We start from the raw sequence: 55,977 nt of genomic DNA on the forward strand, positions 1-55,977 counted from the left end.
ACCGACCCGGAGTTCCGCACCCGCGCCATCATCATCAAGGAGCAGCGCGCCGAGCTGGTCAAGCACCACCTGTGGGTGCTCTGGACCGACTACTTCAAGGCGCCGCACTTCGAGAAGTACCCGAACCTGCACACCCTGTTCAACGAGGCCACCAAGCTCGCCGGCGCCGGTGGCGTCAAGGGCAGCCTCGACCCGGCCACCGCCGACAAGCTGCTCGGGAAGATCGACGAGATCTCGAAGATCTTCTGGGAGACCAAGAAGGCGTGACCACCCCGGTCATCCCGACGATCCGGCCGGTACGTCCCGAGGACGTACCGGCCGTCGTCGCCATGGTGCACGAGCTGGCGGAGTACGAACGTGCCCCGGAGCAGTGCCACCTGAGCGTCGACCAACTGACCTCAGCCCTGTTCGCGACTGTTCCGGCGCTCTTCGGGCACGTCGCGGTGGACGAGCGCGACGAGCCGATCGGCTTCGCGCTGTGGTTCCTCAACTTCTCCACCTGGGCCGGGGTGCACGGCATCTACCTGGAAGATCTCTACGTCCGGCCGGCCGCTCGCGGCTCCGGGGCCGGTCGGCTGCTGCTCGCCACCCTGGCCGACATCTGCGTACGACGCGGATACCGGCGACTGGAGTGGTGGATGATCAACTGGAACCCGGCCGCCGGGTTCTACGCCTCGATCGGGGCGGAGCAGATGAGCGAGTGGGTCCCCTACCGACTCAGCGGGGACGCCCTGAGCCGGTTGGCCGGCCAGGCCACCAACGTCGGCACGCGTACGGGCGACTGACCGGGTAGAGTCCCCGACCGGGGGGATGAGGCGTGACTCAACTGACTGGCCAGGCAGCAATTGACGACGACGTGGTGCACCTCACGGTGCCCGCCGACGGCGGTTACCTCGGCGTGCTCCGCACCGCCACCGCCGGTCTGGCGGCCCGGTTGCAGTTCGCGCTCGACGAGATCGAGGATCTCCGGATCGCGGTCGATGAGGCGTGCGCCATGCTGCTCGCCATTGCCACCCGCGACGCCGAGCTGGAGTGCCGCTTCGCGGTCACCGAGGACGCGCTGACCGTCGAGGTGACAGTGCCGACCGTGCGGGGCGCCACGCTGCCCGGCGAGTCGTCCTTCGCCTGGAAGGTGCTCACCGCGCTGACCACCTCGGCATCGGCCACGGCCGCCGACGGTCGGGCCACGATCGCGCTGCTCACCCGCCGCTCCGGCAGTTACTGACCGACCCGACCCGAGCCGGCAGTCACTCGAAGCCGAGCGCTCGAGTCGTCGGAGGGCTGACCAGCAGCCAGCCCACGCCCAGGCCGAGCGCCATCAACGGCACACCCAGCCAGGCCAGCCCGGCCTGAATCATGAACCACCCGATCGGCAGCAGCATGAGCTGGAGCACGATCGCGGGGGCCCGTGCGCCCGCTTGGAGGCGCAGCAGGGCCCGGCCCAGCGCCCAGAGCACCACCGCAGCCCCGATGGCGAACACCGTCACCAGCAGCGCCGACAGCAGATCGGTGGTGGTGGCCGTGAGGTCGGCCCAGATCAGCCACACGGCGATCAACCCGACGACGGCGGCCTCCGCCCACAGCAACCGGACCGCCCAGCGGAGCGTGACGGGAAACGGGGCCGAGTCGATGGTCACGCGCGCCACGATACCCGGGCTTTCGGGAGGTACAGTGCCGCCCATGCGGGCCGTCCTGGTGGTCAATCCAAAGGCCACCACCACCAGCGAACGCAGCCGGGACGTGCTTGTCCGGGCGCTGCGCAGCGAAGTCGATCTCAGTGTGCGCTACACCCGCCGACGCGGGCACGCCATGGCGTTGGCCCGGGAGGCCGCCGCGGAGGGGGTCGACCTGGTCGTCACCCTGGGTGGCGACGGCACGGTGAACGAGGTGGTGAACGGCCTGATGACGGCCGACCCGCCGACCGGTGCCGACGACGCCCCGATGGCCGAGCGACTGCCGGCGCTGGCGACCGTTCCGGGCGGTTCCACAAACGTCTTCGCCCGCGCCGTGGGTCTGCCCCGGGAGTGGCCGGAGGCGACCAGCATGATCCTGGAAGGGCTGCGGCTGGGTCGGAGCCGGACGGTCGGGCTGGGCCTTGCGGACGACCGCTACTTCACCTTCTGCGCCGGGTTCGGCCTGGACGCCGCGGTGATCCACCGGGTGGAGCAGGCCCGGCGCAAGGGGCGGGTGTCCACGCCGTCGCTCTACCTGCGCTCGATCATGAACCAGTACTTCTTCGCCTCGGACCGCCGGCATCCGGCGATCACGTTGGAGCGCCCGGGCGAGCAGGCGGAGGCGGAGCTGGCCACCGTCATCATCCAGAACACGGCGCCGTGGACGTACCTGGGCGACCGGGAGGTCAACCCGAACCCGTCCGCGTCGTTCGACCTCGGGCTCGATGTGCTGGCACTGCGTCAGCTCCGGGTGGCTAGCACAACACGGACAGTGACACAGTTCCTGGGTCGGCAGCCTGATCCACGAGGTCGGCAGGTGTTACGACTCCATGACACGGCGGAGTTCACCCTGCTCTCCAGTCGTCCGCAGGCGTTCCAGCTGGACGGCGACTATCTCGGCGAACGGGAAAAAGTCAGATTCACCTCCGTTCCCGCCGCACTGAGAGTAATCTGCTAGGTCTCGGGTACTGCCGTAGGTCGACACGGTGACCGCAGCCACACCGGCCGATCACCGCCACACCGAGGGGCAGGTGCCGGAAATGTCAGCAATGTCACGCGGACTGTACTATATTGATCCTCGACTGTGGCACGGCGGGTAACCAGGAAAGCACTGGAACCCGGACAAATGGGTTGTGGGCTTGCTCACCGCCCGGAGTTTTTCCGAGCGTCACCCTTGACATCACGAGCGTTCGTGAAAGTATTCACAAGCGAACTTGAGTTACCGGGACATTGCCTGGATATGCTCGTCAGGTTGAGCTGTTCCAGCAGGTCCCCGGCACTAACTGCCTGCTCACGCACTGCCGAATGGTCGGACGCTAACTGTCACCATCGGCACGCGGATGCATATAGGAAAAGCACGACCAAGCAATTGTTGCCACCCATCCAGAATGAGGAGTGTTGCCGCCATGGACTGGCGTCACCATAGTGTCTGCCGCGACGAGGACCCGGAGCTGTTCTTCCCGATCGGGACGTCCGGACCGGCTCTCCTGCAGGTCGAGCAGGCAAAGGCCGTCTGCAGGCGCTGCTCCGTGACCGACCAGTGCCTGCAGTGGGCACTCGAGTCTGGTCAGGACGCTGGCGTCTGGGGCGGAATGAGCGAGGAGGAGCGGCGCGCTGTCAAGCGGCGCGGCGGTCTCCGGGTGCTGCGCGCTCACTCCGCCTGATCCCCAACACACAGCTGTACGCCCCGGTGGGTTCACCCATCGGGGCGTTCCGCTGTCCGACACAGGATCACCGCGCCGGCACAGGTCACCCGATCGGCGTGACCATCGGCCGGCAGGGCCGGTCGTCGACTCGGCGCAGCACCAACTCGACCAGCTCCGGTGCGTCGGTCAACGGCGCGGCGACCGACACGGCGCCGGCCGCCCGGGCCGCCTCGGCCACCGCGTCGTGGAAGAGGCCCGGCGCCAGGAAGTACGCGCACACCGCGACCCGACGCGCGCCGGCCGCCCGCAGCCGGGACACCGCCACGCCGGCCGCCGGTGGAGCCGCCGAGGCGTACGCCACCCGGCAGGGCACCCCGAACTCCACAGCGAGCGCGTCCGCGACCTGGCCCACCGAGCGACGCGCCCGCGCGTCCCGGGTGCCCGCGGCGGCCAGCACCAACGCGTCGAAGCGGCCCGGGTCCGCCTCACCGAGCCTGCGGCGCAGCCCGCCCAGCAGCCTGGCATCGACAGTGCCGTCCGCCGGGCCGAGCACGTCGGTCACCCGTACCGCCAGGGGTGGCCCGGCCTGCGCCGCCGCGGCGACCGCCGCCGGGATGTCCACCCGATGGTGGTACGCGGCGGTCAGCAGCAGCGGCACCAGCACCGCCTGACGGTGACCGGCCAGGGCCAGGTCGCGCAGGACCGCTGTCGGCCCCGGCTCGGTATGGTCCAGCCAGCTCGCCCGGACCGGTGTGCCCGGTCGGGCCGCCGACACGGCTCGCGCGAGCGCCCGGGTGGCATCGGCCGCTCGTGGATCACGACTGCCGTGCGCGACCAGCACCACCGGAGTCACCCCGCCGGCCGCATCAGGGCCGGTCGGGGTCGTCGTTGGCGAGGTCAGACGTGCAGCCCGCACTCGGTCTTCTCGAACATGGCCCACCGGCCGGCCCGCGCGTCCTCGCCGGCCTTCGTACGGCGGGTGCACGGCCAGCAGCCGATCGACCCGTACCCCTGCTTGAACAGCTCGTTGACCGGCACGTTGAAGCGGGCGATGTAGGCGTCCACGTCCCGCTGCGACCACGCCGCGATCGGGTTGACCTTGACCTTGCCGCGCCGCGCGTCGAAGGTCACCACAGGCGTGTTCGCCCGGGTCGGCGACTCGTCCCGGCGCAGACCCGCCGCCCAGGCGTCGTACCCGGTCAGGGCCCGCTCCAGCGGCTCCACCTTGCGGAGCTGGCAGCAGTCGTCCGGCGACTTGTTGAACAGCCGGGGACCGTACTGGCCGTCCTGCTGGCCGACGGTGAGCCGGGGCCGGATCGACCGGACGTTCACCGGCAGCGTCCGGGCGACCTCGTCGCGCACCCGGAGGGTCTCGGGAAAGTGCAGGCCGGTGTCGAGGAAGACCACGTCCACGCCCGGGGCCACCCGGGACACCAGGTGGGCCAGCACGGCGTCGGCCATCGAGCTGGTGACGCAGAACCGGTCGCCGAAGGTCTGCGCGGCCCAGCGGGCGATCTCCAGCGCCGGGGCGCCTTCCAGGTCCCGGGCAGCCTGCTCGGCCAGGACGCGAAGCTCGTCCGGGTCGCGCCGGGCCGGATCGGTCAGCGCCGGGCCACCCGGCCCGACCAGGCGCAGGTTCGCTGCGGAGACGAGGCTCATCGGGTCACCGACCGGGAGAGCAGCCCGGTGAACTTCACCGAGAAGACCCGGGTGCAGGCGCGGCACTCCCAGGCGCCGTGCCCCACCTCGTTCGGCCGCAGGTCCTCCTCGCCGCAGTACGGGCAGTACAGGGGTGCCGCTCGGTTCTCGCTGCTCACCGCAGTTCCTCCTCGTCGACTCTGATCACCCAGTTGGCGAACGTCTCGCCCTCGCTCCGACCGGCCAGGTAGCGACGGGCCAGCCGTTCCACGTACTCCGGAAGCTCGTCCGCGGTGGTCTTCAGGCCGCGCAGCTTGCGGCCGAAGCCGGCGGTCTGACCCTGGGCCATGCCCAGCCCGCCGCCCAGGTGCACCTGGAAGCCCTCCACCTGCTGCCCGTCCGGGCCGACCACCAGTTGACCCTTGAGCCCAATGTCGGCCACCTGGGTCCGTGCGCAGGCGTTCGGGCAGCCGTTGATGTGGATCGAGATGTCCGCGTCGAAGTCGCGCAGCCGCTGCTCCAGCCGGGCCACCAGCTCCTCACCGCGGGCCTTCGTCTCGACGATGGCCAACTTGCAGTACTCGATGCCGGTGCACGCCATGGTGCCGCGCCGCCAGGCCGACGGCCGGGCCTCCAGACCGATCCCGCGCAGCGCGTCGACCAGCGACTCCGTCCGCTCCGACGGCACGTCGAGCACCAGCAGCTTCTGGTACGGGGTGAGCCGCACCCGGTCGCTGCCGTGCGCCTCCACCACGTCGGCCAGTTGGGCGAGCTGCGTGCCGGAGACCCGCCCGACCACCGGTGCAGCGCCCACGTAGTGCCGCCCGTCGGCCTGCTCGTGCACGCCCACGTGGTCGATCGGCTTCGACGGCAGGGTCGGTGCCGGACCGTCGAGCAACGTGCGACCGAGGTAGTCCTTCTCCAGGACCTCGCGGAACCGCTCCACACCCCAGTCGGCCACCAGGAACTTCAGCCGGGCCCGGTTGCGCAGCCGGCGGTAGCCGTAGTCGCGGAAGATCCCGACCACACCGGCCCACACGTCCGGAATCTCGGCCATCGGCACCCAGACGCCGAGCCGCTGGGCGAGCATCGGGTTGGTGGAGAGACCACCGCCGACCCAGACGTCGAAGCCGGGGCCGTGCTCGGGGTGGTCGACACCGAGGAAGGCGATGTCGTTCGACTCGTACGGGGTGTCGACCAGCCAGGAGATCGACGTCTTGAACTTGCGGGGCAGGTTGGAGAACTGCTTGTCGCCGACGTACCGGGCGACGATCTCGTCGACCGCCGGGGTCGGGTCGAGCAGTTCGTCGCGGGCGACCCCGGCGACCGGGCTGCCCAGCACGATCCGCGGGCAGTCGCCGCACGCCTCGGTGGTCTGCAGGCCGACCGACTCCAGCCGGCGCCAGATCTCCGGCATGTCCTCGACGCGGATCCAGTGGTACTGGATGTTCTGCCGGTCGGTGATGTCGGCGGTGTCCCGCGCGAACTCCCGGGAGATGTCCGCGATCACCCGCAGCTGGGCCAGGCTGAGCTGGCCGCCGTCGATGCGGACCCGGAGCATGAAGAACTCGTCCTCCAGCTCGTGCGGCTCCAGCACGGCGGTGCGCCCGCCGTCGATGCCCGCCTTGCGCTGGGTGTAGAGGCCCCACCAGCGGAACCGGCCGCGCAGATCCTGCGGGTCGATGGAGGCGAAGCCGCGGTGCGCGTAGATGGTTTCGATCCGGGCCCGGACGTTGAGCGGGTCGTCGTCCTTCTTGATCCGCTCGTTGGGGTTGAGGGGCTCGCGGTGGCCGAGCGCCCATTGACCCTCACCCCGGGGCCGGCGCGGCGCCCGGGCCGGGCGGGTCGTCGGGTCCTCGGATCGGGCCGGCGTGCTGCTGACCGCCATCGCGGCGTCCTCCGTTGTCTGCTGTGCCTCGGGGCACGCGGGGCGCGGCGGCCGACCCGGCGAAGCGGGCGGGACAACGGTGTCTGAGACAGCCGGCGCGGAGCGCGCCCGAGACGGATTGGTCGGGCGTCGTCAGTAGGCCGGACAGATCGCGCTGCGCACGCGGCCGTAATCGACGTGGCGACGAGCCACGAAGCGGCGGACGACTGCGGCGGTCATGGGGCTCATGCTGCCACACCCCATGGGGGCCGGCCAATGTCCGCGTGCTGGATCCCACATCACGGGCCGGGGGGTCAGCCGACCAGCTGGTCACCGAGGATAGTTCGGGCATAACGCACCACCCGCCCCTGTCGTACGCCGACGATCAGCCCGTTGTCCCGCAGCGTGGTGAGGTGGTGCGACGCCGTCGCCGGCGCGAGACCCAGCATCGCGGCCAGCTCGCCGGTGCTCAGCGGCGAGTCGAGCAGGGATAGCGCCGCCGCCCGGGTACCGCCCAGCAGGGCGCCCAGCGCCGCTCTGGGCGCCGGCGAATCCCACAGCCCACCCAACCCGACGGGCGGATAGCAGAGGGCGGGCCCGGCATCGCCCTCCATGATCGCGTGCACCGTCGGCCCGGAGAACGCGGTGGGCAGCAGCGTCCACGGGCGCCCGTCCAGGTCGGCCGGCAGGGTCGTGCCGACGGCGACCCGCAGCGCCGCGCCGTCCCACCGGATCAACGGGTGCACCTCGCGCAGCAGGGTGCGCCCGCCCTGCTCGGCGGCGAGCAGCGTCCGCCGCCGGATGTCGGCCAGCGCGAGCGCCCGCAGCCGGGGCCAGTCCGGTGCGATCAGCAGGGTGAAGTACCTGTGGAGTTGCGCGACCAACTCGTCCGGGGCCAGCCGGGGTGCGCCGGCCCGCTCCAGTTGCCGGCGCACCCGGGACGGGTCGGTGCCGGCGACCGCCCGCAGCTCGACGGCCAGGTTCGGTGCCACTCCGATCGGGGTGAGGAAATCCGGCACGTAACCGTTGGACGACCTGAGCACCGCCAACAGCGGTTCCAGGCCGGCATCCGGCAGCAGCCGCTCCGCGCGCTCCCGCCACGGACGGTGCATCCAGTACTTCGCCGGCTTGCGTAACGCCCAGGAGCTGGCCACCAGCTCGGCCAGGGGCGAGTGCACGAACCGGACCCGGCTCAGGTCGTCGGGCGAGAACCGAACCTCGATCACCCACGGATTCGACCACGTTCGAACGGTTCGGCGACAGCGCCGGGCGGCCCGACGATTCTCGTCATGGAGTACAGGCAACTGGGCCGGTCGGGCCTGCGCGTCAGCGCGGTCGCGTACGGCAACTGGGTCACCCACGGAAACCAGCTCGACGACGACACGGCGGCCGCGTGCGTGACCGCCGCCCTGGATGCGGGCATCACCACGTTCGACACCGCCGATCGGTACGCGCAGGGGCGGGCCGAGGAGGCGTTGGGCAAGGCGCTGGCCGGCGTCCGGCGCAGCTCGATCGAGCTGTGCACGAAGGTGTGCCTGCCGGTCGGGCCGGGGGCCAACGACGCCGGGCTGTCCCGCAAGCACATCATCGAGGGCTGTCACGCCTCGCTGAACCGGCTGGGCACCGACTACCTCGACCTCTATCAGGCGCACCGGTACGACGACAGCGTGCCTCTGGAGGAGACGATGCTCGCCTTCGCCGACCTGGTCCGCCAGGGCAAGGTGCTCTACGTCGGCGCCTCCGAGTGGACCGCCCCGCAGCTGCGCGCGGGCCTGCGGCTCGCCGCCGAGCTGCACATCCCGTTCATCGCCAACCAGCCGCAGTACTCAATGCTGTGGCGGGTGGTGGAGGCCGAGGTGTCGCCCGCCTGCGCCGATCTCGGTCTGGGGCAGCTCGCCTGGTCGCCGCTCGCGATGGGCGTGCTGACCGGTCGATACGAGCCGGGCCGACGTCCGCCCGCAGGTTCCCGGGCCGCCGACGGTTTTGGTGGCTCGTTCATCGCCCGCTACTCCTCCGATCTGCTGCTCTCCCGGGTACGCCGGCTCCGACCGATCGCCGAGGCCGCCGGCTGCACGATGGCCCAGTTGGCGGTGGCGTGGGTGCTGCGCCGGCCGACCGTGGCGGGCGCGATCGTCGGCGCGTCCCGGCCCGAGCAGCTCGCCGAGACGGCCAAGGCCGCCACGGTACGGCTCGACGACGAGCTGATGGCTCGGATCGACGCCGTGCTCGACGAACTGGTGGAGCGCGATCCGGCGAAGACCGCCCGGCCGAACGATGTGATGACCGCCTGGCGCCCACCACCTGCGGCCGGCTGACGCCCACGAGGGGGGTGGCCGTGGCAGGCTCGGACCGTGGGGCAATTGTCCGAGAGGTCGGCCGGGACGGCGTGGGAGCACCTGCGCCGTCTGCCGGTCTGGCTCCCCCCGGCGCTGTTGACCCTGGCGGTGACCCTGACCGGGCTCGGCTCGGCCCAGCTGTGGCGCGACGAGCTGGCGACCTGGAGCGCGGCCACCCGGTCGCCCGGCGACCTGGCCCGACTGGCCGGCACCATCGACGCCGCCACCGGGCCGTACTACCTGCTGATGCACGGCTGGACCACTGTCTTCGGCGACTCCACGATCGCCCTGCGCGCGCCGGCCGTGCTGGCGATGACAGTGGCCGCCGGGCTGCTCGCCGGGCTCGGCGCACGGCTCGTCGACCGGCGCGGCGGCCTGTTCGCGGGGCTGCTGTTCGCGGTGCTCCCCGGCACCTCCCGCTACGGTCAGGAGGCCCGCCCGTACGCGCTGGCCACCATGCTCGCCGTGCTCGCCACAGTGCTGCTGGTGACCGCCCTGCGCCGGCCGAGCTGGGCCCGGTGGGCCGGCTACGCCGCCGCGGTGGTCGCTCTCGGGCTCATCCACCTGATCGCGCTCACGCTGCTCGCCGCCCACGCGCTGGTCGTCCTCATCGCCTGGTGGCGCGGCCCGGCCGCGGCCGGGGTCGCCACCCGGGACCACCCCAGCGCTGAGCGGGACCGGCGGGTGTGGCGGTGGCTGGTCGCCGTGGTGCCGGTCGCGCTGCTGGCCGGCCCGCTGCTGGTCAAGGCCCGGACCCAGCAGTCCCGGCAGTTGAACTGGGTCAACCTGGCACGGTTGGACGACCTGACCGCGCTGCCCGGCGGCGTGGCCCAGAGCAGCGTGGTGGGCGGCCTGCTGGTCGGCGTCGCCGCGCTGGGCGCTGCCCGGCTCGGGCGCCGCGCCCTGCTGCCGGTGAGCGCGGTGCTGCTGCCCGTACTGCTGCTCTTCGCCGCCGGCACTGTCGTACCGCTGTGGGTGCCCCGGTACCTGGTCTTCGTGGTGCCCTTCGCGTGCCTGCTGGCGGGCGCGGCGCTGGCCGCCGTGGCCGCTCCGGCCGCGCTCGTCGTGGTGGTGCTGGCCGGGCTGCTCGGCCTACCCGACCAGGCCGCGCTGCGACGGACCCACGAGTGGCCACGCAGCGCGCCGGTGGACTACGCGGCGGCGGCCCGGGTGATCGCCGACGGTCAACGGCCGGGCGACGCGGTGGTCTACTCGCCCCGGCACAGCTGGCTCTTCCTCGATCTCGGCATCGAGTACCACCTCGGCGACCCGCCACGCGACGTGCTGGTCACCGAAAACGAGGTCCGCCGCGGCGATCTGTGGGCCGCCGAGTGCCCCCAGCCAGCCCAGTGCCTCGCCGGTACGACGCGGGTCTGGCTCGTCGTCTCCGGCCGGCACGCCGAGCCGCTGGCCGCCGTGTCCGGCGCCAAGGGCGACGCGCTGCGCACGGACTTCACCGTCACGCAGGTCTGGCAGCGCCCCGGCCTCACCGTCGCCCTGCTGACCAGCCGCCCCGACCGCTGACTCGCTGACAGCCAGCGGTAGCTGCGGCCGGTGGCTCTGCCAGCCGTCAGACCGCGACCACCCCCGGTAGGCGATATACCTGTGAGGCATCAATATGACTCACAGGTATATCGCTCGAAACGACAAGACCGCTCGGACGCGTTGCCTCGCCACGGCGGACGGGGCGGGAGGCCGGCGGTCAGGCCTGTGAGCGGCCGTCGTGGGTGTTGCGGGCCAGCGGGACGACCAGCACGGCCTCGGTGCCGCCGTTGGCGCCGGCCCGCAGCTCGATGGTGCCGCGCAGTTCGCCGGTGACCAGGGCCCGGACGATCTGGAGGCCGAGCCGGCTGGCGCGCTCCGCGTCGAAGCCCGGCGGCAGCCCGCGCCCGTTGTCGGCCACCGAGACGTGCAGCATCTTGCGGAACCGGTGCGCCGAGACGACCACCTCGGGTCGCAGCGACGGGTCGACCTCGGGAGCGGCGACCGGCACCATGCCCGAGGCGGCAGGTACGGGAGGCTCCTCTGCCTCGTCGGCCGGCGGAAAGCCGTGCTCGACGGCGTTGAGCAGCAACTCGTTGAGGACCATCACCAGCGAGGTGGCGATCTCCGCCGGCAGCACGCCGAAGCTGCCCCGCCGTCGCATGCCGACGCTCACCTCGGTCGCCGCGACCTCCGTCGCCGCGCTGGCCACCCGGTCGACGATGCCGTCGAACTCGACCGCCTCGTCGCTGGACATGGAGAGCGTCTCGTGCACCAGGGCGATGGACGCAACCCGCCGGACCGACTCCTCCAGCGCGACCCGGGCCTCCGGCATGGACACCCGGCGGGCCTGCAGCCGCAGCAGCGCGGCGACGGTCTGGAGGTTGTTCTTCACCCGGTGGTGGATCTCCCGGATGGTGGCGTCCTTGGTGATCAGGGCTCGGTCCCGGCGACGGACCTCGGTGATGTCCCGCACGAGCACCAGCGCGCCGATCGGCACGCCGGCGGGCATCAACGGCAGTGCTCGGGTGAGCATCGTGGCACCGCGGGCGTCGATCTCCCGTCGGGGTGGCGCCTCACCGCGCAGCGCGGCCAGGATGCCGTTCGAGGCCTCGGTGCCGTCCAGCGGGTCACCGGCCAGCCGGCGGTGCAGCGCGGCCAGGTCTTCGCCCACCAGGTGGGAGGCGTAGCCCAGTCGGCGGTACGCGGACTGCGCGTTCGGGCTGGCGTAGGTGACCTTGCCGCCGGCGTCGAGCCGGACCAGGCCGTCGCCGACCCGGGGCGCGGAGGTGGTCTCGCCCGGATGCCGGGGCGGCGGGAAGGTGCCGTCCGCGATCATCTGCGCCAGGTCGTCGGCGGTGGTCAGGTAGTTGAGTTCCAACTGGCTGGGGGTGCGCGCGGTGGAGAGGTTGGTGTCCCGCCCCACCACGGCGATCACCTCACCGGCCTCCCCCTCGGCGGTCCGCAGCCGGACCGGGATCGCCTCGTGCCGGGCCGGCACGTCGCCGTACCAGACCGGGTCGCCCTCCCGCCAGATCCGGCCCTGGGAGTACGCCACGCCCAGGTGGGCCACCTCCGGCCCGCCGACGATGCGCCCCACCTGGTCGTCCTGGTAGGCGGTGGGGGCGGTGGTCGGCCGGACCTGGGCGACGCAGAGGAACGTGCCGTCGGCGTCGACCGGCACCCAGAGCAGCAGGTCAGCGAAGGACAGATCGGAGAGCAGCTGCCAGTCGCCGGCGATCCGGTGGAGGTGGTCGATGTCGGCCGGACGGAGGTGGGTGTGCTCCTCGGCGAGGTCGCGCAGCGTGGACACGGTGACCAGGGTGCCACGCCGCGCCTCACATCGTCGCGGTGACCTTCTTCAACCCGCGCGGCGCGTCCGGGTCTTCGCCTCGGGTCAGCGCCAGGGCCAGCGCCAACCGCTGCAACGGCAGGATGTCCAGCAGCGGGGCGTACCGCTCGTCGACCTCGGGAACGGCCAGCCGGGTGGCGCCCGGCACCTCGGCGGAGCCGACCACCACGACGTCGGCGCGGCGTTCGCCGAGACGGGGCAGCACCTCGCCCATCGACCGTCCACCCGGACCGGAGCCGACGACCGCGAGCACCGGGACCTCCGGGTCGGTCATCGCGAGTGGGCCGTGCAGCAGGTCGGCGCCGGAGAAGGCGAGCGCCGGCAGGTAGGACGTCTCCATCAGCTTCAGCGCGGCCTCCCGGGCGGTCGGGTAGGCGTACCCCCGCCCGGTGGTGACCAGTTGCCGGGCGAAGCGGTAGCGGGGCGCGAGCCGGGCCGGGGTGTCGTCGGCCAGGGTGCGGGCGGCCAGCTCGGGCAGCGCGTCGAGCGCCTCCCGCTCGGCCGTCGGGAGCACGCCGTCGCCGGCCCGGATCCCCTCCACGAGCATCAGCAGAGCGAGCAGCTCGGCGGTGTACGTCTTGGTGGCGGCGACCGCCCGCTCGTGCCCGGCGGCGATGTCGACGCTCAGCTCGGCGACCTCGACCAGCGGCGAGTCGGGGGCGTTGGTCACCGCGAGGGTCAGGGCCCCGGAGGCGCGGGCGGCGCGCAGCACCTCGGCGAGGTCGGGCGAACCGCCGCTCTGGCTGACCCCGACGACCAGCGCGTCGGACAGGTCGGGGCGGGCCCCGAACAGGGTGACCGCGCTGGGCGAGGCGAGCCCGGCGGGCAGGCCGAGACGGATCTCGGTGAGGTACGCCCCGTAGAGGGCCGCGTGGTCCGAGGTGCCCCGGGCGGTGAAGACGACGTGCCGCGGGCGGCGTTCGGCGATGATCGCCGCCACCCGGGCGATCTCGGCGGCGTTGGCGGTCGAGAGCAGGCGGGCGTAGCCAGCTGGCTGCTCATCGATGTCGGCGGCCATGCCGACCCCTGCACGAGTCACGAAAATCCCTCCCCTGCGCGGTTGCCGCGCGATTCTTGCTCAGTCTTGCACTTTTAACCGTATCTCAGCAATCGAACGAGCAGGACTGCGCAGGTGATCACCAGTTGATCTCAATATCAACTACGCTGGGAGCGCTGCATCCGCCTGGCCCAGCGACGAGAGGACGACGTGCCCGAGGGAACGGACGATCCCGCACTCTCCGCGACGGAGGAGCTGGCGCTCGCCCGGCTGGCACTCGACGAGGGCGACCTGCACCACGCCGCGGGGCACCTCGCCGGCGCGCTGGCGCGAGCACCCACCCTGCCGGAGGTGCACGAGACGCTGGCCCGACTCGCCGCGGCGAGCGGTGGCGGCCTCGACCTCTTCCCGATCAACCACCACACCTTCGTGGGGGCGGTCGTCGCCCGCGCCCACCTGCTCGCCACCGCCGGCCGCCCCGCCGAAGGGCTGGAGCTGCTGGCCGCGGCGACCGCGTACTCACCCGGCACCCAGTGGGCCGGCGTCCCCTGGGTCACCGCGCCCGAGCTGGTCGAACGGCTGGACCCGGACCACATCGCCCGCGTCCTCATGCAGGTCTGCGCGGCGCTGTCCGACCCGGTGCCCCGGGTCGGCCGGGGCGCCCTGACGCCGTACCTCACGCTGGCCCGCAACGCGGTCACCGTGCACCCCGAGCACGGTCTGCTGCTGGGCGCGGCGTCCGCGCTGGCCCGGCGTCTCGGCGAAGTCGCCCTCGCCGTCCGCTGGGCCACCCGAGGCGTACGCGCAAAACCCTCGAAGATGGGCGAGGTCTGGCTCGGGTACGCGTACCGCAGCGCGGGCCGGACCCGCGAAGGCCTCGCGGCCCTCGGTCGGGCCGTCGAGCTGGACCCCGACGACCTGGCGATCTACGCGGACATCGCCGGCACCCTGGCCGACATCGGCCGCCTCGACGAGGCACTGGAGTGGACCGAGCGGGCGCTCGCGCGCGACCCGTCGTTCGACTGCGCCGTGCACACCGCACACCGCCTGCGGCACCTGCGCGACGGCGACCTGGCCCACCTGGTCGCGCTCGCGGACTTCGTCCGCGACCACCCCGACGACAGCCACGAGCACGGCGACCTGGCCCAGTGCTGCCGCGCGCGGCCCTGGCTCGGCCAACTGACTCCGGCCGGCGGTCCACTGGTCGACGCGATGCGCCAGGCGGTGGCCGACGACGACAACGGTCTCGGCAGTGCCGTACGCCTGCCCGCCGCCGCCCCGCCGAGCGCCGTCCGGACGGCGACGTCCACCGCGCCCGGCCTGCGGATCGAGGTCGTCGGGGGCGCGCTGGAGCCGGACCCGCGCGAGCCCCGGCGGGCGTCCGTCCAACGGTTGTGGCGCTATGCGGACGACCTGCCCACGCCCGCGCTGCCGGTGCCCTCGGCGACGGCGGTCGAACGGATCGGGCAGGTCGCACACCCGGCGTGGCCGCACCCACCGGCGGCGTACGACGCCGCGGTGGGCCTGGCCGGCCTCGACGTGACCGACCTGCTCGGCCTGCTGGTGCACCCGCCGGCCGCACCGGCCAACGCGGTGGGTCGGCTGCTGGCCGCCCACGACCCGTCGGTCTGGGTCCGTGGTGTGCAGGTGTGGGCCTGCCTGGGGCTGCTGCACCACCGCACCGACGAGCCGTGGGAGGGCTCGACCCGCCGCCGCGTGCTGCTCGACCTGATCTGGGGTGTCGAGGACTGGGTCACCGAGGCCGCGCTGTTCGCCCTGGTCACCGCGGCCTGGGTGGATCCCTCGGTGCGGTCGGACGTGGCGCGGGTGGTGGCGGAGCGGCTCGCCGACGCGGCCGCCGTGGCACGGACCCGACCGGTCCCGATCGCCGCCTCGCTGGCCCACCTGGCACTTGCCGCCCCGGATCTGGACCCCGCCACCGCGGCACTGGCCGGCGAACTGCTCGGCCCGCTCTCCCCCCAGGTCCCTCGCCCTCGCAACCCGCTACGCCGCCTCTGGCAACTACTGCGCGGCGCGCGCACCCGCTAGGCGCACGGTCGCGGGAAAAGGCGCGCGCCGCGCCGGCCCGGACGGGACGACGCGGCGCGCGGTGAGGATGTCGGGGTCAGGCGACCGGGGCCGCCTTGCCGAGAGCGACCTCGGCCTCCTCCTCCGGAGTGGCCTGCGGCGGCGCCTCGTTGGCGGTCCGCAGCGGGATCTCCTTGATGAACCAGGCGAGCACCGGGATCACGATGGTGAACAGCACGGCCCAGAGAAAGACGTGCGAGATCGCATCGGAGAGGCCGCCGAGCACCATGTCGCGGGCCTGGGCGGGCAGGTCCTTGAGCTTCTCCAGATCCATTCCCGAGCCGCCGGACTCGCCGCCGAAGGCCCGGCCGCCCTCGGAGCTGGCCAGCCGGTTGGCGAAGATCGCACCGAACAGCGAGATGCCGAACGAGCCGCCGATCGACCGGAAGAAGGTCGCCGCGCCACTGGCCGCGCCGAGGTCCTTCTGCTCCACGCTGTTCTGCGCGATCAGCATGGACGTCTGCATGAGGAAGCCCATGCCGACGCCGAGCACGACCATGTACAGCGAGGACATCAGCTTGCTGGTGTCGGTGTCGAGCATGGACAGCAGCGCCATGCCCGCTGTCATCACGACACCACCGATGATCGGGTACGCCCGGTACCTGCCGTTGCGGGTGATCGCCCGCCCGATGACCAGCGAGACCACCAGCATGCCGAACATCAGGGGCAGCAGCAGCAGACCGCTGTTGGTCGCCGACGCCCCCTGCACGGTCTGCTGGTAGAGCGGCAGGAAGTTCATCGCGCCGAACATCGCGAAGCCGAGCAGGAAGCCGATCACCGAGATCAACGCGAAGTTGCGGTTGGCGAAGAGCGCCAACGGCAGGATCGGCTCTTGGACGCGGCGTTCCACCAGGCCGAACGCCACCAGCGCGAGCACGGCCAGGACGGCCAGGCCGAAGATCTGCGGCGACGTCCAGTCGTACTCGTTGCCGCCCCAGGTGGTGATGAGCACGATCGCGGTGATGCCGACCGAGAGCAGACCAGCGCCGAGCCAGTCGATCCGGTGCTCGGTGCGGTACTTCGGCAGGTGCATGGTGGTCATCAGCACGAGCAGCGCGATCCCGCCCAGCGGCAGGTTCACGTAGAACGCCCAGCGCCAGGACAGGTGGTCGGTGATGAAGCCACCGGCAAGCGGACCGGCGACCATGGCGATGGCCATGATGCCGGCGATCATGCCCTGGTAGCGCCCACGCTCGCGGGGCGGGACCAGGTCACCGATGATCGCCATGACGCCGACCATGAGGCCACCGGCGCCGAGGCCCTGCACGGCCCGGAAGGCGATCAGCTGGACCATGCCGTCCTGTGGGCCGCCGAGCATGCCAGAGCCGGCCATGCCGCAGAGTGCGGAGCCGACGAGGAAGACGACCACCGAGGTCAGGAAGACCGACTTGCGGCCGTAGAGGTCACCGAGCTTGCCCCAGATCGGGGTGGAGACGGTGGTGCCCAGGACGTACGCGGTAACCACCCAGGTGAAGTGGTTGAGCCCGCCGAACTCGCCGACGATCCGCGGTAACGCGGTGCTGACGATCATGTTGTCGAGCATCGCGAGCATCATCGCGATCATCAGCCCGAACAGCACGACCCTGATGTTGTTGGGTCGCACGCCGGCCTGGGTTGCCTGAGTCATGGGTAAGCTCCCCCCGAAGATTGCCACACTTACTTGCCGCCCGGCTAGTCACCTTACTAGCCGCACGGTAAGTTCGGTACAAGCAACGGTCAAGCCAATTGGAGGGCACGCGTGAGGGAGAGCACAGGCGGGACGCGGGACCGGATCAAGGCCGTCGCGCTCGAGCTCTTCACCGAGCAGGGGTACGAGAAGACCTCGCTCCGGGAGATCGCCGAGCGTCTCAACGTCACCAAGGCGGCGCTCTATTACCACTTCAAGAGCAAGGACGACATCGTCGCCAGCTTCGTCGAGGACCGGCTGGAGCAGATGGACGCCCTCAACGCCTGGGCGGCGACGCAGCCGGCCACCCTGGCCACCCGGCGCGAGCTGATCACCCGCTACGCCGACACGATGTTCGGCGGCGATCAGCCGTCCGTGATGCGCTTCTTCGAGCAGAACCAGACAGTGCTCAAGAGCCTCGCCTCCGGCCAGCAGATGCGCGGCCGGATGATGCAGCTCGCCAGCGCCCTCTGCCGGGGCGACGACTCCCCCGCCGCCCAGCTGCGCGCCGCACTGTCACTGTTCGCCGTGCACACGAGTTGGTTCGCCGTACGGGCACCGGGCATCACCAACGAGGAGCGTCGCCGGCTCGCGTTGGAGGTGGCCGACGAGCTGCTCGGCGCGATCGGCGCGGGTGCCTCAGCGGAGCCCGACGAGAGTGCGGCTGAGGCCACCTCAGGCAGCCCGCGCGGCTGATCGGTCGGCGGCTCAGCCGCGAGTGAGGGCCAGTCGCAGGCCGAGCAGGTCCACGCCCGCCGCCGGCGCCCAGTCCTTCTCCGGCGCGCGGACGAAGCCGAGCCGTGAGTAGAGCCGGTGCGCCGAATCGGCCATCCCGGCCCGGACGCAGATCACCAGCGCCGTGCAACCCAGCTCCACAGCACGCGCCACGCATGCCTGCGCCAATGCCGCACCGACGCCCCGACCCTGGGCACCCGGGTCGACCGCGAGCATCCGGAACTCCGCCTCACCCGGCCCGGACAGCTCGGCGAACGGCGTGCCCGGCAGCACGAAGGTCACCGAGCCCAGCACCGCATCGGTCACCTCGTCGACCGCGACCAGCACCTCACCGCTGGCAGCCCGGCTCGACACGTCGGCCAGCACCTCGCCGTACCCGTGTTCGCCCTTGAGCTGCCCGTCCGCCTCGTACGCGGCCACGGTCAGCCGGGCCACCGCCGGGAAATCGGCCGGGTCGGCAGGACGAACCCGCAAGCCGGTCAAGCGATCACCGCGATGAGGTCACCGTCCTGCACGACGTCGCCCTCGTTCACGGCGAGCTGCTGGATCACACCATCGGACTCGGCGATGACCGGGATCTCCATCTTCATCGACTCGAGGATCACCAGGGTGTCGCCCTCGGCCACCGTGTCACCTGCCGTGGCGACGACCTTCCAGACGTTCGCCACCATCTCGGCGCGGATCTCCTCGGCCATGTCCGGGCCCTCCCTCATCGCGATGTGTCTGCCGTCGTATCCAATCATGCGTCGCCCGGTGGTGGGCGCGCAGCGGCACGGCCGGGATGGCACGCCCGCCCTGGGGAAGGCGGCGGCTGTCGACCGCACTACCATCAGCGGGTCGGACCCGACGCCGGACCGCCGGTGGGTGCACTGGCGCCGAGGTCGTGCGCAGGACGGATCCGACCCATCACGAGGAGGTCAGCATGGCGAAGAAGTCCCGGAAGAAGAAGGCTCGTAAGAAGAACGCCGCCAACCACGGCAAGCGTCCCAACTCCTGAACGCGTCGACGGGCCCACGGCCCGTCACCGCTCAGCCCGACCCGGTCGACGCCGGGTACACCGGTGGCCCGGGTCGACATCGACCCGGGCCACCGGTCTTGAAGCTGTGCCGCGCCGACGCTCAGTCGGCCAACTCCCGGGATTCAGTGGTCTCGAAGACCACCAGCTCGGTGAGCTTGACCCGCAGCCGCTCGCGCAGCTCGTCCGGCGCTGTCTCGTTGCCGCAGCAACGAGCCACCAACGCCCGCATCTCCTGCTCCAGCCCGTACTCGCGCAGGCAGGGCCCGCACTCGTCCAGGTGGTGCCGGATCAGCGAGCGCCGCTCGTCGGCGCACTCCAGATCCAGGTAGAGGTAGACCTCCGCGAGCACCTCGCGGCAATCCGTCTCGTGCGGCTCCCCACAGCTCACGTCACACCTCCCGGCCGGCAGCGGCGTTCGAGCCCTTCGCCGAGCGGGCCGCACTGAAGCCCCGCTCCCCGGCGTAGCGCTCGAGCAGCTTGCGCAGATTACGACGGCCCCGGTGCAGACGCGACATCACGGTGCCGATCGGCGTGCCCATGATGTCCGCGACCTCCTTGTAGGAGAAGCCCTCGACATCGGTCAGGTAGACGGCCAGGCGGAACTCCTCCGGCAACTGCTGGAGGGCCTCCTTCACGTCGCTGTCCGGCAGCCGGTCCAGTGCCTCCGTCTCGGCGGAGCGCAGCCCACTGGAGGTGTGCGACTCGGCCTCGGCGAGCTGCCAGTCGGTGATCTCCTCGGTGGGCGCCTGGATCGGCTGGCGCTGCCGCTTGCGGTAGGAGTTGATGTAGGTGTTGGTCAGGATCCGGTAGAGCCAGGCCTTCAGGTTCGTGCCCTGCTCGAACTGGTGGAAGGCGGCGTACGCCTTCAGGTAGGTCTCCTGAACCAGGTCCTCGGCATCCGCCGGGTTGCGCGTCATCCGCAGCCCAGCAGCGTAGAGCTGATCGACGAATGGCATCGCGTCCCGTTCGAACCGGGCCCTGCGCTCGTCCGTCTTCTCGGTGGTCAACCGCACATCCCCTCGCGTCGGATGCTTTCCCGCCGAGGATACGCGCACGGACCTGCCCGCAGATTCACTTCCGGCTGGTGTGCCCGTGCTCACCACACCCGCCCCGCCCGGTCCCGCCGTCGCCGGCCACTCCGGCCCATCCAGCAGCTGCTTCAGCTGCCGGGCGTCCCGTTCGTCCCGTTCCAGGCTCCGTGTCTCGGTCGGCACCGGTCACCCCCCTCGCAGAAAAGTCGTCCAGGGTTGGTAACGCGAGATGACCACTGGGGCATTCCACCCGGCCCTCCCGTTCCTGGTCCCGGCCCCGACGGCGGCCGGCGCTGGGACCAGGAAGGGCCTGGGAGGACTGGTGCCGTCGGTCCGGATCGGGCCGGTGCCACCACCGGATGCAACGACCCTCGCCCGGCACCGGAAACGGTCGGGCGGGCGAGCCGGGTCAGTCGGCCGTCCAGCCCCGGGCCCGCAGCCAGTCCCGGACGACGCCCGCGGTGCCGGCCGGGTCCCGCCGGAGGTCGTGCGTCTCCCCGGGACGGCTCACCACCTGCACGGCCGGCGACGGCTCCGGCGTCCCGAACGGGTCCCGGTCGCCGTTGACGACCAGCGTCGGCAGGCCGGTGGCCAGTTCGGCGGCACGCGAACGCTCCGGCCGCCCGGGCGGGTGCAGCGGAAAGGCCAACGCGACCACACCGACCGCCCCCACCGCGCCCGCCGTCCGGCAGGCGACCCGCGCGCCGCTGGAACGACCGCCGACCAGCACCGACGGCACGTCGGCGTGCCGGTCGCGCAGCACGGCGAGCACCGCCGTCCACGCCTCGTCGAGATGACCCGCCGGTGCCGGGGCACGTCGACCCGCGACCCGGTAGGGCTGGGTCACCCGGACCACCGCCAGGCCGGCCGCGACCGACGCGTCGCGTACCGCGAGCAGGTCGGGCGCGTCGATGCTGCCGCCCGCTCCGTGCCCGAGCACGAGCAGAGCGGTGGCAGGGCGGTCCGGCAGGTCCGTGGTGATCCCCGCCGGACCGCGCGGAGTGTCGATCTCGTCGCTGGTTGGCACCGACCCATTCTGCGCCGCCTGGCAGACGACGCGTGACGGACCGGGCCGTTGGTCAGCTCAGCGGAACCAGGGTGAGCAGCCGGTCCCGTACCGGCGGGCCGGGATCGTCGACGGCGTCCGGGTCCGGCTCGACCTCGCCACGCCAGGCGACCAGCATCGCCCGCCGCTCGCGGGGCGTGGTCGCACCCCACACACCGTGGCAGTCACCGACGTCGAGGGCCCAGGCCAGACAGGACCCCTGCACGTCGCAGCCGCGGCACAGCGCGACAGCGGCGTCCGCCGGCTCGTTCGGTGCCGGAAAGAATGTCTCCGGATCGACGCTCTGACAGGTGCCTCTGGTGCGCCATGCATCGTCCTGTTGCCGTTCCCGCACCGCTCGCAGCAGTCGCGGATCTCGCCGCGCCGCAGCCACCTCGTGCGGGCGGGGCATACGCGCTCGTGTCAATCCACCCACCTCCCCCGTGGGACCGGCAAAAACGGTGGACGTCGTCCGCCCCGTGCGAATCGACAGCCACTACCGGCGCTGTGTTCTATCGCACTTCGCAACATCGGGACAAGGGTCTGCCGGGAACATGACTGAACAGCCAGGAGACGAATCGCGCGCAACCCTGTCAAATCGGTGCCTGACAATGCGCGGCGGCGTCAGAACAGGGTCAGCTCCTGCGGTGTCACCGTCGGCGGCACCGACACGCGGGCGATCAGCTGTGGCCCGTCGTTGCGAACGTCGCCCACCGCCGCCCCCACAGGTCGGATCTCCAACCCCGCCAGCCGCTCCGCCGACGCCGGAACGAGCAACCGCTCCGGCTCGTCGGTCGGCGCCAGCCACGACGACCAACGCTCGGGCGGCAACAGCACCGGCATCCGGTCGTGCACCTCGGCCAGATCGCCGAGCGCCGCGGTGGTCAACACGCTGAAGGTGAGCCGGGAGTCGGCACCGGACTCCCAGACCGACCAGATGCCGGCCAGGGCCAGAACCGAGCCGTCGGTGGGAGTCATGTAGTAGGCCTGTCGCCGGCCGTCGGGCTGACGGACCCACTCGTACCAGCCATCGGCCGGGACCAGGCAGCGGCGGCGGGCGAACGACCCGGCGTACGCCCGGCTGGTGGCCACCGTCTCCGCCCGCGCGTTGATCATGCGGGCGGCCCCGGCGGCGGAACGGGACCAGTGCGGCAACAGACCCCAGCGACCGACACAGAGACTGCGATGTCCCTCCGGGCTCATCCGGACCAGGGGCACCCGGTCGGTCGGCGCGACGTTGTGGTCCGGACGGACCACGCCCTCGGTGTCGTCGGACGACTCGAACAGCGCGCCGAGCTCGCCGGAGCTCCGGGTCGTCGCGTACCTGCCGCACATGGGCCACACGCTAACGCGTCGGAGGCCCCGTCGGCTGTCCCGCCAACCGGGAGTACGACCCGCCGGGCCACACTGTCCACCAGCCGGCACGGCAGAATGTAACCGTGGGGAACCTGACAGCGACCCGGCCGCCGCAGCCGTGGACCGCACCGACCGCGTCCGACCCGGTGGCGGCGACGCTGCGCCTGCCCGGTTCCAAGTCGATGACCGCACGCGCCCTGGTGCTCAGCGCACTGGCCGCCGGCCCGTCGACGCTGGCCGGGCCGCTCCGCGCCCGCGACACCGAGTTGATGGCCGCCGGTCTGCGCGCGATGGGCGCGCACGTGTCGATCAGCGACGACGAGCAGTGGCTGGTCCGACCGCACCCGCTGGTCGGCCCCGCGCACGTGGACGTGGGCCTGGCCGGCACCGTGATGCGGTTCGTGCCGCCGGTGGCCGGGCTGGCCGACGGGCAGGTCACCTTCGACGGCGACCCCTACGTCCGCACCCGACCGCTCGGTCCGCTGATCGAGGCGCTGCGGTCGCTGGGTGTCCGCATCGACGTCACCGGCTCGGGCAGCCTCCCGCTGACAGTGCTCGGCACCGGCCGGGTCACCGGCGGTGAGGTGGTGATCGACGCGTCCGCCTCCAGCCAGCTCGTCTCCGGGTTGCTGCTGGCCGCCCCGCGCTTCGACCGGGGCGTCGTGGTGCGCCACGTCGGCCCGCCGGTGCCGTCCGCGCCGCATCTCCGGATGACGGTGCAGATGCTGCGGGCCGCCGGCGCGGCCGTCGACGACAGCACGCCCGACGTCTGGACCGTCGAGCCCGGCCCCCTCACCGGGCGCGGCTGGGAGATCGAGCCAGACCTCTCCGGAGCGGTGCCGTTCTTCGCCGCGGCCCTGGTCACCGGCGGCGAGGTGACCCTGCAGGGCTGGCCGCGCAGCAGCTCACAGCCGGTCGAGCAGCTCCGCTCGCTGCTCCAGCGGATGGGCGGCGAGGTCACCCTCTCCACCAGCGGGCTGACCGTCCGGGGCACCGGCGTGGTGCACGGCCTGACCGCCGACCTCTCCGACGTCAGCGAGCTGACCCCGGCGCTGACCGCGCTCGCCATGCTGGCCGACTCGCCGTCGGTGTTCACCGGCGTCGGGCACATCCGTGGCCACGAGACCGACCGGCTGACCGCGCTCGCGCGCGAGTTCACCGCACTCGGGGCGGATGTGACCGAGTCGCCGGACGGGCTGGAGATCCGGCCCAGGCCACTGCGCGGCGGGGTGTTCCGCACCTACCACGACCACCGGATGGCGCACGCCGCAGCGGTGACCGGTCTCGCCGTGCCCGGCATCGAGGTCGACGACGTGGGGTGTACCTCCAAGACCATGCCCGAGTTCCCGGCACTATGGTCAGCGATGGTGACCGGCAAGAGCTGACGCGAGAAGAGGACAGGTCCTGGCGACCAGACGGCGCGAGTACGACGAGGACGACGTACGGGTACGGCCCGGAAAGTCGTCGCGCCCGCGTACGCGCACCCGACCCCAGCACTCCGACGCCGTGGACGGCTTCGTCATCGCCGTCGACCGTGGGCGCTACACCTGCGTGCTGTCCGGAGCCGAGCGCGGCGTGGTCGGGGCCGAGCTGCCCACGGTCACCGCGATGCGGGCCCGCGAGCTGGGCCGCAAGTCGGTGGTGGTCGGTGACCGGGTCAGCCTGGTCGGGGACACGTCCGGCGCGGAAGGCGCCCTGGCCCGCATCGTCCGGATCGCCGAGCGACGCTCGGTGCTGCGCCGCACCGCCGACGACGACGAGACCACCGCCGAGGGCCGACTGGAACGGGTGGTGGTGGCCAACGCCGACCAGTTGGTGATCGTCAGCGCGCTGGCCGACCCACCGCCGCGCACCGGGTTCATCGACCGCTGCCTGGTGGCCGCGTACGACGCGGACGTCGAGCCGCTGCTCTGCCTCACCAAGGCCGACCTGGCCGGGCCGGAGGAGGTGCTGGGCTACTACACCGAGCTGGAGCTGCCGTACGTGCTCAACCGCCCCGACTCCGACCTGTCCGCGCTGCGCACGCTGCTGAGCGGCAAGGTGTCGGTGCTGGTCGGGCACTCCGGGGTGGGCAAGTCGACGCTGGTCAACCGCCTCGTCCCGGACGCGCTGCGCGCGGTCGGCGTGGTCAGCGCGATCGGCCGTGGGCGGCACACCTCCACCAGCGCGGTGGCGCTGCGGCTGCCACCGGTGCCCGGCGTCGACACCGACCCCGGCTGGATCATCGACACCCCCGGCATCCGCAGCTTCGGTCTGGCCCACGTCTCGGCCGACAGCCTGCTGCACGGCTTCCCGGATCTGGTCGAGGGCACCGTCGACTGCCCGCCCAACTGTCAGCACACGACCGACGAGGCCGCCTGTGGGCTGGACGCCTGGGTGGCCGCCGGCAAGGCCGACCCGCGCCGGTTGGCGTCGTACCGCCGGTTGCTCGCCTCCCGCGCCGGCGAGGGTGACTCGCGCGGCGAGAGCGACCAGCGCGGGCCCGGCGAGGGTGACCGGCGCGGCCCCGACGAGTGAGTCGGCGGGCGTCGGCTAGGTTGCCGGGATGACCGGGTACGCCGACGACCTCGCCCTCGCCCACCTGCTCGCCGACCGGGCCGACGCCATCTCCACAGCCCGGTTCCGCGCGCTCGACCTGCGGGTCGAGGCGAAGCCCGACCTGACCCCGGTCTCCGACGCGGACACCGCAGTGGAGCGGGAGATCCGTGGCCTGCTGGCCGAGCACCGGCCGGCGGACGGGCTGCTCGGTGAGGAGTACGGCGCCGGGCCGTCCACCGACCCGGACGGCCGCCGGTGGATCATCGACCCGATCGACGGCACCAAGAACTTCGTCCGGGGCGTGCCGGTCTGGGCCACCCTGATCGCGCTCTACGACGGCGACCGGCCAGCGGTCGGCGTGGTGTCCGCCCCGGCGCTGGGGCGGCGCTGGTGGGCCAGCGCGGGCGCGGGCGCGTACGCCGGTCACGGCCCGGCCGCCGGCGAGCGGATCGGGGTTTCCGCGGTCCGGGACATCGCGGACGCCAGCTTCTGCTACTCGTCACTCGACGGCTGGGAGCGCGCCGGTCGGCTCGACGCGATGCTGGACCTGATGCGGGCCACCTGGCGCAGTCGGGCGTACGGCGACTTCTACGGCTACATGCTGCTGGCCGAGGGCGCACTGGACGTGATGGTCGAGCCGGAACTGTCCCTGTGGGACGTGGCGGCGCTGGTCCCGATCATCACCGAGGCGAGTGGCACGGTCACGGATCTGTCCGGTCGACCGGCCCCGGCCGGCGCGCCGGGCACCGACAGCAGTGTGGTGGCCACCAACGGTGTGCTGCACCGCGACATCCTCACCAGGCTCGATCGCCCAGCCGAGCGCTGACCCCCGGCAACCTCTATCCTCGCCAGGTGGTCTCCTCCGGCTGGTGTTTTCTCGCGACGATGATCGTCGCGTACGGCTTCGCCAACCTTCTCCAGTCGGTGGCGGCGGCCCGCACCACGGTTCACCACACCTTCGATCCGGGCCTGCTGCTGCGCCTCGCCGGGCACCGGACGTACCTGATCGGTCTGGGCTGCCAGATCGGCGGTTTCGTGTTCGCCTTCCTGGCCCGACGGGACCTTCCGCTGTTCCTCGTGCAGGCCAGCGTCGCGGCCGGGCTCGGGGTGACAGCCATCCTCGGTGTGCTGGTGCTGAAGTGGCGACTACCGGCTGCGGAGGTGGTGCTGCTGGCGCTGCTCTTCGCCGGGATCACCGCCCTGGTGCTGTCCGCCCGCCCGGCGCCGTCGAAGCAGCTCGGCACCGCCGGCTCGATCGCCCTGCTGGTGGCACTCGGTGTCATCGCGGTGCTCGGGGTCTTCGCCGTCCGGCTGCACGGGGCGCAAGGTTCGGTGGCCCTCGGCTCGCTGGCCGGGTTGGCGTTCAGCTCGGCCGCGGTCGCGGCCCGGCCACTGGCATCCGCGTCGTCCGCCGAGGCGTTCCTCGCCCACCCGCTGTTCTACCTGCTGATCGCCCACTCGATCGTCGGTCAGCTGCTGCTCGGCCTGGCCATGCAGCGCGGCTCGACGACCGCTGCGGTCGCCGCGATGGACGCCGCCGGTGCGGTGCCGGCCGCGATCGTCGGCCTGCTGTTGCTCAACGACAAGATCTGGCCGGGCCGGGAGTGGCTGGCGGCAGTCGGTTTCCTGGTCACCCTGGCCGCCGTGATCGGGCTGACCCGGTACGCCCAGCCGCAGCAGCAGCGCCCGCCGACGCGCAGTCGTGACCGGGCAATGGTCGCGGCGACCCGTCCCGGCTGACCGACCGGGTCGCCCGACCTGCCGCTCAGGCCTCGACCGGCTTGCGGCGGCTCACCACCCGCTCGTAGAGGCGCTCCAGCGCCCCGGCGGTCCGCTCCCAGGTGTAGCTGCTGCGGACCCGGTCCACCGCGGCGTGCCCGTACGCGAACCGACCGGCGTTGTCGGCGAGCAGCCGACGAATCGAGACCGCGAGTGCCCGCACGTCGCCGGGGGGCACGAGCTTGCCGGTGACCTCGTCGACGACGGCGTCGGCCAGGCCACCCATCGCGTAGCCGATCACCGGCACGCCGCAGGCCATCGCCTCCAGCGAGACCCGCCCGGCCGAGGAGTAGTGCGGGGTGCAGGCGACCACGTCCGCCGACCGGTACCAGGTGGCCATCTGGTCGTGCGGCACCGCGCCGACGAGCCGTACCTGGTCGACGACGCCGGCCTGCTCGGCCAGCTCGCGCAGCCGCCGCGCCTCGGCGTGGTTGGCCAGTTGGTCGGCCGGTGGCCCACCGGCGATCACCAGCTCGGCGTCGCCGACCAGCCGCATCGCCCGGATCAGGTCCTCCTGGCCGTGCCCCGCGGACAGCGAGCCGACCGAGAGGATGCGGGACCGCTGCTCGCGTGGTGCCGCCTCGCCGTCGGGGTGGAACTGCTCGATGTCCACCCCCGGGGGCACCAGGGCCACCGAGCTGCGTTGCAGACCCATCCGGGTCAGCTCGTCTACCTCGTCGTTCGACTGCGCCACAGCGATGTCCACAGCGCGGGTCAGCGCGCGTTCCAGCGTGATCCGCTCCCCCGGCCCGTCGTAGCGGCCGCCCAGGTGGCGCAACTGCTCGATGCCGAGTGAGTGGAACGTCTGCACCACCGGGATGTCGGTCTCGCGAACGGCGTGCGCGGCGGCCAGGCCCCCGACCCAGTAGTGCCCGTGCACCACCTCGGGCCGCCAGGCGCCGGCCCACTCGTCGGTCAACCAGCGGCCGAACTCCGTCACGTACCGGATCAGCTCGGCGGTGGGCAGTGGGGTGGGCGGGCCAGCGGGCACCTGGTGCACCTGGTAGCCGTCGACGTTGACCGTCGCCGGCAGGCCGGGATCGTCCCGGCGCTCGTAGAGCCGTACGTCGTGGCCTCGTTCGGCCAACTCGGCGGCAACCCGCGCAATGTGCTGTCGGGTGCCGACCGGTGGGCCGTCGGCGTGGCGGTACGAACTGGCGTGCGCGCAGACGAGGCCGACGCGCATGGGTCACCTCCCTGCGATCTTTCCTCGGCAGTGGTCCTCCCGGTCAGAGCGTCCCATTAACCCCGCGACCCGGAGTCGAAACCTGGCAGATCAGGAAGAGTCCCCCCGAGTGCCACCGACACTTGCGGCACAGCAATCACAAGCGGCACAGGCAGCCAAGTTCGACGATGATCGACAAGCTCTGAGTGGTATGACCTGGCCCGGGCGGGGGTACCGCTCAAGAATGCCGCTGACCCGCACCCTCGACGATTCGACCGTGGTGATCACCGGCGCTTCCAGCGGGATCGGTACGGCGACCGCGTATGCCCTGGCCCGCCGGGGTGCCGCCGTCGTGCTGGCCGCCCGCAGCGAGCCGGCCCTACGACAGGTCGCGCAGCGCTGCCGCGAGTTGGGCGGCCAGGCGCTGGTCGTACCGACCGATGTGACCGATCTGGAGTCGGTGCAACGACTGGCCGAGCGGGCGGCGGCCGAGTTCGGCCGGATCGACGCCTGGGTGAACAACGCCGCGGTGAGCGCGGTGGGCCTGTTCGACGAGATCCCGGTCGCCGAGTTCCGGCGGGTGCTGGAGGTCAACCTGCTCGGAGCGGTGCACGGCATCAAGGCGGCCCTGCCCCACCTGGGGGCGGCCGGTGGCGGTGTCCTGGTCAACAACGCCTCGGTGCTGGCCGAGGTGGCCATGCCGTACCAGTCGGCGTACAACGCCAGCAAGCACGGCATCCGAGGGCTCGCCGACACGGTCCGGCAGGAGCTGCGGGTCACCGGCCGTGGTCAGATCTCGGTCTGCACCGTGCTGCCGGCCACCATCGACACCCCGTTCTTCCGGCACACGGCCAACCACACCGGCCGGGAACTGGTGCCACCGCCGCCGATCTACCCGCCGGAGGTGGTCGCCGAGACCATCGTCCGGCTGCTGCGCCGGCCTCGCCGGGAGGCGTACGCCGGTGGCGCGGCCCGGCTGATCGGCCTGCAGTGGCGGCTAGCGCCCGCGTTGGTGGAACGCACCCTCGGCTGGTACCTCCAGCGGACCCAGTTCGGTCCGGGCGCTCGGGTGGACAGCAGCGGCAACGTGTTCCACGCCGACGCCCAGGCCCGCCGGGACGGCGGCTGGAACGGCCGACGGCGTCAGTTGGTGCGGATGACCGCCGCGTTCGGTCTCGCCGCCGCCGGCACCGCCGTCGGCACCATGGCCGCGATCAACCGCCGATCCCGGTCGGTCCGCTGATGACCGGCATCGACCGCCCGAATGCGCGAACGGTGACCGGCGCGCACAATGAGGCGATCATGTCGAACTGTCTCGTGGAGATCGACGAGTCGTCGGCGGTGGTCCGGCTGACCGGTGTGCTCGACGCCGCCGGAGCCGAGGCGGTACGCGGCGCGCTGCTCGCCAGACTCGCGGACCGGCCGGGCCCGGTGGTGGCCGACGTGACCGGGCTGTGCATCGCCGATGAGGTCGGGCGAGGCGTCTTCGCCGAGGTTCGCCGGGAGGTGGCCGACTGGCCCGCCGCGGACCTGCTGCTGTGTGATCCGACGGTCGACGGACCCGCCCACCCGGACCCCGCGCTCGCTGGCGTGCCCGCCTTTCCGACGCTCGACGGCGCGCTGGCCGCGGTCGCGGCGACGCCGCTGGCGGCGGTGCTCACCGCCGACCTGGCCCCGACGGTGGGAGCCGCCCGGCAGGCCCGCGAGCTGGTCACCACCGGCTGCCAACGCTGGGGCATGCCGATGCTGGTCGACCCGGCCTGCATCGCGCTCACCGAGATGGTGAACAACGTGGTGGCGCACGCCCGGACCCCGATGACCGTACGGCTCGCTCCGCAGGACAGCACCCTGCACCTTGCGGTCCGCGACCACTCCTCGCGTCTGCCGACGTTCGCCGGGCTGTCCCCGCCGAACCGGGCCGGCGGCCGCGGCCTGCTGCTGATCGACACGGTGGCTCGCCGCTGGGGCAGCAGCGCGATACCGGACGGCAAGGTCGTCTGGTGCATCCTGCACCCGGACGACGAGGTCGCCCACCTCGGCTGACGGGGCGTTTCGCCGCCGGTGCCGGTTTCGCCACCGCACAGCCTGCGGTGCTCCGGTTATGGCGGGAGGGCAGCGGGTAGTGATCAGACATGCGCGACAACGAGTACCCGACCCCCGTGTCCGACACCGAGGCGCAAGGCCTGCCCGACACCGCCGATGACGACTCGACCGCCAACGACGACGTCCTCACCGGGCGCGAGGCGGACGGCCCGGACCCGGCCCAACTGCCCGGCGACCGTACGCCGGTGGCGGTGGACCGGTTCGGGACGACCGCCGAGGAGCAGCTCGACGGTGAGTCGTTGGACTACAAGCTCGACCGGGAGGTCTACGAGCGCCCGGCCGACGACCCGCTGGCCGGGACGATCGACCCGAAGATCGCCTTCGAGGCGGACAATCTGGAAGCCGCGGCGGAGGCCCAGCTGGACGCCGACGTGATGGACCCGGGGCCCACCTCGGACCCGAACTCACCGGTCTCCCTCTACGACCACGGTCAGCTCGGCACGGTGGCCGACGCCACCGTCGGCCGGCTGGTGGAGCCGGACGAGGGGGCGCACACCGACCAGGAGACCGACTCGGTGGCGTACGACGCGGGTTCGGCTGGCGGCGGGGCGACCGCCGAGGAGTTGGCCATCCACGAGACGGAGCCGCCGCGCTCGGTCTGAGGAGGGTCAGTCGTCCAGGCCACGTTCGATGGCGTACCGGGTCAGCTCGACCCGGTTGTGCAGTTGCAGCTTGCCCAGGGTGTTCTGCACGTGGTTCTGCACCGTGCGGTGCGACAGCCCGAGCCGCTGCGCGATCTGCTTGTACGACAGCCCTCTCGCCACCTGCCGCAGCACCTCCGTCTCCCGCTCGGTGAGCCGGGGCGCTGCGGACTGCGCACCGCCGGCAGGGTCGGCCGGCTGCCCCGGCCGGGCGGCCAGCCGGCGGTACTCGCCGAGGACGAGCCCGGCCAGGCCGGGGGTGAAGACCGCCTCGCCGGCCGCGGTGCGGCGGACCGCGTCGAGGAACTCGGCGGGCGCCGTGGACTTCACCAGGTAACCGGTGGCCCCTGCCTTGACCGCGTCCAGCACGCTCTGCTGTTCGCCGCTGGCGCTGAGCATCAGCACCCGCACGTCGGGCAGTGCCGCACGCAGACCCAGGATCACCTCGACGCCGGAGATGTCCGGTAGTTGCAGGTCGAGGACGACCACGTCGGGCCGGGCGGCGGCGGCCACCCGGACGGCCTGCCGGCCCTCGCCGCTGGTCGCCACCACCAGGAAGCCCGCCTCCGTGAGGTCGCGGGCCACCCCCTCCCGCCACATGGGGTGGTCGTCGACCACCATCACCCGGGTCGGGGTCACCGCTGTGCCCTCGGCACGGTCAGCTCGATCTCGGTGCCGGCGTCGGGGGCGGACACGATCCGAACCGTCCCGCCCACGTCGGCCACCCGACCCCGGATCGACTGGCTCACGCCGAGCCGACCCTGTGCGGCCGCCTCGGTCAACCGGCCTTCCGGGATGCCCGGCCCCTCGTCGCGGATCGACACGGTCACCGTCGCCCCCTCATCCTCGATCAACACCCAGGCCCGCCCGCTGGCGTGCCGCCCCACGTTGTCCAGGGCCGCGCCGGTCGCGGCGGCCAACTCCCCCGCCACCCGGCGAGGCAGCGGCACCGGGGTGGCCGGGGCGGAGAGCACCACCGCCGCCGAGGCGTACCGGCCGAGCAGGGTCCGCAGGTCCACAGCCGCCGCCTCGGTGCCGTCGGGGAGCACGGCAGCGCTCGCCAGGCTGGTGCCGGCGATCAGTGCCCGCAACGCGGCCTCCTGCTCGCCGGCCAACCGGGCCAGCTCGCCCGCCTCACCGGGCAGGTCGGCACCCCGCCGCTGCACCATCGCCAGCACCTGGAGCACCGAGTCGTGGATGCCCCGGGCCAGCCGCTCCCGCTCCCGGGTGGCGGCCTCCAACTCCACAGCGCGTTGCAGCCGTTCCTCGGCGCTCGCCGCGAGCCGGGCCACGTGCCCGACCACCACCCCGGCGAGCAGCATCAGGATGACCCCGGTGAACGAGGACTGGCCGATCCGCTCCCGGGTGGTCAGGTCCGCGCCGGCAACCAGCAGCGCGGCGACCGTGCCCCGCCGCCGACCACCGGAGACGGCCCAGGCCAGCACCGGGCCGGCCATCCAGGCGACCCCCATGGTGGGTACGCCGGTGGCGAGCGCCGCCCGACCGACCACCCACGGGGTGGCCAGCACGATGGCGAGCACCACCCCGAGGTCGGCCAGCAGCAGCGGCCAGCGCCGCCAGGCCGGCCGGGCGTACCCGACCGCGGTCGCCGCGGTCCAGGCCGCCATCACCAGGATCAGGGCGCCGACGGCGTACGGGTGGTCGTACCGGTCGGCGTCGCGCACCGCGAGCACGCAGACGTACGCCAGGGACGCCAGCCGGAACACCGCCAGCGCACGCCACAGCGGCACCTCGAATCCACCCGGCGGCGACGGCATGGCGGTCAGGATGCCATAACCCGTCCACCGCACGGCGAGCAGCGAGTGCGGTTCGGGAAACCCTGACGTACGGTGGAAAAGCCGCGAAATACTCCGAGATCCGCCGCCGGGACGGGCCCATGACGAACGCAGATCCGCACGCACCGCGTACGGTTGTGCCCATCGAACCTGCCCTCCTGATCGCCGAGGCCTTCGACCAGGCCCAGGTGACCGAGATTCGACACTCGGTCACCTCATGCGCGCATGCCTGCGGACTCACCGGCCAACGGCTGGACGACTTCGTGCTCGCGATCAACGAGTTGATCACCAATGCGGTCCGGCACGGCGGCGGGCGTGGATGGTTGCGCCTCTGGCACGAGTCCAGCCTGCTGGTCTGCGAGGTGGCCGACCACGGGCACGGGATCAGCCCGCAGCGGCTGGGCGACCGCAGTCGGCCGGCCCCGGACACCGCCGGTGGGTGGGGCCTCTGGCTGGCCCGCGAGCTGACCGACGCCATGGAGGTCGTCTCCAGCTCCGCCGGCACCACCGTCCGGATCACCGCGGGCCTCGTCAGCCACGACCGCACCACCCGCTGATCCTCCGCAGCCGCTCCCAGCAGCTGCAACCTGCGGCTTGCGGCTGCGGGAACGGCTTGCGGCTGCGGGGGACGGCTTGCGGCTGCGGCTCAGGCGAACAGCGCCGAAACGGACTCCCCGTTGTGGATCCGGCGCATCGCCTCGGACAGGGCGGGCGCCACCGACAGGACCTGCAACTTCGGCACCCGCTTGGCGTCCGCGATGGGCACCGTGTTGGTGCAGACGATCTCCAGGACGCCCTCCTGGTCGCTGAGCCGCTGGAGGGCGTCGCCGGAGAACAGCCCGTGCGTGCAGGCCAGCCGGATCGACCGGACCTTCAGGCCCCGCAGATGCTCCATCAACTCGACAACAGTGCTGCCCTTGGCGATCTCGTCGTCCAGCACGATGACGTCCCGGTCGGCTACCTCGCCGATCACCGCGCTGATCTTGACCCGGTCGTCACTGAACCGCTGCTTCGCGCCGGCCGCGACCGGTGTGCCGAGCAACCGGGCGAAGGCCGCCGCCTCCTTGGCGTTGCCGAGGTCGGGTGAGACCACCACGGTGTTGCTCAGGTCGTAGCGCTGGAAGTGGGTGGCCAGCTCCCGCAGCGCGTGCAGGTGATCCACCGGGACGCTGAAGAAGCCGTGCACCTGCGGCGAGTGCAGGGTCATCGCGAGCACCCGGTCCGCGCCGGCCGACACGAGCAGATCGGCGACGAGCCGGGCGCCGATCGAGATCCGCGGGGCGTCCTTCTTGTCGGAGCGGGCGTACGCGTAGTGCGGCAGCACCACCGTGATCCGGCCGGCCGAGGCGCCCCGCGCCGCGTCGATCATCAGCAGCAGCTCGACCAGATTCTCCTGCACGGGCGGCACCAGCGGCTGGATCAGGAAGACGTCCCGCTCCCGGCAGTTGGCCTGCAACTGCACTTCCAGACAGTCGTTCGCGAATCGGGAGACCCGCACCGGATGCAGCGGCACCCCGAGGTGGGCACAGATCTCGGCGGCCAGGTCGGGATGGGCAGTTCCACTGAAAACGGCGATGTCGCGCACGTTCGCACATCGTAGGCGACCCGGGCGGCGGCCTTCGGCGGCGGGCCGCAACCGGTCGTGACGCCTGTCGCACCGAACGCCGGTCCGGGTACGGTGCTGCGGTGACCCCCCAGTACGTCGCCGCCATCGACCAGGGCACCACCTCCTCGCGGTGCCTCGTCTTCGACTCCGCCGGGGACATCGTCGCCGTTGCCCAGCGCGAACACCGGCAGATCTTCCCTCAACCAGGCTGGGTGGAACACGACGCCGAGGAGATCTGGGACAACGTCCAGCAGGTGGTCTCCGAGGCGCTGCGGTCCGCCGGCACCGACCCGGCCGGCCTGGCCGCCGTGGGCATCACCAACCAGCGGGAGACCACCCTCGTCTGGGACCGGGCCACCGGCCGCCCGGTGGCCAATGCCATCGTCTGGCAGGACACCCGGACCGGGCCGCTGCTGCGCGAGCTGGCCTCGGCGTACGGCGAGGAGCGGTTCCGGGCCCGCACCGGCCTGCCGCTGGCCACATACTTCGCCGGCCCGAAGCTGCGCTGGCTGCTGGACGAGGTCGACGGCCTGCGCGAGCGCGCGGAGCGCGGCGAGGTGCTCTTCGGCACCATGGACAGCTGGCTGATCTGGAAGCTGACCGGGGAGCACGTCACCGACGTGACCAACGCCAGCCGGACCATGCTCATGGACCTCACCACCCTCGACTGGGCTCCGGACCTGCTGGACGCGATGGGCGTCCCGGCGGCGATGCTGCCGGAGATCCGCTGCTCCGCCGAGGTGTACGGCACCGCCACCGGCGTGCTCGCCGGGGTGCCGGTGGCCAGCGCTCTCGGAGACCAGCAGGCCGCCCTGTTCGGGCAGACCTGCTTTCAGCCGGGCGAGGCGAAGTGCACCTACGGCACCGGGAGCTTCCTGCTGCTCAACACCGGCGCCACCCCGGTCCCGTCGACGCACGGCCTGCTCACCACGGTCGCCTACCAGATCAAGGGGCAACCGCCGGCGTACGCCCTGGAGGGCGCGATCGCGGTCACCGGCTCGTTGGTGCAGTGGCTGCGCGACAACCTCGGGCTGATCTCCACGGCCGCGGAGGTGGAGGATTTGGCCCGCACCGTGGACGACAACGGCGGCTGCTACGTGGTGCCCGCGTTCTCCGGACTGTTCGCCCCGCACTGGCGCACCGACGCCCGTGGGGTGATCGCCGGTCTGACCGGTTACATCACCAAGGGGCACCTGGCGCGGGCCGCGCTGGAGGCGTCGGCCTGGCAGACCCGCGAGGTGGTCGACGCGATGGATGCCGACTCCGACGTGGCACTGCGCCGGCTCCGGGTGGACGGCGGGATGACCGCCAACGGGCTGCTCATGCAGTTCCTCGCCGATGTGCTCGACGTGCCGGTGGTCCGGTCCCGGATCACCGAGACCACCTGTCTGGGTGCCGCGTACGCGGCCGGCCTGGCGGTCGGCTTCTGGCCGGATCTGGCCACCCTGCGGGCGAAGTGGCGCTCCGATGCCCAGTGGGAGTCCACCATGGCCCCGGAGCTGCGCGACCGGGAGCTGCACAACTGGCGCAAGGCCGTGCAGCGCACCCTCGACTGGGTGGAGTGACCGCCGAGGCGGCTGTCACTCCCAGCGGTTGCCGGTGAGCTTCTCGTACACCTCGATGTAGCGGGCGCGGGTCGCCTCGACGACCTCGTCGGGCACGTCCGGCGCGGGGGCCTGCTTGTTCCAGCCGCTGCCGGTGGCCCAGTCCCGCACGTACTGCTTGTCGTAGGAGAACTGCACACGGCCCGGCTGGTACGACTCGGCGGGCCAGAACCGCGACGAGTCGGAGGTGAGCAGTTCGTCGGCGAGGACCAGGGTGCCGTCCGGTGCCCAACCCAGCTCGAGCTTGGTGTCGGCGATCAGGATGCCCCGGTCGGCGGCCAGCTCGGCGCCGCGCCGGTAGACCTCGATGGTGATCTGCCGCAGCCGCTCGGCGGTGGCCTCACCCACCTTGTCCACCACGTCGTCGTACGTGATCGGCTCGTCGTGCTCACCCATCGGCGCCTTGCTCGACGGTGTGAAGATCGGCTCGGGCAGGATCGACGCCTCGCCGAGCCCTCGGGGCAGGGTTATGCCGGACACCGCGCCGGTCTGCTCGTACTCCCGCAGGCCGCCGCCGGTGAGGTAACCCCGGGCCACGCACTCGACCGGGACCATGTCCAGCCGCTGGCAGCGGATCGCCCGCCCGGCGAACTCGGCGGGCACGTCGGTTGCCGAGATGACGTGGTTCGGCACCAGGTCGGCGAGCTGCTCGAACCACCAGAGCGAGAGCGCGGTGAGCAGGCGACCCTTGTCCGGGATCGGCGTCGGCAGCGCCACGTCGTAGATCGAGATGCGGTCCGAGGCGACCAGGATCAGGTCATCGCCGTCGGCGTAGACGTCCCGAACCTTGCCCGAGTGCAGAAGTTCCACGCGCCCTAGTACACCATGCGACATCGGAAGGCCTGATTCGACCACCCACGCCGGGGGTGACCGGACGGACGTTGACACCTTCGTGCGCTGCCTGCGTGAATGGTCCGACCGCCGCCCTCGCAGGTCCAGGAGACCCCCGTGCCCGTTGTTCGACCCCCGTTCGACCGCCTCGGCGCCGACCCGGGCCGGCGCCGACTGCTGACCGCGGTGCTCGGCGCACCTCTGCTCGCCTCCGGCGGGCTGGCCGGGTGCAGCGACGACGCCGCCACCTCGACCCAGGACGGGCCGGTCGAGCTGTCGGTCTTCTGGTGGGGCGGTCCAAGGCGGGCGGCACTCACCGAGAAGGTCCTGCGGCTCTACTCGGAGCGCAACCCCCAGGTCACCTTCCGGGTCACCTGGCAGGGCGCCGACGGCTACTACGAGCGCCTGGCCACCCAGGCGGCCGGCGGCAACGTACCGGACCTGGTCCAGATCGACGACGCCATGCTGACCGAGTACGCCCAACGCCAGATCATCCTCGACCTCACCGACCGGGTCGCCGACCACCGTCTGGATCTGCGGGGCCTGCCGGAGGGGCTGATCCGCTACGGCACGGTGGAGGGGCGCACGATGGCGGTGGCCGGCGGGCAGACCCACGCGGGTGTGGTCTTCAACCGGGAGTTGTTGCGGGAGCTGCAGGTGCCGGAACCGCGCGCCGGGATGAGCTGGGCCGACTACATCTCCTGGGCGGAAGAGGTCACCGAGGCCAGCGACGGCCAGGTGGCCGGCACCATGGACCCCTCCGGTGACTACCGGGCGCTCTGGCTCTGGTTGCGGTCACAGGGCGGCGAGCTCTACCGGGGTAAGCAGCTCGGTTTCGGCGTGGAACAGCTGATCGCCTGGTTCGAGCTGTGGCAGCGGGCCCGCAGGGCGCGGGCCACGCCGGGTGCGGCGCTGGTCGATCAGGCCGACAGCGGCGAGCCGTCCCGGCAACTGGTGGTGACCGGGTTGACCGCCGCGTCGTTCGCGTGGTCCCACCAACTGCCCGAGTTGCAGCGGCTCACCGGGGCCGAGCTGGGCATTGTCGGCTTGCCGGGGCCGACCGGTGCGCAGTGGGCGCGCGCCTCGATGTTCTGGGCCGCGTTCCGGGGCACCCGCCACCCGGACACCGTCACCGACGTGATCAATTTCCTGACCACGAATGGCGAGGCCGGCACCGTCCTCGGCCACGAACGCGGCCTGAACGCCAGTCTCGCCGTCCGCCGCTACGCCGAGGGCAGCATCACCGATCCGGCCCAGCAGCGGGCCGCCGCGTTCGGCGCGGCCATCGCCGACCAGCTCGGGCCGGCCCCGGCGCCACCCCCGAAGGGGCACGCGAAGGTGCGGACCCTGCTGGTCGCCACCGCGGAGAGCATCCGCGTCAAGCGGACCGGCACCCGGGCAGCCGCCTCACGTTTCATCGCGCAGGCCAACGCCGCCCTGGCGGCGTGACCACCGGAGGTCGGTCCACAGCCCGCAGCCGTGGACCGACCTGACCGGCTGCCGGGTCAGCGCGGCGGGCCGCCGCGACGGTTGCGCATCAGACGCAGCACGAGGAACACGACGATCGCGACCACCACCAGACAGCAGAGCAGCGGAAGGATCCCGAAGCCGCTGCGACCCCGACGCCGGGCGGCTTCCACCACCAGCTCGCCGGTGCCCGTGGACGCCCAGGCCGCGACGGGCACGAAGACCGCCAGAACGGCCCCACCGAGGACCGCGCTGAGTCGGCCCCACCACTTACCGAATGAAGACATGCGCCCATCCTCGCCGAAGGACGCAACACCGGCACGTCGGTCCACGCCGAATCACGGAACTGAGATCTTTCCGGAGCGCCCCGGAGTGCGACATGTTCCGGCAACAGTCGCCCAGGCATCAAACAAGTCCGGCCCCCACAATGTGGGGGCCGGACTCATGTCATTTCATTTGTAGCGGGGACAGGATTTGAACCTGCGACCTCTGGGTTATGAGCCCAGCGAGCTACCGAGCTGCTCCACCCCGCGTCGACTGGTTAAGACTAACCCATGCGTCCCGGCGATGATCAGCGGGGGTCACCAACCGCTGCGGCCGACACCGCGGAATGTCGAAAGCCCGCCTCCGGCGAACCGGAGACGGGCTTTCTGTCGTAGCGGGGACAGGATTTGAACCTGCGACCTCTGGGTTATGAGCCCAGCGAGCTACCGAGCTGCTCCACCCCGCGTCGGCTCGCTAACCGTAGCGCACCACCCCCGGCCCCCGCAAAACGACATCCGAATCCGCCGGATCGCGACCCTGCCACCGCGGTCAGCCGAGCCAGACCTTCACGGCGGCGACCGCCCGGGCGCTGTCCGCGTCGACCTGCGCCCGTTGGCTTGAGGTGTTCTCCCAGCCCTGCTCCCAGAGGGTCGTCACCACGTCGCCGACCCGGATCGCCCGGATCAGCCGTACGTCCTCCACGCCGGTCGGGTCGCCGTTGACGTCCAGTTCCGGGCGGCGCATCTCGAACAGCACCGACTCGTCGCCATAGCGGGTGTCGGTGAGCAGCCGCTGCCTGCTCAGCACCGGCGCGCTGTCACCTGGCCGTTCCTGCTGCGGGCAGTCGCGCACCGCCCGCCGCAACTCGTCCAGCAGGTCGTCGGCGCGCCCGGCCCGGTAAATGGTGATGGAGTGCGTGTACGTGCCGTCCGGGACGTGCCCCGCACCGGGATTCTGCGGCAGCTTGTAGACCACGTTCCGGGTCCGACGCTGCACGATCGCCCCCTCACTCGAGTAGCGGGCGCCGCACAGGTCCGGCAGCACCTCAAGGTCCCGGAATTCGGGCGCGATGCCGATCTGGTTGGCCGCCGCGAGCCGGAAGAACGCCCGATCCGGGATGCCGGTCGGCGTCCTGGGCTGCGCCGCACCTGTGACACCGGGAGACGTCGCCGTCGTACCCGGGGAGCGTCCGGGCGGGGTCGGCGAGACGGGCGGTGATGCCGAACCACCGGTCACGCTCGGCGACGGCGACGCGGATGGCGGCGCCAGCGGCGTGGGCGTGCCGGCGGGCGACGGTACGGTCGCCGCCTGCGGAGCGACCACCTGGGTCCCGACAGCCACGCCCACCACCACCAGGGCCACGGCAAGGGTGCTCCCGGCGACACGCAGCCTGGCCCGACGGTCCGCCTGGTGCCGCAGCACCTCGGGGACGCCCAGATCGCGAGCGTCGGCGGCGGCGGCGAGGGACCCGTACAGCTCAGACAGTTCACGCGACATCGGTGGCCTCCAGTTCCACGACGGCCAGATCGGGCAGCAACGCGGCGAGTCGGGCCCGGCCGCGGGAAAGCCACGACTTCACAGTGCCAATCGGCACGTCGACCTCTCGGGCGATCTCCTCGACGGGCATGTCGAACAGGTAGTGCAGCGCCAACACCCGCCGGTGGGTTGCCGGCACCTGACGCAGGGCCTGGACCAGCAGCACGCTGTCCTCGTTCGGCGGAGGGACCGGCGGTGGAGGCCCGGCCAGCCGCAGCGCGCCACGCAGGCCGCCCAGCCGCCGCCAGCGGTCGGTCGCCAGGCGGGACACCACCAGCCGCAGCCACGCCTCCGGCGCCGGATGCGCCGACAACCTCCCCCACTGCCGCCAGGCCCGGGCGTACGCCTCCTGCACCAGGTCCTGTGCCTCGTTGTGGTCGCCGGTGACCGCATAGCCGTACCGCACCATCCGCCGCGCCGTGCCGCGGTAGAAGTCATCGAAGCTCTGCGCGTCCCTCACGACTGCTCCCCCTCATCCCACCCCGTTGCAAATGAGGACGGCGAACCGGTGCCGCAGGTTGCGGCCCGACCGCACCTGTCGGTGAGGTGACAGACGGTGACACCACCGGACACGACGGAGCCCCCGCCGTCCGGACCGGTGGGTCCGACGACGAGGGCTCCGAGACGTGCTCCCGGCTGTGGTGGATCAGCCGCCGGGGCTCGGCGACGGGCCACCACTGGCAGTGCCGGCGGCCTGCTGCGCCTGCTGGAACGCGGTGAGCGCCTCGTCCAAGGCCTTCAGCGCACGCCCGTACCGCTCGAAGTCACCGGACGTCTGCGCCGACCGGACCTCGGTGATCGCGGTCTGCACCCGGTCCGCGGCGACGGCCAGGTCACCGGTCGGCGGCGGGATGCTGGCGCTCGGCGTCGGCGCCGGCGTGGCGGTCCCGCTGGGCGTCGGCGTCGGCGTCGGGGTCGTGGGGTTGCCCCCGGTGGTCGGAGGCGGCGACGTGCCCTGCCCGGCCTTCTTACCCTGCTCGACCAGTTGCTTGATGCCGTCGTTGATGTTGTCGGCCAGCGCCACGAAGGAGCCACCGTCACCGTAGGAGAGCAGCACCTTCTGCAACAGCGGGTACGCGTCCTGCTGGTTGCTCTTCACGTAGACCGGCTCGACGTAGAGCATGCCGTCGGCGAAGGGCAACGACAGCAGGTTGCCGTACTGCACCTGAGCCTGGTTGCTGGAGAGCAGGTTGAGCTGCTGACGGATGTTCGCGTTGTTGGTCATCTGCTGGTGCACCTGCACCGGGCCCGAGATCCGGGTCTGGTCCGGCAACTCCAGCACCTCCAGGCGGGGCTTCCCCTCGACGTACGACCCGGAGATCAGCGCGGCGAGGTTCTGCCGGCCGTTCGGGGTGACCGCCGAGGTGAGCTGGAACCGCGGGCTCTCCTGCCCAGGGAACTGCGTGAACAGGTAGTACGGAGGCTGCTTCTGGCCGCTGTCCGGGGCGTCCGGCACGTTGGGCACCTGCCAGAAGTCCTGAGCCGAGTAGAAGTCACCCGGGTTGGTCACGTGGAACTTGGTGAGCAGGTTGCGCTGCACCTTGAACATGTCCGCCGGGTAGCGCAGGTGCTCGGTCAGCTCGACCGGGATATCCGCCTTCGGCAGCACCAGGTCACCACCGAACGCCTTGTTCCACGCCTTGAGCACCGGGTCGGTGTCGTCGTACTCGTAGAGCTTCACGGTGCCGTCGTACGCGTCGACGGTGGCCTTCACCGAGTTGCGCATGTAGTTGACGTCCTCCCGGGCCAGCTGGAAGGTGCCCCGGTTGGTCAACTCGTCGGTGGTCTCGGTCTGGAGGTTGACCTTCTCGGCGTACGGGTAGGTGGCCGCCGTGGTGTAGCCGTCGACGATCCACTGCACCCGGCCGTCGACAACCGCCGGGTACGGGTCGCCGTCCAGCGTGAGGAACGGCGCGACCTTCTCCACCCGGTCGCGCGGGTTACGCACGTAGAGCAGCTTGGAGTCCTTGTTGACCGCCTCGGACAGCAGGAAGTTCGACTCCTGCTCCTTGATGGCGTACAGCAGCCGCCGGGCGAAGGAGCCGATCTCCACGCCGCCCTCACCGGTGTAGGTGTAGGACTCGCCGCCACCCTCACCGACCGGCCGGTCGAACTCGGCCTTCTTGTTCGGGTCGGACTGCCCGACGATCGCGTAGTCGTCGGCCGCCATCCGCTCGCCGTAGTAGATCCGCGGCTGCTTGGCCGTGATCTGCTCGGTCTGCGAGGAGCACGCCTCCTGGGTCTTCTCGCCCAGGAAGCCGGAGACGAAGAACGGCTGCCCGCCGCAGACCACCTGGTTCGCCGGGGCGGCCACCAGCCCGTACCCGTGGGTGTAGACGGTGTGCCGGTTGATCCAGGTGTTCTGCTGGTCGGTCAGCTCGCCGTAGTTGATCTCCCGGACGCCGACCACGTAGTCGGAGACGTTCCCGTTCACCCCGTACCGGTCGATGTCCAGCTTGGGGCCGAAGTCGTAGAAGCCACGCACCTGCTGGAGCTGGGTGTACGTCTCGCTGACCAACTGCGGGTCGAGCAGACGCACGTTCGACACCACCGAGGTGTCGGTGGCCAGGTTCGGCGGTGGGGTGAGGTTGTTCGCCGCGTACGGGGTCGTCTCGGTGGCCCCCAACCCGAACGCCGCTCGTGTCGCGTCGATGCTGCGCTGGATGTACGGCGCTTCCTTGTCCTTGGCGCTCGGCTTGACCTCGAAGGTCTGCACGGCCCAGGGGTAGATGCCGCCGATGGCCACCGCGGACACGCCGAGCAGCGCCAGCGAGATCCCCGGCCAGACCAGGTTCCGCATCCAGGCGTTGGAGAACACGATGATCGCGATCGCCACCACGATCGAGATGTAGGCCAGGATCTCCTTCGCCGGCAGCAGCGCGTTGACGTCGGCGTAGCCGGCGCCGTACAACTTGGCGCCCTCGTTGTACTCCAGCAGCATCGCCCGCCGGTCCAGCACATACGCGACGGCCTTCAACAGCACGAAGACCGCGACCAGGCTGCTCAGGTGCGCGCGGGCGGCGTTGCTCATCCGGTCACCGACGCCCTGCAGGCGGACCCCGCCGAAGAGGTAGTGCACCGCCAGCGCGCCGATCACCGCCAGCACCACAGCGGTGAAGGCGACGCCGAGCAGGTAACGCCAGAACGGCAGCTGGAAGACGTAGAAGCCGATGTCCACCCCGAACTCCGGGTCCTTGATCCCGAAGTCACCGCCGTTGCGGAAGAGCAGCCACTGGTTCCACCGGTTCTGCGCGGAGAGGCCGGCGAAGAGCCCGACCACCGCGGCGGTCAACGCGATCCAGGTGCCCAACCGCGGGCTGAGCACCATCCGGTAGCGCTCCAGCGTCGCCTGCTCCACCGAGTGCGGACGCAGCCGCGGACGCAACCGGTAGGCCAGCCACAGGTTGCCACCGACGATCACCGCCATGCCGAGACCGACGGCCAGGAAGAGCACCAGCCGGGTGAGCAGGACACCGGTGAAGACCTCGGTGTAGCGCACCTCGTCGAACCAGAGCCAGTCGGTCCACGCCTGGACACCCCACCCGAGCAGGGTGAAGAGCACGAACACCCCAACCAGGACAGCGATGGTGACGCGCCCGCGCCGGCTCATCCTCGGAAGGGGGCTGCTGCTACGCATTACCACTGTTGGCTCCGCACGCTCGATGTGATCGGCTCCGACCAGGCACCCAGAGTACGGGGTGTTCCTGAGCGTGTCGGGGCACGGTCACACCGGTCAGCAACGCGTCGGCTGACCACCCGCGCGCAACGCCTCCAGAGCGGTCATCGCCTCGTCCAACGAACCCACCCGCAGCAGGGGCAGACCCGGCTGCGGATTGCGGACCGCCTCGGCGCAGTTGTCCGCCGGCACGAGGAACACCTTGGCCCCGGCGCGCTTGGCGCCGACCAGCTTCTGGGCGATCCCGCCGATCGGGCCGACGGTGCCCTCGTCGTCGATGGTGCCGGTGCCGGCGATGATCTGACCGCCGGTGAGATCGGCCGGGGTCAGCTTGTCCACGATCCCCAGGGCGAACATCAGACCGGCGCTCGGCCCACCGATGTCCTCCAGGTCGATGCCGAGGGTGAACGGGTGCGGCTGCTGCTGGTCGATCTCGACGCCGATCCGCGGCCGACCGTCCTGCTCCTGGCTGGTCACCTTCACCGTGGCGGGCACGCCGTCCCGGGTGTAGCCGATAGTCAACGCCGTCCCGGCCGGCTTGGCCCGGACCAGTTCGGTGACCTTCGCGGCCACCGGCACCGGCTGACCGTCGACGGAGGTGATCACGTCGCCGGCCTTCAACTCGCCGGCGGCCGGCCCGTCACCGGACACCGTCTTGATCACCACCTGCACCGGAAAGCCCAGCTCCCGCAGCGCGGCGGTCTCCGCGCTGGTCTGGGACGCCTTGAAGTCCTCGGCGTTGCGCTGCTCGACCTGCTCCGTCGACTCCCCCGGCGGGTAGACCAACTCGCGTGGCACCACCGCCTCGTCGTCGGAGAACCAGCCCGCGATCGCCCCGCGCAACCGCACCGTGGGCTGCACACCCACCGTGGTCAACCGCAACTGACCGGCGGAGGTCGAGGTCTCCCGCCCGGTGACCTGGATGACCTCCTTGCCGTCGGCCGTACCCAGGGTGTTGACCGTCGGGCCGGGGCCCAGCACCACGTACGGGATCGGAACCCGGAGCACCCCGATGCTCAGCAGGGCGGTGAACAGGGCACCGAGCAGGACCGTCAGGCCACGACGTCTCATGCCGCAGAGCGTACCGACCGACCGGACGCCTCCTGCCGGATGCGCACGCGACTTCGCCCTCAGCGCAACGCCAGCGGCGGCGACCTGGGGCGCGGCCCGCGTACCGTAGACGTCGTGCCTGATATTCCGTTCGGTTTCGCGCTCCCGGGTGGTCAACCACCAGACCCCAACGATCCCGCGCAGATGCAGCAGTTCATGTCGCAGTTGCAGCACCTGCTCTCCGCGCCGGGCAGCGGGCCGGTCAACTGGGACCTGGCCCGGCAGGTAGCAGCCAGCCAGCTCGCGGCCGCCGGCGACCCGGCGGTGTCACCGTATGAGCGCAACGCCGTCGAGGAGGCGCTGCGCCTGGCCGACCTGTGGTTGGAGCCCGCCTCGGCGTGGCCGTCCGGCATCCAGTCCCCGGTCGCCTGGAACCGCAATGAGTGGATCTTCAAGACGCTGGACGTGTGGCGCAAGCTCTGCGACCCGGTGGCCAGCCGCATGGTCGGCGCGATGGGCGACCTGGTGCCACCGGAGGCCCGCGCCCAACTCGGCCCGATGCAGTCGATGGTGGCCTCCCTCGGCGGCGCGCTCTTCGGCGGTCAGCTGGGCCAGGCCCTCGGTTCGCTCGCCGCGGAGGTGCTCTCCGCCGGCGACATCGGGCTGCCGCTCGGCCCGGCCGGCACGGCCGCGCTGATCCCGGCCAACATTCGGGCGTACGGCGAGGGCCTGGAGCTTCCCGAGGACGAGGTCCGCCTCTACGTGGCGCTGCGTGAGGCCGCCCACCAGCGGCTGTTCCAGCACGTCCCGTGGCTGCGCGGTCACGTGCTCAGCGCAGTCGAGATGTACGCCTCGGGCATCCGGGTCAACCGGGAAGCGATCGAGGAGGCGATGGGCCGGGTCGACCCGACCGACCCGGAGTCGATGCAGGCGATCGCCCTGGAGGGCATCTTCACACCGGAGGACACTCCGGCGCAGAAGGCATCACTGGCCCGGCTGGAGACCGCACTCGCCCTGGTCGAGGGCTGGGTCTGCCACGTCGTGGACAGCGCCGCCAGCGACCGGCTGCCCAACGTCGTCCGGCTCGGTGAGGCGTTCCGCCGTCGCCGTGCCGCCGGTGGCCCCGCCGAGCAGACCTTCGCCGCACTCGTCGGCCTGGAGCTGCGCCCACGGCGCCTTCGCGAGGCCGCGGCACTCTGGGCGGCGCTCACCCAGCACCGTGGCATCGAGGGCCGCGACGCCGTGTGGGGCCACCCGGACCTGCTCCCGTCGGACGACGACTTCGCCGACCCGGTCGCCTTCGCGATGAACGACATGGACCTCAGCGAGCTGGACAGCTTCGACTTCACCGCTCCCGGTGGGGTGGAGGAGAAGTCCCCGGGCCAGCCCGACAAGACCGACGGCGAGGACGACACCAAGTCCTGAAACCTGGGTCGTGACGCCTGGGTCGTGATGCCTGGGGTCGTGATGCTTGAAGCCGGGTGCCCGCGCTGCTCGACGGCGGGCGCCCAGCGTGCAGGTGGCCCTGGATGGGCAGCAGGTGACGGCCCCCGGTCGGGAAGCGTGCCGGTCAGGCGGGGCGGCCCGAGCCGGAGAGCAGGGCGCGGGTCGCCTCCCAACCCTCGAAGGCCGGGTCCAGCGTGGCCAGGTCGGCCGGGCCGCGCAGTCGCCGCCAGCCGGCGGTGACCGCCACGTCCCCCGGTCGAGGGGCACCGGAACGAACGTCCGTCGGCGTTGCCGTGTCCAGGTTCAGCGGGGGTAGCCAACCCGGCACGGGCAGCCGCACAGCCACCCCGAGCAGGCCCGGACCGCCGCCGTCGACCGGAGCCACCGCGACGGGTCGGGTGGTGAGCGGTCGCAGCAGCTTGCCGACAGTCAGTGCGGGCAGGTCAGGCACGTCCCCGACCAGCACCGCCGCCTGGTCGTAGCCCTCCAGCGCGGCGAACACGGCGTTCGGCGTCGGCTCGGCGACCTCGTAGACCGCGGTGCCGGGCCAGACCAACGCGTCGGCGAGTGCTCGGTCGGCCGGGGTGACCGCGACGGCGATCTCCACCTCGTTAAGCGTGGCGAGCAGGTCGATGACGTCTTCCGCGAGCGCCGCTCGCCATTCGGTCCGGTCGACGCCCGGCGGCGACCAGGGAACCGGTCCGAGCAACGCCACTACCACCCGTCGTGCCACCCCCCGACCCTAGCGCCCACCCTGGCCGCCCCGACCACCCGCTCACTCGCACGGCCGTGCCGCGCCGAACAGCGACCCCGCACGCCCGACCACCCCGCAGGCCCCAGCACGCCGAACGGCCGTCTCGCACGGCGCGCGCGGGCATGATCGACTCGGGTTCATGGAAGTCGCGGTGTCCGCAGGGCATCGATAGCGCGGTTTTCAGGAAGGCGAGTGGATCTAGGCCAACCGCGCTCTCCTAACGAGGCGCGGGGCTTTCCGAGGGGCTCGGCGCGCGGCAGCCCGGAGACTCGGGGTCTCTGGATCAGGTGGGGAGCGGCGCGCAGGAGGCAGCGGCCACGCCTTCGAGGTAGCCGCGGGCGCGTTCCGCCTTCGGGTAGCGGCCGACCAACGCCCAGAACCGGGCGTTGTGGCTGGGCACGATGAGGTGCGCCAACTCGTGCAGCAGCACGTAGTCGATCACCCAGTCGGGCATTTCCTGAACGCGGTGCGAGATCCGGATGCTGCGGTCGGCAGGGGTGCAGGAGCCCCACCGGCCGTTCTGGTTGGTGACCCACCGGACGCTGGCCGGAACGGCCTTCGTGGGGTATTCGGCCAGGTAGAGCTCGATGAGCCGGCGCGCCCGGGCCAGCAGCTCGGCATCGGAGCGGGCCAGGCGCCCCTCCCGGGCGGCGAGCCGGGCGAGCATGCGGTCGACCCACTCGCTCTCCTCGGCTCGGGAGAACTGGTCCGGGATGAGGACGACGACCCGCTCACCGTCACGGTACGCAGACACCGTGCGTCGTCGGCGCTGGCTGCGCCGCACCTCGACGACCGGCTTGCGCGTCCCCGCCATCACTGGCCCGCGCAGCCTCGGCTACGTGTCACGAAGGAAAGCTAATGCGTACTGACCAGGGGTCCGCAAGGGTCAACCACGCGACACGCGCCCAGAAAATGGTGATTGGTCGCCAGGCGTCCGGAAAATTTCTTGACGACGGCCCCGCCACGCCATCTCGTCACCCTTCGTGAACGCTGATGGCGGTGTCGCACGACGCCTCTCCACCGTAGGTGATCACCGGCCGGAGGCCGCGCCGGGGGCACTCGCACGGGTGGCTGTGAGGGTTTGGTCGGCGTGTCCCCGCCAAACTGACTTATCCGACCTATTTCGCCATGCACACTCTCGACGTCGACTTGCTCACAGTGTCGATGCACAGCTGACATGGAACTGCCCAGACCTGGGTAGGGTCCGCGAACCAGCGGTCACGAAGGTGGCCGCGGAGTGAGACCCAGCGCCGGCGCCCCGTGTGGCCCGCCGCCGGGCACCCCGCCGGGACGGCATTGACCGGCGGACGAGACGAGGAGGGCACCGTGGCCGACCAGGCCCAGACGACCTACAACGGTTACTGCGTCAAGTGCAAGGAGAAGCGGGACTTCGAGGGGCACGTCGAGGTCTCGAAGACCGGAATGAACATGGCCAAGGGCAAGTGTCCGGTTTGCGGGACAACAGTGAACCGCATCCTGGGCAAGGCCAAGGTCTGACCGTACGGGTGACGGGGGCGGGGTGGCCGGTGGTCACCCCGCCCCGTTGCCGTCCTGGGCGGTCGGCGGGTCGTCGACCGCCTGTCGGGTGACCGACAGCCTCGTCGGCAGCCTGTGGAAAACCCGGCAAAGCCTGTGGACAACGCTGGACAGCGGCCTGGGCGCCTGTGGACAACGATCGACCGAACGCGAAGTCACGGTCACGATTGGTGACCATGAGTCGCACCGTACTGCCCCGTCCCACGCTGCTGCCCGGCCTCAACCGGCTCTGGCGGGACCGGCACACCCTCCAGCTCGGCGTCGGCCCGGGGCCCGCCGTGCTGCTGGAGCTGGCCAATCCCCGAGCCGCCCATCTGCTCGACCTGCTCGACGGCACCCGCAGCGAACGCTCCGTCCTGACGCAGGCGGCCACCGTCCGGGTCACCGCCGACGAGGCACGTACGCTGCTCGACGCCCTGCGTACGGCCGGCCTGTTGGTGCCCGCGCACAGCCTGCTCCCCCGTGACCTGGCCGGCCCGGTCCGCGCCCGGCTGGCGGCGGAGGCCGGCGCGTTGGCCCTGGCCGCCGCTCGACTGCCCGGCACCCCCGCACAGGTCCTGCGCCGTCGGCGGACCACCCGGGTCGTGCTCACCGGCGCCGGGGCGCTCGGCGGGCCCCTGACGGTGGCGTTGGCCCAGGCCGGCGTAGGGCAGGTGATCCCCCACCTCACCGGCCCGGTCCGCCCCGTCGACCTGGTCGGCACGGGCATCCCCGCCACCGAGCTGGGTCACCCGCTGGCACCGGCCGTGCGGGCGGCGGTCAACCGCGTCGCACCGGGCACCGGCACCCAGCGGGGCCGGTCGACCCGGGTGGACCTGGTGATCCAGCTCGGCACGGACCGGCCACCCGCGCTGGTGGCCGCCGGTCTGGCCCAACGCCGGCAGCCACACCTGCTGGTCACGCTGCGCGAGGGCGTACCGGTCGTCGGGCCGCTGGTCCGCCCACCGGCCGGGCCCTGCCTGCACTGCGTCGAGCTGCACCGGGCCGACCGCGACCCGGACTGGCCGCGGCTCGCCGCCCAGCTCGCCGCCACAGACCCGGTCGCCGCTGGCGCGACCAGCACCCTGCTGGCAGCCATCGGGTACGCGCTGGCCGAGGCGCTGACGCAGCTCGACGGCGGTCAGCCGGAGACCCTCGGTGGGGCCATGGAGATCACTGGCGCGGGCCGCTTCCGCCGTCGGGGCTGGCCGCCACACCCGGCGTGCGGGTGCTCGCGAGGTCGAGTGTCCGCACCAGCCCGGCCGCAGAGCAGCAGCGGAGCCCTCCGGTCGGTAACAATGACCGTGTGACCGACATACCGCGCCGCGCCGTGTCCCGCACCGCCAAGCTCGCCGCCCTGCCGCTCGGCTTCGCCGGCCGGACCGTTCTCGGCATGGGAAAGCGCGTCACCGGGCTCGCCTCCGATGTGATCTCCGCGGAGATCCAGCAGCGCACCGCCGAGCAGCTGTTCAGCGTGTTGGGCCAGCTCAAGGGTGGGGCGATGAAGTTCGGCCAGGCGCTGTCGGTCTTCGAGGCGGCACTGCCGGAGGAGATCGCCGCGCCCTACCGCCAGGCGCTCACGAAGCTCCAGGAGGCGGCACCACCGCTGCCGGTCGCCAGCGTGCACAAGGTGCTGGCCGAGCAGCTCGGCCCCAACTGGCGGGACCTGTTCGTCGAGTTCAACGACACCCCGGCCGCCGCCGCCAGCATCGGCCAGGTGCACCGGGCACGGTGGCGGGAGCCGGGGTTCGACGAGTCCGGCGCACCGAACAGCCGCGACGTTGCGGTCAAGATCCAATACCCGGGCGCCGGTGAAGCGCTGCTCTCCGACCTCAAGCAGCTCTCCCGCCTGGGCGGGATGTTCCGGGCCATCCAACCCGGTCTGGACGTCAAGCCGCTCCTGGTCGAGCTGCGCGAGCGGATCACCGAGGAACTGGACTACGAGCTGGAGGCCGAGTCGCAGCGCGCCTTCGCGGCCGCGTACGCCGACGACCCGGAGATCTACATCCCGCAGGTGATCAACGCGGCACCCCGGGTGCTGGTCACCGAGTGGGTGACGGGCACCCCGTTGGCCGACATCATCCGCGAGGGCACCGAGGAGGAGCGGGACGAGGCGGGCCGGCTGATGGCCACCCTGCACCTCTCCGCTCCGCAGCGGGCCGGGTTGCTGCACGCCGACCCGCACCCGGGAAACTTCCGGCTGCTGCCCGACGGCCGACTCGGGGTGATCGACTTCGGCGCGGTGGCCCGGATGCCGGAGGGAACGCCGGAGCCGATCGGTCGCATCGCCGCGATGGCGCTGCGCGGCGACGCCGACGAGGTGGTGGCGGGGCTGCGCTCGGAGGGCTTCATCGGCGCCACCGAGCAGATCGACGCCGAGGGGGTGCTCGACTTCATCCGTCCGATGCTGGAGCCCATCGCGGCGGACGGGTTCCGGTTCACCCGGGCCTGGCTGCGGGCCGAGGCGGGTCGACTCGCCAGCCCGCGCTCCCCCACGTACCAGCTGAGCAGGCAGCTCAACCTGCCGCCGTCGTACCTGCTGATCCACCGGGTGACGCTCGGCTCGATCGGAATTCTCTGCCAGTTGGAGGCGAAGGCTCCGTACCGCAGCATCCTGGAGCGTTGGCTGCCCGGCTTCGCCCCGGTCGCCTGAGGACGTCCAGAAGGGCGGGTGCCGGTCGGCACCCGCCCTTCTGTGTGCGGTGGTACTAGAGAACGCCCAGGTCGCGTGCCGTCTGGTTGCGGCTGTTCATGGCGACGGTACGGGCGGATCGGGTTGCCTCAGTGCTCGTGGTGGTACGACCGGCCTGAGGCCGGCGCATTCGAGCCCGGGACAACGCTTCGTGGAGTAGTTGCATCTCGAAGGCTCCACTCGGGACGTTGAACATCGTCTTCTCACTCACTGCCGGTGTGACACCGGCGTAGTTGGTACGGATCGGGAACACGTCAGGCTGCCAGCCGGACCGCGCCACGCACCTCGGACAGCCCACTGGCCGCCAGGCGCGCCTCGGCCTCGACCCGAAGCTCGGCGTCACGAGCGACGTCCTCCTTACGCGGACGGCCACGGGGCCGCTTACGCGGGACGACCGCGCCACGCTCGAAGATCTCGCCGCCCCAGACGCCCCACGGCTCCGCTCGCTCAACGGCTCCGGCCAGGCATTCGACACGCAGCGGGCAGTCCCCGCAGAGCGACTTGGCCAGCTCGAGCTCGGTGGGCGAGTCGGAGAACCACAGGTCAGGGTCGAACTTCCGGCAGGGCAGGTTCGCCTCCATCTCGATGCTCATGTCGAGTGGGGCCAACGCCAGACTCATCTCCCGGTCACCTCTCTCTCACATTCGATCTTGTGGATCGCATTCCGACGTACTTACGGCGGGCAAAAAACTGAGGCCGCGGATCCCGGTAAGCGGGTTCCGCGGCCTCGAGGTGAGCCGGTGTCTGATGATCAGACCGGTTTACCTCGAGGTGGAACGCCGCGGACATCCATGCGCTTCTTGGCGACCTGGATGCCATTGCCCGTGAAGCCACTGGTCCCCTCGACTCCGACTGGTGCGAGGGTCAGGCTCAGCTCGGTCTGAACCTGGTGCACCTGCGGAACCGACGGTCGTGCAGCCGTGAGGGCCACCCGGACAGCCGACAGCGGAGCGTGGACAGACGGCATCACCGCCAGACGCTCATAGGTGAAAATCTTCACGGGACCCACCTCCCTCACGTTCCTCGGATCGACTGGACCAACCCCGTGAGCAGCCGGAATGGCGCCGCTCGCGTGGTGTGTTCTGAGGCTATTCCTCGCGCCGGGGCGAGGGCAAACGAATTTACGACGAGATTTCGAAAGTTTTCTCAGGGCAGACATCGTCCACCCCCGCGCCCCCCACCAGCGCCAGCACCGACTCCCCGTAGAGGCCCAGCTTGCGGGGGCCGATACCGGCGATGGCGATCAGTTCCTCCGACCGCTCGGGCCGCCGCTCGGCCAGCGCGATCAGCGTCGCGTCGGTGAACACCACGTAGGCGGGGACCTTCTGCGCCCCGGCCACCCGCTGCCGCCACTCGCGCAGCCGTTCGTGCAGCTCATCGTCGATGTCGGACGGGCAGGTGGGGCACCGACCCAGTTTGCGGTCCGGGCCGGCGAGCAGGGTGGCGCCGCAGATCCGGCAGGAGACGATCTGGGTTCGACGCCGCTCGGTGCGTTTGGCCGCCGGACCGGTGCCGCCGCCGGACGCCCGTTCGGTGCCGCCGGAGCGGTCCAGCTGGGGCAGGAACCGCGACGGCCGCCGGGCCCGCCCGCCCGGCGAGCGTGCTGCGGCGTACGACAGCCAGAGCCACTGCCGCGCTCGGGTGATCCCGACGTAGAGCAGCCGACGCTCCTCCTCGACCTGCTCGACGGTCTTGGCGTACGTGGTGGGCATGGTGCCCTCGGCGAGGCCGACCAGGAAGACCGCGTCCCACTCCAGCCCCTTGGCGGAGTGCAGCGAGGCGAGGGTCACCCCGTCCACAGTCGGTACGTGCTGCTGGGCGGCCCGGCGGGCGAGCTCCTCGGTGAAGTCGGTGAGCGTGACGGGACGTTCCACCGACGCGGCCTCGCCGATCGGCACCACCTCGGGGCTGGCCGCGTACTCCTCGGAGAGCTGGACCAGCGCGGACAGCGCCTCCCACCGCTCGCGGGCGGCGCCACCGGCCGGGGGTGCGTCCGGGGCCCAGCCGACCGCGGTGAGCGCCTCGACGACGGCGGCCGGCAACGGCGTCTCCCCGGGGATCGAGCGGGTGGCGGCGCGAAGCGCGACCATCGCCTGGCGTACCTCGGTCCGCTCGAAGAACCGCTCGGCGCCCTGCACGACGTACGGCACCGCGGCCTCGGTGAGCGCCTTCTCGTACGCCTCGGACTGCGCGTTGACCCGGAACAGCACGGCGATCTCCTTCGCCGGCGTGCCCGCGTCGATCAGGGCGCGGCAGCGCGCGGCGACCGCGTTCGCCTCGGCCGGCTCGTCGGTGAAGATCCGCAGGTCCGGCTCGGGGCCGGGTGGGCGCTGCCCGCTCAGCTCCAGCCGCAACCGCGCCTCGGTGCCCCGGGCCTGGGAGATCACCGCGTTGGCCAGCCCGACCACCTGCGGGGTGGAGCGGTAGTCGCGGACCAGCCGGACCACCGTGGCGTTGCGGTGCCGGCGGGGGAAGTCGACCAGGTACGCCGAGGTGGCACCGGTGAACGAGTAGATCGTCTGGCTGGCGTCGCCGACCACGGTCAGGTCGTTGCGGCCGGCCAGCCAGGCGTCCAGCAACCGCTGCTGGAGTGGGTTGACGTCCTGGTACTCGTCGACCACGAAATGCCGGTACTGGGTGCGGATCTGCTCGCCGACGTCCGGGTGCTCCTCGATGCCCCACACCGCGGCACGCAGCATGTCCTCGAAGTCGATCACGCCGTTCGAGCGTTTGAGCTGCTCGTACGCGGTGAACACCTCGGCCACCTTCGCCGGCTCGTGCGGTGTGTCGCGCAGCGCCCGGGCGGCGGCCACCACGTAGTCCGTCGGCTCGACCAGCGACGACTTGGCCCACTCGATCTCGCCGGCCAGGTCGCGCGCGGCGGCCCGGTCGGTGCGCAGGCCGACCCGGGCCGCGGCGAGGGTGACCAGCCGCACCTTGCTGTCCAGCAGCTCGGGCATGGCCCGGCCGGACAGCAGGCGGGGCGCGAAGTACCGCACCTGCCGCAACGCAGCGGCGTGGAAGGTCCGCGCCTGGACACCGTGCGCCCCGAGCAGAGTGAGACGGTGTCGCATCTCGGCGGCGGCACGGGCGGTGAAGGTGACCGCGAGCACGTGCCGGGGGGATATCTCACCGGAGAGTGCCCGGTGGGCGATCCGGGAGGTGATCGCCCTGGTCTTGCCGGTGCCGGCGCCGGCAAGGATGCAGACCGGCCCGGCGGGCGCGGTCACCGCGGAGCGCTGCTCAGGGTCCAGCCCGGCGAGCACGTGTTCCGACGCTGAGTGAACCGCCACAACCAGGAATCATCTCAGCTCCCCTCAGCGTTGCAGCGAACAGCCTCGGCTTGATCCGCAAGCCGCGGCCGGAGGAGTTGGAGGATCCGACCATGTTGACGATGTATTCCACCCCCTGGTGCGGCTACTGCCACCGGCTGAAGTCGCAGCTCGACCGGGAGGGCATCGGTTACGAGGTGGTCGACATCGAGCAGGACCCGAAGGCCGCGGAGTTCGTGATGAGCGTCAACGGTGGCAACCAGACGGTGCCGACCCTGCGCTTCGACGACGGCAGCGCCCTGACGAATCCCTCGATCACCCAGGTCAAGCAGCACCTGGAGACCCTCACCGCCTGACCGGCCAGATGACCGTCGACGAGCGGCCGCCCCACTCGGGGCGGCCGCTCGTCGTGTTCGGAGGTCGGTCATCGTGGAGGCGGAAGGTGGGTGCCGGTCGCCAGCGGCCGGTCGGCGTCCTCTGCCGGTCGCCGGGGTGCCGGGAGCACCGGGAGGGCCGGCGTGGGCGGGCGGGTGCCGGGTGGCGCGCTCAGGTGCCGGCCCCGCCAGAGGTAGCCACCGGCGATCAGGGTGGCCACCCCGACCAGAGCGAAGAGCAGCCGGTAGTCCAGGAACCCGACCAACAGGGCGCCCGCACCGATGGAGAACGCCTGCGGGCCGCTGACCACCGCCTGCGTGGCCGCGGCGACCCGGCCGACCAGCGTGGGCGGGGTCCGACGCTGGATCAGCGTGTGCAGCCCGACCATCGTCAGCGGGAGCGACACGCCGGCCAGCAGCACCGCCGCAAACCCGAGCCGGATGTCGGGGTACGCGAGCGCGAGCGCGGCCGGGGAGAAGAACGCGACACCGGCGGCCAGTGTGCCGACCTCACCGAGCCTGCGGACCAGCGCCGGTGAGCAGAGCCCGCCGAGCAGCCCACCCACGCCCTGCACGGTGACCAGGACGCCCACGAACGCGGCGTCCCGGTTCAACCCCTGGTCGACGTACGCGAAGATGAGCGACTCGCTGAAGCCCATCACCAGTGATCCCAGGCCGTAGCCGAGCAGTGCCCGGCGCAGGGCCGGCTCGCCGGCCAGGTGCCGCAGGCCCGCGCCCAGCTCGGCTGGCCAGCGCAGCCGCACGGGCGGTGGCGCCTGTTGCGGAGTGGGTAGGGCGGTGACCACCGCCGCGGCGGTCAGAAATCCGACGATCCCGATCCCGGCCAGCGCCCACCCACCGAGCGCCGCGTAGAGCGCCGCGCCGGCCAGCGGGCCGATCAGCCGCATCCCCTGCCGTACGGTCTGGAGCAGGCCGTTCGCCTCGGCCAGCAGCTCGACCGGCACCATCTCCCGGATCAGCCCGCTGAGCGCCGCGCCGAGCGTGATGGACGACAGCCCGTAGAGGGCGGCCACCAGGTAGACGATCCAGACGTCGCCCGCGTGCCGGACGGCGAACAACGGGGTGAGCAGGGCGGCGGTGAGCACGTTCGCGGCCAGGAAGAACGGCCGACGCGGGTACCGGTCGACGAACCAGCCGACCAGCGGTGCCAGCATCATCGGCGCGATGACGGCGAAGATCGTGGCACCGGCCAGCCCGTTCGAGCCGGTCAGATCCTTGACCCAGATGGCGAGCGCGAGCAGCAGGATCGACTCGGCGGTCATGCTGGCCAGCAGACCGCCGAAGAGCAGGCGGAAGTCGGGTCGGCGCAGGATCGTGCGCATGGGTCCCTCCGGCGGGATGGCCTGCCCGGCTGGGCGAGGTCGACGTGGGCCGCGACCGCGGGTCCGTCATCGTCCGGCATTCCCGTGGTCCGATT

57 protein-coding genes and 2 tRNA genes (1 of these 59 running past the window's edge) are annotated in these 55,977 nt (G+C 71.8%); 25 read left to right on the forward strand and 34 right to left on the reverse strand.

The genetic code is table 11. The features are described 5' to 3' along the window. The 3 genes in view from sodN to KBX46_RS26055 are tightly spaced (at most 32 nt apart) and all read left to right on the forward strand, a layout consistent with a single transcriptional unit that may run on beyond the window. Positions 1–267: the 3' portion of a superoxide dismutase, Ni gene (sodN, locus tag KBX46_RS26045; RefSeq protein ID WP_099848348.1), read on the forward strand. It extends 138 nt beyond the left edge of the window; 267 of the gene's 405 nt are visible here — the last part of the coding sequence; its start codon lies off the left edge, out of view; its stop codon occupies positions 265–267. After that, on the forward strand, positions 264–785 hold the full coding sequence (locus KBX46_RS26050; protein WP_088950008.1) for a GNAT family N-acetyltransferase: 522 nt from the start codon (positions 264–266) through the stop codon (positions 783–785). The genes sodN and KBX46_RS26050 overlap by 4 nt, the downstream gene beginning before the upstream one ends. 32 nt (positions 786–817) lie before the next feature. After that, on the forward strand, positions 818–1,225 hold the full coding sequence (locus KBX46_RS26055) for an ATP-binding protein (protein ID WP_088950009.1): 408 nt from the start codon (positions 818–820) through the stop codon (positions 1,223–1,225). Between the two features lie 22 nt (positions 1,226–1,247). On the opposite strand, the gene KBX46_RS26060 is transcribed toward KBX46_RS26055, so the two are convergent. Continuing rightward, entirely contained in the window at positions 1,248–1,637 is a 390-nt protein-coding gene (locus KBX46_RS26060) for a hypothetical protein (RefSeq protein ID WP_088950010.1), read from the reverse strand. 43 nt (positions 1,638–1,680) lie between these two features. Between KBX46_RS26060 and KBX46_RS26065 the strand changes: the two genes are divergently transcribed. Together KBX46_RS26065 and KBX46_RS26070 are read left to right on the forward strand one after the other, a co-directional pair. Beyond that, a complete protein-coding gene (locus KBX46_RS26065; RefSeq protein WP_088950011.1) occupies positions 1,681–2,631 on the forward strand; it encodes a diacylglycerol kinase family protein in 951 nt (316 codons plus the stop codon). A 448-nt stretch (positions 2,632–3,079) separates the two neighbouring features. Then, complete coding sequence (locus KBX46_RS26070; RefSeq protein ID WP_088950012.1) at positions 3,080–3,337, forward strand: WhiB family transcriptional regulator; 258 nt, start codon at positions 3,080–3,082, stop codon at positions 3,335–3,337. Between the two features lie 85 nt (positions 3,338–3,422). Here the strand turns inward: KBX46_RS26070 and KBX46_RS26075 are convergent, their stop codons facing one another. From KBX46_RS26075 to KBX46_RS33210, 5 genes are all read right to left on the reverse strand, one after another. Further along, positions 3,423–4,235, reverse strand: coding sequence for a sirohydrochlorin chelatase (locus KBX46_RS26075; protein WP_374225024.1), 813 nt, complete (start codon positions 4,233–4,235; stop codon positions 3,423–3,425). Beyond that, positions 4,217–4,978, reverse strand: coding sequence for a phosphoadenylyl-sulfate reductase (locus tag KBX46_RS26080; RefSeq protein WP_210794447.1), 762 nt, complete (start codon positions 4,976–4,978; stop codon positions 4,217–4,219). Before KBX46_RS26080 ends, KBX46_RS26075 begins: the two co-directional genes overlap by 19 nt. Then, positions 4,975–5,136 carry a hypothetical protein gene (locus tag KBX46_RS26085; protein ID WP_210794449.1) on the reverse strand — a complete coding sequence of 54 codons (162 nt, stop codon included), beginning with the start codon at positions 5,134–5,136 and terminating at the stop codon, positions 4,975–4,977. Before KBX46_RS26085 ends, KBX46_RS26080 begins: the two co-directional genes overlap by 4 nt. Then, positions 5,133–6,845, reverse strand: coding sequence for a nitrite/sulfite reductase (locus tag KBX46_RS26090; RefSeq protein WP_099848354.1), 1,713 nt, complete (start codon positions 6,843–6,845; stop codon positions 5,133–5,135). The genes KBX46_RS26085 and KBX46_RS26090 overlap by 4 nt, the downstream gene beginning before the upstream one ends. 293 nt (positions 6,846–7,138) lie before the next feature. Then, positions 7,139–8,050 (reverse strand): ArsR family transcriptional regulator, encoded by a 912-nt coding sequence (locus KBX46_RS33210; RefSeq protein WP_210794451.1) that lies wholly within the window; start codon positions 8,048–8,050, stop codon positions 7,139–7,141. 63 nt (positions 8,051–8,113) lie between these two features. Here KBX46_RS33210 and KBX46_RS26100 point away from each other — a divergent pair, with 63 nt between their 5' ends. Continuing rightward, positions 8,114–9,139 (forward strand): aldo/keto reductase family protein, encoded by a 1,026-nt coding sequence (locus KBX46_RS26100; protein WP_210794453.1) that lies wholly within the window; start codon positions 8,114–8,116, stop codon positions 9,137–9,139. Positions 9,140–9,175: 36 nt separating this feature from the next. After that, positions 9,176–10,684, forward strand: a complete 1,509-nt coding sequence (locus tag KBX46_RS26105; protein ID WP_308159696.1) for a glycosyltransferase family 39 protein — start codon at positions 9,176–9,178, stop codon at positions 10,682–10,684. A gap of 178 nt (positions 10,685–10,862) precedes the next feature. Here KBX46_RS26105 and KBX46_RS26110 read toward each other — a convergent pair whose 3' ends face one another. Both KBX46_RS26110 and KBX46_RS26115 read right to left on the reverse strand, forming a co-directional pair. Next, positions 10,863–12,455 (reverse strand): PAS domain-containing sensor histidine kinase, encoded by a 1,593-nt coding sequence (locus KBX46_RS26110; RefSeq protein ID WP_210794455.1) that lies wholly within the window; start codon positions 12,453–12,455, stop codon positions 10,863–10,865. Positions 12,456–12,480: 25 nt separating this feature from the next. Beyond that, positions 12,481–13,512 (reverse strand): SIS domain-containing protein, encoded by a 1,032-nt coding sequence (locus tag KBX46_RS26115; protein WP_088950016.1) that lies wholly within the window; start codon positions 13,510–13,512, stop codon positions 12,481–12,483. Between the two features lie 189 nt (positions 13,513–13,701). Here KBX46_RS26115 and KBX46_RS26120 point away from each other — a divergent pair, with 189 nt between their 5' ends. Next, positions 13,702–15,540 carry a tetratricopeptide repeat protein gene (locus KBX46_RS26120; RefSeq protein WP_210794457.1) on the forward strand — a complete coding sequence of 613 codons (1,839 nt, stop codon included), beginning with the start codon at positions 13,702–13,704 and terminating at the stop codon, positions 15,538–15,540. Between the two features lie 76 nt (positions 15,541–15,616). Here the strand turns inward: KBX46_RS26120 and KBX46_RS26125 are convergent, their stop codons facing one another. Then, positions 15,617–17,206 carry an MDR family MFS transporter gene (locus KBX46_RS26125; RefSeq protein WP_088950018.1) on the reverse strand — a complete coding sequence of 530 codons (1,590 nt, stop codon included), beginning with the start codon at positions 17,204–17,206 and terminating at the stop codon, positions 15,617–15,619. A 111-nt stretch (positions 17,207–17,317) separates the two neighbouring features. Between KBX46_RS26125 and KBX46_RS26130 the strand changes: the two genes are divergently transcribed. Continuing rightward, positions 17,318–17,941, forward strand: a complete 624-nt coding sequence (locus KBX46_RS26130; protein WP_088950019.1) for a TetR/AcrR family transcriptional regulator — start codon at positions 17,318–17,320, stop codon at positions 17,939–17,941. Positions 17,942–17,953: 12 nt separating this feature from the next. On the opposite strand, the gene KBX46_RS26135 is transcribed toward KBX46_RS26130, so the two are convergent. Beyond that, the gene (locus KBX46_RS26135; protein ID WP_210794459.1) at positions 17,954–18,463 is read right to left on the reverse strand and encodes a GNAT family N-acetyltransferase; all 510 of its coding nucleotides are present in this window, start codon (positions 18,461–18,463) and stop codon (positions 17,954–17,956) included. Next, on the reverse strand, positions 18,460–18,675 hold the full coding sequence (locus KBX46_RS26140) for a biotin/lipoyl-binding carrier protein (protein WP_088950021.1): 216 nt from the start codon (positions 18,673–18,675) through the stop codon (positions 18,460–18,462). The genes KBX46_RS26135 and KBX46_RS26140 overlap by 4 nt, the downstream gene beginning before the upstream one ends. 227 nt (positions 18,676–18,902) lie before the next feature. Here KBX46_RS26140 and KBX46_RS33330 point away from each other — a divergent pair, with 227 nt between their 5' ends. Beyond that, the gene (locus tag KBX46_RS33330) at positions 18,903–18,977 is read left to right on the forward strand and encodes a 50S ribosomal protein bL37 (protein WP_372433306.1); all 75 of its coding nucleotides are present in this window, start codon (positions 18,903–18,905) and stop codon (positions 18,975–18,977) included. 121 nt (positions 18,978–19,098) lie between these two features. Here KBX46_RS33330 and rsrA read toward each other — a convergent pair whose 3' ends face one another. From rsrA to KBX46_RS26170, 5 genes are all read right to left on the reverse strand, one after another. Beyond that, positions 19,099–19,386 carry a mycothiol system anti-sigma-R factor gene (rsrA, locus tag KBX46_RS26150; RefSeq protein ID WP_210794461.1) on the reverse strand — a complete coding sequence of 96 codons (288 nt, stop codon included), beginning with the start codon at positions 19,384–19,386 and terminating at the stop codon, positions 19,099–19,101. 1 nt (position 19,387) lies between these two features. Next, positions 19,388–20,212, reverse strand: a complete 825-nt coding sequence (locus KBX46_RS26155; RefSeq protein ID WP_141911012.1) for a sigma-70 family RNA polymerase sigma factor — start codon at positions 20,210–20,212, stop codon at positions 19,388–19,390. Positions 20,213–20,438: 226 nt separating this feature from the next. Next, positions 20,439–21,056 carry an alpha/beta family hydrolase gene (locus KBX46_RS26160; RefSeq protein WP_099848368.1) on the reverse strand — a complete coding sequence of 206 codons (618 nt, stop codon included), beginning with the start codon at positions 21,054–21,056 and terminating at the stop codon, positions 20,439–20,441. A gap of 52 nt (positions 21,057–21,108) precedes the next feature. After that, on the reverse strand, positions 21,109–21,501 hold the full coding sequence (locus KBX46_RS26165) for a WhiB family transcriptional regulator (protein WP_088951995.1): 393 nt from the start codon (positions 21,499–21,501) through the stop codon (positions 21,109–21,111). A gap of 197 nt (positions 21,502–21,698) precedes the next feature. Beyond that, a complete protein-coding gene (locus KBX46_RS26170) occupies positions 21,699–22,409 on the reverse strand; it encodes an SOS response-associated peptidase (RefSeq protein ID WP_210794463.1) in 711 nt (236 codons plus the stop codon). A gap of 104 nt (positions 22,410–22,513) precedes the next feature. Here KBX46_RS26170 and aroA point away from each other — a divergent pair, with 104 nt between their 5' ends. The 4 genes from aroA (at position 22,514) to KBX46_RS26190 (ending at position 26,708) form a co-directional block, all read left to right on the forward strand. Continuing rightward, the gene (gene aroA / locus KBX46_RS26175; RefSeq protein ID WP_179780842.1) at positions 22,514–23,815 is read left to right on the forward strand and encodes a 3-phosphoshikimate 1-carboxyvinyltransferase; all 1,302 of its coding nucleotides are present in this window, start codon (positions 22,514–22,516) and stop codon (positions 23,813–23,815) included. 121 nt (positions 23,816–23,936) lie between these two features. Further along, entirely contained in the window at positions 23,937–24,947 is a 1,011-nt protein-coding gene (rsgA, locus tag KBX46_RS26180; protein WP_210794465.1) for a ribosome small subunit-dependent GTPase A, read from the forward strand. A 28-nt stretch (positions 24,948–24,975) separates the two neighbouring features. Then, positions 24,976–25,794, forward strand: a complete 819-nt coding sequence (gene hisN / locus KBX46_RS26185) for a histidinol-phosphatase (protein ID WP_210794466.1) — start codon at positions 24,976–24,978, stop codon at positions 25,792–25,794. 59 nt (positions 25,795–25,853) lie between these two features. Continuing rightward, positions 25,854–26,708, forward strand: a complete 855-nt coding sequence (locus KBX46_RS26190; protein WP_374225025.1) for a hypothetical protein — start codon at positions 25,854–25,856, stop codon at positions 26,706–26,708. Between the two features lie 25 nt (positions 26,709–26,733). Here the strand turns inward: KBX46_RS26190 and KBX46_RS26195 are convergent, their stop codons facing one another. After that, entirely contained in the window at positions 26,734–27,933 is a 1,200-nt protein-coding gene (locus KBX46_RS26195; protein WP_210794470.1) for a glycosyltransferase, read from the reverse strand. A gap of 223 nt (positions 27,934–28,156) precedes the next feature. On the opposite strand from KBX46_RS26195, the gene KBX46_RS26200 reads away from it, so the two are divergent. The 3 genes from KBX46_RS26200 (at position 28,157) to KBX46_RS26210 (ending at position 30,617) form a co-directional block, all read left to right on the forward strand. Next, entirely contained in the window at positions 28,157–29,155 is a 999-nt protein-coding gene (locus tag KBX46_RS26200; RefSeq protein WP_210794472.1) for an SDR family oxidoreductase, read from the forward strand. 59 nt (positions 29,156–29,214) lie between these two features. Next, on the forward strand, positions 29,215–29,955 hold the full coding sequence (locus KBX46_RS26205; protein WP_247668194.1) for an ATP-binding protein: 741 nt from the start codon (positions 29,215–29,217) through the stop codon (positions 29,953–29,955). Positions 29,956–30,044: 89 nt separating this feature from the next. Beyond that, positions 30,045–30,617, forward strand: coding sequence for a DUF5709 domain-containing protein (locus KBX46_RS26210; protein ID WP_099848385.1), 573 nt, complete (start codon positions 30,045–30,047; stop codon positions 30,615–30,617). Positions 30,618–30,623: 6 nt separating this feature from the next. Here the strand turns inward: KBX46_RS26210 and KBX46_RS26215 are convergent, their stop codons facing one another. Beyond that, positions 30,624–31,277: a response regulator transcription factor gene (locus KBX46_RS26215; RefSeq protein WP_141912955.1), complete on the reverse strand. Its 654-nt coding sequence runs from the start codon at positions 31,275–31,277 to the stop codon at positions 30,624–30,626. 14 nt (positions 31,278–31,291) lie between these two features. Then, on the reverse strand, positions 31,292–32,434 hold the full coding sequence (gene macS / locus KBX46_RS26220) for a MacS family sensor histidine kinase (RefSeq protein ID WP_210794476.1): 1,143 nt from the start codon (positions 32,432–32,434) through the stop codon (positions 31,292–31,294). Between the two features lie 119 nt (positions 32,435–32,553). Here macS and KBX46_RS26225 point away from each other — a divergent pair, with 119 nt between their 5' ends. Beyond that, the gene (locus KBX46_RS26225; RefSeq protein WP_210794478.1) at positions 32,554–33,009 is read left to right on the forward strand and encodes an ATP-binding protein; all 456 of its coding nucleotides are present in this window, start codon (positions 32,554–32,556) and stop codon (positions 33,007–33,009) included. An 89-nt stretch (positions 33,010–33,098) separates the two neighbouring features. Here KBX46_RS26225 and KBX46_RS26230 read toward each other — a convergent pair whose 3' ends face one another. Next, positions 33,099–34,037, reverse strand: coding sequence for a ribose-phosphate pyrophosphokinase (locus tag KBX46_RS26230; RefSeq protein WP_210794480.1), 939 nt, complete (start codon positions 34,035–34,037; stop codon positions 33,099–33,101). Positions 34,038–34,138: 101 nt separating this feature from the next. Here KBX46_RS26230 and glpK point away from each other — a divergent pair, with 101 nt between their 5' ends. Then, positions 34,139–35,623: a glycerol kinase GlpK gene (gene glpK / locus KBX46_RS26235; protein WP_210794482.1), complete on the forward strand. Its 1,485-nt coding sequence runs from the start codon at positions 34,139–34,141 to the stop codon at positions 35,621–35,623. 15 nt (positions 35,624–35,638) lie between these two features. Here the strand turns inward: glpK and KBX46_RS26240 are convergent, their stop codons facing one another. Further along, positions 35,639–36,472, reverse strand: coding sequence for a phosphoribosylaminoimidazolesuccinocarboxamide synthase (locus KBX46_RS26240; RefSeq protein ID WP_210794484.1), 834 nt, complete (start codon positions 36,470–36,472; stop codon positions 35,639–35,641). Positions 36,473–36,610: 138 nt separating this feature from the next. Between KBX46_RS26240 and KBX46_RS26245 the strand changes: the two genes are divergently transcribed. Then, positions 36,611–37,942, forward strand: coding sequence for an extracellular solute-binding protein (locus KBX46_RS26245; protein WP_308159697.1), 1,332 nt, complete (start codon positions 36,611–36,613; stop codon positions 37,940–37,942). 56 nt (positions 37,943–37,998) lie between these two features. Here the strand turns inward: KBX46_RS26245 and KBX46_RS26250 are convergent, their stop codons facing one another. The 7 genes from KBX46_RS26250 to KBX46_RS26280 form a co-directional block, all read right to left on the reverse strand. After that, the gene (locus KBX46_RS26250) at positions 37,999–38,247 is read right to left on the reverse strand and encodes a hypothetical protein (protein WP_088950039.1); all 249 of its coding nucleotides are present in this window, start codon (positions 38,245–38,247) and stop codon (positions 37,999–38,001) included. Between the two features lie 172 nt (positions 38,248–38,419). Next, a tRNA-Met gene (locus KBX46_RS26255) sits at positions 38,420–38,493 on the reverse strand. A gap of 123 nt (positions 38,494–38,616) precedes the next feature. Then, a tRNA-Met gene (locus KBX46_RS26260) sits at positions 38,617–38,690 on the reverse strand. A gap of 83 nt (positions 38,691–38,773) precedes the next feature. Further along, positions 38,774–39,721 carry a hypothetical protein gene (locus KBX46_RS26265; RefSeq protein WP_210794488.1) on the reverse strand — a complete coding sequence of 316 codons (948 nt, stop codon included), beginning with the start codon at positions 39,719–39,721 and terminating at the stop codon, positions 38,774–38,776. Then, the gene (locus KBX46_RS26270; protein WP_210794490.1) at positions 39,711–40,220 is read right to left on the reverse strand and encodes a SigE family RNA polymerase sigma factor; all 510 of its coding nucleotides are present in this window, start codon (positions 40,218–40,220) and stop codon (positions 39,711–39,713) included. The genes KBX46_RS26265 and KBX46_RS26270 overlap by 11 nt, the downstream gene beginning before the upstream one ends. Positions 40,221–40,406: 186 nt before the next feature. After that, positions 40,407–43,397, reverse strand: a complete 2,991-nt coding sequence (locus tag KBX46_RS26275; RefSeq protein WP_210794491.1) for a UPF0182 family protein — start codon at positions 43,395–43,397, stop codon at positions 40,407–40,409. Between the two features lie 96 nt (positions 43,398–43,493). Then, entirely contained in the window at positions 43,494–44,507 is a 1,014-nt protein-coding gene (locus KBX46_RS26280) for a PDZ domain-containing protein (RefSeq protein ID WP_172862105.1), read from the reverse strand. A 114-nt stretch (positions 44,508–44,621) separates the two neighbouring features. Between KBX46_RS26280 and KBX46_RS26285 the strand changes: the two genes are divergently transcribed. Beyond that, positions 44,622–45,911: a zinc-dependent metalloprotease gene (locus KBX46_RS26285; RefSeq protein ID WP_172862106.1), complete on the forward strand. Its 1,290-nt coding sequence runs from the start codon at positions 44,622–44,624 to the stop codon at positions 45,909–45,911. Positions 45,912–46,056: 145 nt separating this feature from the next. On the opposite strand, the gene KBX46_RS26290 is transcribed toward KBX46_RS26285, so the two are convergent. Continuing rightward, a complete protein-coding gene (locus tag KBX46_RS26290) occupies positions 46,057–46,665 on the reverse strand; it encodes a hypothetical protein (RefSeq protein WP_210794493.1) in 609 nt (202 codons plus the stop codon). Positions 46,666–46,969: 304 nt separating this feature from the next. Continuing rightward, positions 46,970–47,500 (reverse strand): M48 family metallopeptidase, encoded by a 531-nt coding sequence (locus tag KBX46_RS26295; protein ID WP_210794495.1) that lies wholly within the window; start codon positions 47,498–47,500, stop codon positions 46,970–46,972. A 512-nt stretch (positions 47,501–48,012) separates the two neighbouring features. Between KBX46_RS26295 and KBX46_RS26300 the strand changes: the two genes are divergently transcribed. From KBX46_RS26300 to KBX46_RS26310, 3 genes are all read left to right on the forward strand, one after another. Continuing rightward, entirely contained in the window at positions 48,013–48,183 is a 171-nt protein-coding gene (locus KBX46_RS26300) for a DUF5679 domain-containing protein (RefSeq protein WP_167457767.1), read from the forward strand. A 215-nt stretch (positions 48,184–48,398) separates the two neighbouring features. After that, a complete protein-coding gene (locus tag KBX46_RS26305) occupies positions 48,399–49,511 on the forward strand; it encodes a TOMM precursor leader peptide-binding protein (RefSeq protein ID WP_099856687.1) in 1,113 nt (370 codons plus the stop codon). Further along, the gene (locus tag KBX46_RS26310; protein ID WP_210794497.1) at positions 49,508–50,854 is read left to right on the forward strand and encodes an AarF/ABC1/UbiB kinase family protein; all 1,347 of its coding nucleotides are present in this window, start codon (positions 49,508–49,510) and stop codon (positions 50,852–50,854) included. Before KBX46_RS26305 ends, KBX46_RS26310 begins: the two co-directional genes overlap by 4 nt. A gap of 293 nt (positions 50,855–51,147) precedes the next feature. Here the strand turns inward: KBX46_RS26310 and KBX46_RS26315 are convergent, their stop codons facing one another. The 3 genes from KBX46_RS26315 to KBX46_RS26325 all read right to left on the reverse strand — a co-directional run bounded on the left by KBX46_RS26315 (position 51,148) and on the right by KBX46_RS26325 (position 54,186). Then, positions 51,148–51,513, reverse strand: a complete 366-nt coding sequence (locus KBX46_RS26315; protein ID WP_088950048.1) for a WhiB family transcriptional regulator — start codon at positions 51,511–51,513, stop codon at positions 51,148–51,150. Positions 51,514–51,644: 131 nt separating this feature from the next. Continuing rightward, positions 51,645–51,893, reverse strand: a complete 249-nt coding sequence (locus KBX46_RS26320) for a hypothetical protein (protein WP_088950049.1) — start codon at positions 51,891–51,893, stop codon at positions 51,645–51,647. 121 nt (positions 51,894–52,014) lie between these two features. Then, on the reverse strand, positions 52,015–54,186 hold the full coding sequence (locus tag KBX46_RS26325) for an ATP-dependent DNA helicase UvrD2 (protein ID WP_088950050.1): 2,172 nt from the start codon (positions 54,184–54,186) through the stop codon (positions 52,015–52,017). Positions 54,187–54,278: 92 nt separating this feature from the next. On the opposite strand from KBX46_RS26325, the gene KBX46_RS26330 reads away from it, so the two are divergent. Further along, positions 54,279–54,521, forward strand: a complete 243-nt coding sequence (locus KBX46_RS26330) for a mycoredoxin (RefSeq protein ID WP_088952000.1) — start codon at positions 54,279–54,281, stop codon at positions 54,519–54,521. Between the two features lie 68 nt (positions 54,522–54,589). Here KBX46_RS26330 and KBX46_RS26335 read toward each other — a convergent pair whose 3' ends face one another. After that, complete coding sequence (locus tag KBX46_RS26335; protein ID WP_141911033.1) at positions 54,590–55,882, reverse strand: MFS transporter; 1,293 nt, start codon at positions 55,880–55,882, stop codon at positions 54,590–54,592. Positions 55,883–55,977 lie beyond the last annotated feature (95 nt).

The organism is Micromonospora sp. C81, from assembly GCF_018070425.1.
Taxonomy (GTDB): Bacteria; Actinomycetota; Actinomycetes; order Mycobacteriales; family Micromonosporaceae; genus Micromonospora; species Micromonospora zamorensis.

What these genes read in the sequence shown, in the direction of transcription:
- KBX46_RS26065 (WP_088950011.1), top strand. Translation starts at nt 1,681, where the DNA reads ATGCGGGCCGTCCTGGTGGTCAATCCAAAGGCCACCACCACCAGCGAA.
- KBX46_RS26070 (WP_088950012.1), top strand. Translation starts at nt 3,080, where the DNA reads ATGGACTGGCGTCACCATAGTGTCTGCCGCGACGAGGACCCGGAGCTG.
- KBX46_RS26080 (WP_210794447.1), bottom strand. Translation starts at nt 4,978, where the DNA reads ATGAGCCTCGTCTCCGCAGCGAACCTGCGCCTGGTCGGGCCGGGTGGC.
- KBX46_RS26090 (WP_099848354.1), bottom strand. Translation starts at nt 6,845, where the DNA reads ATGGCGGTCAGCAGCACGCCGGCCCGATCCGAGGACCCGACGACCCGC.
- KBX46_RS26100 (WP_210794453.1), top strand. Translation starts at nt 8,114, where the DNA reads ATGGAGTACAGGCAACTGGGCCGGTCGGGCCTGCGCGTCAGCGCGGTC.
- KBX46_RS26115 (WP_088950016.1), bottom strand. Translation starts at nt 13,512, where the DNA reads ATGGCCGCCGACATCGATGAGCAGCCAGCTGGCTACGCCCGCCTGCTC.
- KBX46_RS26125 (WP_088950018.1), bottom strand. Translation starts at nt 17,206, where the DNA reads ATGACTCAGGCAACCCAGGCCGGCGTGCGACCCAACAACATCAGGGTC.
- KBX46_RS26140 (WP_088950021.1), bottom strand. Translation starts at nt 18,675, where the DNA reads ATGGCCGAGGAGATCCGCGCCGAGATGGTGGCGAACGTCTGGAAGGTC.
- KBX46_RS26170 (WP_210794463.1), bottom strand. Translation starts at nt 22,409, where the DNA reads ATGTGCGGCAGGTACGCGACGACCCGGAGCTCCGGCGAGCTCGGCGCG.
- hisN (WP_210794466.1), top strand. Translation starts at nt 24,976, where the DNA reads ATGACCGGGTACGCCGACGACCTCGCCCTCGCCCACCTGCTCGCCGAC.
- KBX46_RS26190 (WP_374225025.1), top strand. Translation starts at nt 25,854, where the DNA reads ATGATCGTCGCGTACGGCTTCGCCAACCTTCTCCAGTCGGTGGCGGCG.
- KBX46_RS26195 (WP_210794470.1), bottom strand. Translation starts at nt 27,933, where the DNA reads ATGCGCGTCGGCCTCGTCTGCGCGCACGCCAGTTCGTACCGCCACGCC.
- KBX46_RS26200 (WP_210794472.1), top strand. Translation starts at nt 28,157, where the DNA reads ATGCCGCTGACCCGCACCCTCGACGATTCGACCGTGGTGATCACCGGC.
- KBX46_RS26205 (WP_247668194.1), top strand. Translation starts at nt 29,215, where the DNA reads ATGTCGAACTGTCTCGTGGAGATCGACGAGTCGTCGGCGGTGGTCCGG.
- KBX46_RS26210 (WP_099848385.1), top strand. Translation starts at nt 30,045, where the DNA reads ATGCGCGACAACGAGTACCCGACCCCCGTGTCCGACACCGAGGCGCAA.
- KBX46_RS26215 (WP_141912955.1), bottom strand. Translation starts at nt 31,277, where the DNA reads ATGGTGGTCGACGACCACCCCATGTGGCGGGAGGGGGTGGCCCGCGAC.
- macS (WP_210794476.1), bottom strand. Translation starts at nt 32,434, where the DNA reads ATGCCGTCGCCGCCGGGTGGATTCGAGGTGCCGCTGTGGCGTGCGCTG.
- KBX46_RS26225 (WP_210794478.1), top strand. Translation starts at nt 32,554, where the DNA reads ATGACGAACGCAGATCCGCACGCACCGCGTACGGTTGTGCCCATCGAA.
- KBX46_RS26250 (WP_088950039.1), bottom strand. Translation starts at nt 38,247, where the DNA reads ATGTCTTCATTCGGTAAGTGGTGGGGCCGACTCAGCGCGGTCCTCGGT.
- KBX46_RS26265 (WP_210794488.1), bottom strand. Translation starts at nt 39,721, where the DNA reads ATGTCGCGTGAACTGTCTGAGCTGTACGGGTCCCTCGCCGCCGCCGCC.
- KBX46_RS26275 (WP_210794491.1), bottom strand. Translation starts at nt 43,397, where the DNA reads ATGCGTAGCAGCAGCCCCCTTCCGAGGATGAGCCGGCGCGGGCGCGTC.
- KBX46_RS26280 (WP_172862105.1), bottom strand. Translation starts at nt 44,507, where the DNA reads ATGAGACGTCGTGGCCTGACGGTCCTGCTCGGTGCCCTGTTCACCGCC.
- KBX46_RS26295 (WP_210794495.1), bottom strand. Translation starts at nt 47,500, where the DNA reads ATGGCGGGGACGCGCAAGCCGGTCGTCGAGGTGCGGCGCAGCCAGCGC.
- KBX46_RS26305 (WP_099856687.1), top strand. Translation starts at nt 48,399, where the DNA reads ATGAGTCGCACCGTACTGCCCCGTCCCACGCTGCTGCCCGGCCTCAAC.
- KBX46_RS26315 (WP_088950048.1), bottom strand. Translation starts at nt 51,513, where the DNA reads ATGAGTCTGGCGTTGGCCCCACTCGACATGAGCATCGAGATGGAGGCG.
- KBX46_RS26330 (WP_088952000.1), top strand. Translation starts at nt 54,279, where the DNA reads ATGTTGACGATGTATTCCACCCCCTGGTGCGGCTACTGCCACCGGCTG.
- KBX46_RS26335 (WP_141911033.1), bottom strand. Translation starts at nt 55,882, where the DNA reads ATGCGCACGATCCTGCGCCGACCCGACTTCCGCCTGCTCTTCGGCGGT.